Here is a 57,671-nt window from a genome sequence, read left to right as displayed (position 1 = left end):
TCATGGACTCCTGGCAAGGTCGTCCCGCGCAAGCGCAGGTCGCCCAAGCGCTCCTGCCCCGCCTGGACAAGGGCGGCCTCGATGGAGGGCCATTCAGGTACGGGCAGCCCGTCGCGAAGGAACATGTCGCGCATGATCAGTCGATCCGTACGCCCCTCGGTGCGCGCCGGCCCCGTCGGCGCGCGTCCCGACAGGGTCGAGAAAGCAGCGGCGTAGATCTCCTTGCTCACCCCCGCGTTCTCGATGAGGGTGTGGTCGATGTCCCACAGGACGATGAGCTCCATGGCGCCAGCGTAGGCAGTCGGCGGCGCTGGGCTTCCGTGACAACGTCCCGTAACGTCCTTGCGCGATCACGCAGTGCGCCGCTTCCATTATTTCTGTGAACGACCGACTGCACTCCGTGCTCGCACAACGCGGTGTCTCGCCCGAATTGCTCGCTGAACTCTGCGAGGTGGACCCCAAGACGGTGAGCCGATGGCTGGGCGGGCGGGTTCCACGCGCACGGCATCGCTTCCGCGTCGCCCGCCACCTGCGCGTGGAAGAGACCTTCCTCTGGCCGGCGCCGCCTCGACGATCCGACCGGTCGCATGAGGGGTTGGGCGCCGAGCTGGTCGGCACCTATCAGAACCGGGCCAGCGTGCCGCGGGACGTCTGGCTCTCGCTGCTGCGAGAGGCGCAGCACGAGATCAGTGTCCTCGTCTTCTCCGGCACGTTCTTCGCGCAGTCCAACCCGCATGTCGCCAAGATGCTCTCCGAGCGCGTTGCCCAGGGCGTCCGGGTGCGCCTGTGCTTCGGTGACCCGGACGGTCAGGCAGTCGCCGTCCGAGGCCGCGAAGAGGGCATCGGCGACACCTTGGCCGCCAAGATCCGCGCTTCGCTGACGTACTACCGCCCCCTCCTGGATGAAGCCGGATGCGCCGTACGGCTCCACGACACCACGCTCTACACGAGCATGTTCCGTTACGACGACAACTTGTTGGTCAACCCGCACATTTGGGGACAACCGGCCAGCGCCAACCCCCTGCTCCACCTCAAGAGGACGGACGGCACCGGGTGGTTCGACAACTACGCTCAGAGCTTCGACGCCGTCTGGGCCGCCGCGCGGCCATGGACACCCGACCAGGAGAGGACCGCCGACCATGGGCAGGACTGAGTACTACAACGATCCGGCCGCCCCGAAGGCGAACACCCTCATCCCGGCCAGCAACCTGCTCGTCGTCGACGAGACCGGCGCCATCCTCCTCCAGCGCCGCCGCGACACGGGCCAGTGGGCACTCCCCGGTGGCGCCCAGGACATCGGCGAGACTGCGGCCGAGTGCGCTGTACGCGAGTGCCTGGAGGAGACCGGCGTCATCGCCGAGATCACTGGCTTCCTCGGCGTCTACACCAACCCGAACCACATCGTCGCCTACACCGACGGCGAGATCCGCCAGCAGTACGAGAACACCTACATCGGCCGCCCTGTCGGCGGCGCGCCCACGATCAACGACGAGGCCGACGGGGTCCGCTTCGTCCAGACGGCCGACCTCGACCAGTACGACATCCACCCCAGCATGCGCCAGCAGATCGGGGACTACCTGGCCGGCACCTACCCCTACCTCGGCTGAGCCGCCAACGCCGCCTCGATCCTCTGTACCGAAGAGAGAATCTCCGGGGCCGCGCGGCGGATGAACCGGCCGACCACACTGTCCGCGCCATACCGGCTGATGATCTTCGCGATACGCTCCCGCGCACTGGTCCGGGCGCCGTCGGGCGTCGTCGTCATGTCGCAGTACACGAGAGCGTCCACCAGCAACGGCTCCTCCAGCAACGGAAACTCCGACGCCAACTCGTTCCGCAGCCCGCGCTCCTCAGCCTCCAGCAGGGCATAAGAGTGGTTCGCGACCAGCCGCACCAGCCGCTCGTCGGCCCCATGCTCGTCGCGAAGGAACCTCGCCCCGTCCAGCGGATGGAACCCGGTCAGGGCCAGCCGAGGTGCGTATCCGACGTCGTGGAGCGTGGCGGCAGCGACGAGAAGGTCGCTGCTCTCCCGGAGAAGCCGCCGGACTTCGGTGGCACGCTCGGCCACTCCTCGTGTGTGCGCCAACCTACGCGGAAGCTCAGCAGCGAGTTCGGATTCTGCTACCTGCGTCGCCCATTTCGTGATCGGATTGGCCATGTCTGACTTCATTCCCCCAACGAGACGGTGATCCACGAAGCGGCGCTCCGGATCAGGGTCACGGGACGGGCGGAGAGCCGGACCCAGTCGACGCGCATCCTGGAGATGTCCGAAGCCGACCACGTCACGGTGAGGGTGATCCCCTTCGAGCTGGACGGCTTCGCGGGTGCGGGCAGCACGATGGTGCACCTGGGCGGACCCGTCCCACGCCTCGACACGGTGGTCCGGGACGCGCCCCACGGCACGGCCTTCATCGACTCGGAAGAGGAGCCGGCGCACTTCAGGAAGCTCTTCCATAGGGTGAGGGAGAGGTCGCTGTCACCCGAGCGGTCGCGCGACCTCATCCACAAGTTGGCCAAGGAGCTGTGATGCCCTGATGACCGAGCCCACCCGTTGGCGCAAGGCGTCCTTCTCGGGTGGAGGTGAGGGGAACGACTGCGTGGAAATAGCCGAAACCGGCGAACGCATAGCCATCCGCGACTCCAAGTACCCCGCCCGCGCCACCCTCTCCGTCCCCGCCCCCGCCTTCGCCGCGTTCGTCGACGGGCTCAAGGGGCAACGCGAAGGGCGCCCGGCATAACACCGGGCGCCCCAGAACACGTACCGCCGGAGGCTACGCCCCCGCTGCCGCAGCGTCCGCGGCCTGGGCGCGGAGGGCGCGTTCGATGCCGGCGCGGGACTCCGAGACCAGGCGGCGCAGGGCCGCGCTCGGCTCGGCGGAGGCCAGCCAGGCGTCCGTGCGGTCGAGGGTGTCGCGGGAGACCTGGACGGCCGGGTAGAGGCCGACGGCGATCTGCTGGGCCATCTCGTGCGAGCGGGAGTCCCAGACGTCCGCGAGGACCTCGAAGTAGCGCTCGGTGTACGGCGCGAGCAGTTCGCGCTGGTCGGTCTGGACGAAGCCGGCGATGACGGCTTCCTGGACGGCGTTGGGCAGCTTGTCGGAGTCGACGACCGAGGCCCACGCCTCCGCCTTGGCCTCCTCCGTGGGGCGGGCCGCGCGGGCGGTGGCGGCGTGGCGTTCGCCGGCCGCGGTGCGGTCGCGCTCGTACTCGCCGGCGATCTCCGTCTCGTCGTAGCGGCCGACCGCGGCCAGCCGCTGGACGAAGGTCCAGCGCAGCTCGGTGTCGACGGCGAGGCCCTCGACGGTCTGCTCGCCGGTGAGCAGGGCCTCCAGGAGGTCCAGCTGCTCGGGGGTGCGGGCGGTGGCGGCGAAGGCGCGGGCCCAGGCGAGCTGGTGGTCGCTGCCGGGGGCGGCGGCGCGCAGCTGGGCGAGGGTGGCGTCGGTCCAGCGGCCGAGGAGGGTCTCGCGGGCGGCCGGGTCGGCGTACAGGTCGATGGCCAGCTTGACCTGGCGGTGCAGGGACTGCACGACGCCGATGTCGGACTCCTTGCCGATGCCCGACAGGACCAGGGAGAGGTAGTCGCGGGCCGCGAGTTCCGCGTCGCGGGTCATGTCCCAGGCGGAGGCCCAGCACAGGGCGCGCGGCAGGGACGCCTCGAAGTCGCCGAGGTGCTCGGTGACGAAGGCGAGGGACTGCTCGTCGAGGCGGACCTTGGCGTAGGAGAGGTCGTCGTCGTTGAGGAGGACGACGGCCGGGCGCCGCTTGCCGGTGAGCTGCGGGACCTGGGTCAGCTCACCGTCGACGTCGAGTTCGACGCGCTCGGTGCGCACCAGCTTGCCGCTGCCCTCGTCGAGGTCGTAGAGGCCGACGGCGATGCGGTGCGGACGCAGGGTGGGCTCGCCCTTGGCGCCGGCGGGGAGGGCGGGGGCCTCCTGCTGGACGGCGAAGGAGGTGATGACGCCGTCGGCGTCGGTCTCGATGCGGGGGCGCAGGATGTTGATGCCGGCCGTCTCGAGCCACTTCTTCGACCAGGTCCTCAGGTCGCGGCCGGAGGTCTCCTCCAGGGCGCCGAGCAGGTCGGAGAGGCGGGTGTTGCCGTAGGCGTGGCGCTTGAAGTACGCCTGGACGCCGCGGAAGAAGGCGTCCTCGCCGACGTAGGCGACGAGCTGCTTGAGGACGGAGGCGCCCTTGGCGTAGGTGATGCCGTCGAAGTTGACGAGGACGTCGTCCAGGTCGCTGATGTCGGCCATGATCGGGTGGGTCGACGGCAGCTGGTCCTGGCGGTAGGCCCAGGTCTTCATGGAGTTGGCGAAGGTGGTCCACGAGTGGGGCCAGCGGGAGCCGGGGGCCGCGGCCTGGCAGGCGATGGAGGTGTAGGTGGCGAACGACTCGTTCAGCCACAGGTCGTTCCACCACTCCATGGTGACCAGGTCGCCGAACCACATGTGGGCCAGCTCGTGCAGGATGGTCTCGGCCCGCACCTCGTACGCCGCGTCCGTCACCTTGGAGCGGAAGACGTACTGGTCGCGGATGGTGACCGCGCCCGCGTTCTCCATGGCGCCCGCGTTGAACTCCGGGACGAACAGCTGGTCGTACTTGGCGAAGGGGTAGGCGTAGTCGAACTTCTCCTGGAACCAGTCGAAGCCCTGCCGGGTGACCTCGAAGATGGCGTCGGCGTCGAGGTACTCGGCGAGCGAGGGCCGGCAGTAGATGCCGAGGGGGACGGACTGGCCGTCCTTCTCGTAGACGCTGTGGACGCTGTGGTACGGGCCGACGATCAGCGCGGTGATGTACGTCGAGATGCGCGGCGTCGGCTCGAACGTCCAGACGTTGTCCCGGGGTTCGGGCGTCGGGGAGTTCGAGATGACGGTCCAGCCCTCGGGAGCCTTCACGGTGAACTGGAAGGTCGCCTTGAGGTCGGGCTGTTCGAAGCTGGCGAAGACGCGGCGGGCGTCCGGCACCTCGAACTGGGTGTAGAGGTACGCCTGGTCGTCGACGGGGTCGACGAAGCGGTGCAGGCCCTCACCGGTGTTGGTGTACGCGCAGTCGGCGCTCACCCGCAGCACGTTGCGGCCCTTGAGCAGGCCGGGCAGGGCGATGCGGGAGTCCGCGAAGACCTCGGCGGGGTCGAGGGCGTCCCCGTTCAGGGTGACCTCGTGCACGGTGGGAGCCACCAGGTCGATGAAGGACTGCGCGCCGTCGCCGTGCTCGGCGACGTCGAAGCGCACCGTGGTCACGGACCTGTAGGTGCCGCCCTCTTGCGCGCCGGAGAGATCGAGGTCGATCTCGTAGGAGTCAACGGTCAGCAGCTCCGCCCGCTGCCGCGCCTCTTCGCGAGTCAGGTTTGTGCCAGGCACGCGGTCATCTCCTCATGATGTGTGGGTTGCGCCATCCTTCCACGGGACCTGCGTCGACGCGATGTCCGGATTCCGCCGGTGGCGCGTGGCGCGGGGCGGGACGCTGGAGGGCATGACGACCTCCACGACAGCCCTTGTCGCACGCCCGGTACCGGCCCCCGTGCTGAAGGAACTCCGCCTGGTGGACGACGCGGGACGTGCGCCGGTTCCGTTCACCGACGAGGAGGGCGGCGCGCCGCTGCGGTGCTGTCTGCGGCGCAGCCGGCCCGGTGAGTCGATCGCCCTCGTCTCGTACGCGCCGCTGCGGCGGTGGGCGGCCGCCACGGGCGCCGACCCGGGGGCCTACGACGAGCAGGGCCCGGTGTTCGTGCACGCGCGGGAGTGCGCGGGGCCCGCGGACGGCGCGGGGCTGCCCTTCACGGGAGCGCACCGCACCGCGCGCCGCTACTCGGCGGCGGGCCGCATCGTGGGCGGGCGGCTGGTGGGGGCGGCGGAGGACCTGGCGGCGGCGCTGGCGGAGGCGTTCGCCGAACCGGAGGTGGCGCTCGTGCATGTACGGGCCGTGGAGCACGGCTGCTTCCTGTACGAGGTGCGGAGGGAGGACCGCGCGGCGGCGGGCGCGGGCAGCGGCGGCCGGGGCTGAGTCACGCGCCGGAGGGCTGCGGTCCCGGTGGCGTCGGCGGTCCCGGTGGTGCCGATGGCGCCAGCCGTCCCGGCGGTCCCGGCGGTGCCGGTGGTCCCGACGGCGTCGTGCGGTCGGCGTGGGTGACGCGGATCTTGGACTGGCCGTGCGGCAGGCGTTCCCAGTCCTCCATGAGGCGGGCCGTCAGCCCGTGGCGGGCGGCCAGCGCGGTCAGGGTCTCGGTGCGGTAGTAGAAGTCCTCCCGCAGGACGTGGTGCTCCTCGCCCTCGGTGCGGTCGAAGGTGAAGTCGAACCAGCCGCCCGGGGCGAGCACCCGCCCGATGTTCGCCAGGCACTCCTCGATGACCGGCAGCGGGGAGTGCGAGAAGACGCTGTGGGCGTGGACGACGTCGAAGTGCGCCGGGGGCAGGAAGCGCAGCGTGAGGTCGCGGACGGGCGTGAGGGTGGGCATCCGGTCCTGGAGCCCGTGGGCGACCAGGGTGTCCTGGGCGGCGAAGAGGATGTCGGGGGAGATGTCGATGCCGTAGTAGTGGCCGGGGTGCAGGTGGGCGATGAAGTGGCGCCCGGCCCGCAGGTTGCCGCAGCCGATCTCCAGCATCCGGTGCTCGGGCCGCAGCCCGTGCTCCAGCAGGTAGTCGAACTGCATCGCGCCGAGGGCGTTCCAGCGCTCCCGGCTCTGGCTGCCCACGGCGGCGTCCGGGCTCCGGCGCGTGTCGGAGCGCATCACGGCCCGGTAGTAGGCGATGTGGTCGGGGGAGCGGTACCGCAGCCAGGTGTCCCGGGCGGCGCGGCGCAGGTGCCGGGGTATGCGGTCCGGGTGGCGCAGCGCGTAGGACAGGCGGTGGGCGAGGGCGGCACGGTTGGCCTGGAGGTTCTTGGCGGTCGGCATGGCGGTGCTCGTCTCCGTCGGGCGGTGCCCGGCCCTCTCACCGGCCGGCCGGGCGTGACGCACTCCTCGGACGTGAGGGTACGGCGCGGGGCCGGGCCCGGCCATGGCGGACGGGACGGGTGTCCGCTGATCGGATGAGGCGCGGCGCGGCTGCGTCCCGGGCGCCCTGGAGGGGGCGGGTGCCGGAGACCCGGAAGGTGCGGGCCGGGATCCCTGGCGGTGTGTGGGTCCGGCCTCCGGGGCACGGGTCCGGCCCTCGGGGGTGCGTGGGTCCGGCCTCCGGGGCACGGGTCCGGCCCCCAGGGGTGCGTGGGTCCGGCCCCCCGGGGCACGGGTCCAGCCAGGCAGGCGCACTCGTCTTCGCGTGGCCCGAACCGGCCCCCGGGGATGCGCGGGGCGGGCCCGGACCGGGAGTGCGCGTGAGGCCCCCTGGGGGAGGGCCGGGGGTCGCCCGGAGGGGGCGCGGGGCGCGGGGCGTGTGCCGGGTTCCCGGCCGGCGTGCGTGCCGGCCGGCGCGGGATGAGGAAGCCCCGGACGACAGCGGCGGGCGCGCCCCCGAGGGGACGCGCCCGCCGCTCACTCCGGTGCGGTGCTCAGCCCTTCAGCTCGGCCGCCACCAGCTCCGCGATCTGGACGGCGTTCAGTGCGGCGCCCTTGCGGAGGTTGTCGTTGGAGACGAACAGCGACAGGCCGTTGTCCACCGTCTCGTCGCGGCGGATGCGGCCGACGAACGACGGGTCCTGGCCGGCGGCCTGGAGCGGCGTCGGGATGTCGCTGAGGACGACGCCGGGCGCGTCGCCCAGCAGCTCGGTCGCGCGCTCCGGGCTGATCGGGCGGGCGAAGCGGGCGTTGATCTGCAGGGAGTGACCGGAGAAGACCGGGACGCGGACACAGGTCCCGGAGACCTTCAGCTCCGGAATGTCGAGGATCTTGCGGGACTCGTTGCGGAGCTTCTGCTCCTCGTCGGTCTCGTTCAGGCCGTCGTCGACGATGCTCCCGGCGAGGGGCAGCACGTTGAAGGCGATGGGGCGCGCGTACACGGACGACTCGGGGAAGTCGACCGCCGCACCGTCGTGGGCGAGCTTGTCGGCCTCGTCGATCACCTTCCGCGCCTGGCCGTGCAGCTCCTCGACGCCCGCGACGCCGGAGCCGGACACCGCCTGGTAGGTGGCGACGACCAGGGCCTCCAGGCCCGCCTCCGCGTGCAGCGGACGCAGGACCGGCATGGCGGCCATCGTGGTGCAGTTCGGGTTGGCGATGATGCCCTTGGGGCGGTCGGCGATCGCCTGCGGGTTCACCTCGGAGACGACCAGCGGGACCTCGGGGTCCTTGCGCCAGGCGGAGGAGTTGTCGATCACCACGGCGCCCTGCGAGGCGACCTTTTCGGCCAGCGCCCTGGAGGTCGCGCCGCCCGCGGAGAACAGCACGATGTCGAGGCCGGAGTAGTCGGCGGTGGACGCGTCCTCCACCGTGACGCCGTCCAGCTCGGTGCCCGCCGAACGGGCCGACGCGAACAGCCGCAGCTCGGTGACCGGGAAGTCGCGCTCCTTGAGGATCCCGCGCATGACCGTGCCCACCTGTCCGGTGGCTCCGACGATTCCGACCCTCACGACGACTCCCTACTGCGTCCTGTTACGTACCTGAATGCCTGGCCGAGGCTCATCCATCATGCGGCCGACCACGGCCCGACTGTCCAATTCTTTGCCGTTCTGCCCGCCCTTTGGGACGGCAGCGGCGGCGGACCCGGCCGGCGACCGGTTGCGGACCTTCGGCCGCCACCCTCCTGAGCTGCAGGAATTCAGCCGCCGGAGGGCATGGGCCGCAAGGTCCCCTGCCCAACCCGGTCCGGCCCACACGAAGGTGTGACGTACGCCTCGGTGCGGTGTGACGTACGCCTCGGCCGGCTCCCGTGGGTCCGGGCGAACGTTCCGGGCGGCAGCGGCGTCGTAGGGGAAACAGCGTGAGGGGGTGGGGCAGTGCTGCGCACAGGGGCCCGGCGCGGGCGGGGGACGGACCCCGCCGCGGGCGACGATCCGCTGGACGCCGCGCAGGAGCGCCGGGTACGGGCGGTGCTCGCCCTGGGCGGGGTGCCGCAGGCGGACCTGCCGGACGGGGTGCAGCAGGTCCGCCTGCGGCTGCTGGAAAGGGCAGCGAGCGGACGGGAGGCGCCGCGGGACGTGTCGGCGTGGGCGGCCGTGGTCGCCTCCAACCTCGCCATGGACTGGCACCGGGCCAAGCGGCGCCAGGAACGCCTCGGCGAACGCCTGGCCGCGCTGTGCCCGGCGGAAGCGCCCTCCGGTGAGGAGAACAGCCTGCTCTCCCTCGCCGTCGCCCGCGGCCTGGACGCGCTGACCGACGCCCAGCGCCAGGTCGTCGTGCTGCGCTTCTACGCGGACCTGCCGGTGCGGTCGATCGCCGACCAGCTCGGCGTCCCCGAGGGCACGGTCAAGAGCAGGCTGCACACGGCGGTACGGGCCCTGCGCGCCCGCCTGCACGAGGACGAGGTGGTGTGACATGACCGCCCACGACGACCGCGGCGACGACACCCGCGACGACGACACCGGCAGCGACGACATCCACGGGGACGCCACTTCCGGGGACGCCGTTCGCCCCGATGGCACTCACGGCGACGCCCCCCGCGACGACCGGACGTACGAGGACCGTCCCCCCGAGGACCGGGTGGACGCCGACGGCGGCTCCCGGGAGGTCTGCGACCGGGCCGCCCGCGATGCCGCCGGACACGGAGGCACCCTCCCGCACGGCTCCGCCGACCCCCTCATGACCGCGATCCTGGCCGAGGAGCCGTCCGAGGACGACCGGCGGGACCCCGCGTTCATGGCGGAACACGAGGCGGCCGTGGCCGACCTGGCGGTGCTCCGGGAGCAGCTGGCGTTCCTCGGGGAAGCGCTCGCCGAGCCGTCCGACGCGGTACCGGACACCGGCACGGGCGACGGGGTAGCGGCCGGGAACGCCGAGGCCGCCATGGCAGCCGAGGACACCGAAGCCACCGAAGCCACCGAAGCCACCGAGGACACGGAGGAAGCCGAGAGCACCCCGGCCGCTGAGGACGCGGTCCCGGTCGATCCGACGTCCGGCGCCACCGGTCGCATGGGCCCCACTGGCCCCCCTGCCCTCACCGGTGGCCCCTCCGCCCCCGCCGGCCCCGGCGGGAGCACCGGTCCGGGCCGCTCGCGCGGCTCGCGCGGGCCCCGCGGCCGGGGCGGCTCCGGTCGCCGTCGGAGGCCGCTCCGGGTCGCCCTGGGGACGCTGGCCGTGGCCACCGCGGCGACCTTCGTGGCGGGGCTGGGGTGGCTGGTGGTCCAGCCCGGTGCGGGCCAGGAGACGTCGAGTGCCGACGCCGGGGCCCCCGCGGCGGGCCGCGGCGACGCGGGTGCCGATGAGGACGGTGCGAAGTCCGAGCGGGCCGAGGAGAGGCCTCCCGTCGGCGATCCCCGGTGGCTGGCCTGCGCCCGGCTCGTGGCCGAGGGTGTCGTCACGGCGACCGAGCCGGTGCCGGGGTCGGGGGCGAGGTCGGGGGAGCAGCGGGTCACGCTCACCGTGACCCGGGTCCACGCGGGGGAGGAGGCGACGACCGTCACGTTCCTCCACGGGACGGCCGGGGCGTCGGTCCCCGCCGTGGGCGACCGGCTGCTCGTCGGCCTGCCCCGGAAGGGCGACCGGCCGGATCTCGTCGTCACCGGCGTCCAGAACATCGCCCTCACCCGGACCTGGATCACCAGCGCGCTGCCGGAGGCGAACCGCCTGGCGTGCGAGTAGGCGGCGCGCCGTGCAGGAACGGCGAGCAGTGGACCGAGGAACAACAGAGGACCGAGCAACAACGAAGAACCGAGAACCAACAGAGGACCGAGCAACAACAGAGGACCGAGCAACAACAGAGGACCGAGCAACAACGAAGAACCGAGAACCAACGGAGGACCGAGGCACAGCGGAGGACCCGGGAGCAAGGGCGCCCACGACGAAGGGGCGGGTGCCCGGTGGTCCCGGACACCCGCCCCTCACCCGTCGCGGCGTACCGCTGTTACGGGATGACCTTCTCGATCGTCACGCTGCCCGCACCCGCGACCGTGCCGCGGGCGTTGACGAGCTGGACGCGGCCGAAGAACTCGCGGCCCTCGGGCGCCTCGGCCTCGGCCGTGACGGTGCCGGAGACGGTGGCGGAGTCGCCCGTGCCCAGCTTCACCGGCGCGGAGCCGTCGACCGTGACGGTGCCGAGCGTGTCGGAGAAGAACACGTCCCGGTAGTCGTACTCGGTGGTGCCGGCGGGGACGGAGTAGCCCACGACCTCGACGGTGTACGTGCCGGCGGCCGGCTTGGCGATGGACACCGACTCCTCGGAGTCGCCGTCGGCGGACTGGGCGACGCGGACGCCGTCCTTGTAGACCGCCAGGTCCAGGTCGGCGGCGGTGTCGGTGACGTTGCCGATGGCGACGTCCAGGGACGCGGCGCCCTCGGGCACCTCGACCGTGGTGGTGTGCGTGTCACCGGTCTTGATGGACGGGCGGTCGGTCTTGGCGGAGCCCAGCGGGCCCCCGACCAGCTTGCCGTCCAGGGCGGCGAGGCGGTTCGTCACCTTCCAGGAGACGTCGGCGGGCTCGCCGGCCTTGGCCTCGGGCAGGGTCACGGTCTCCGGGTCGAAGGCCGCGCCGAGGACGGCGACGTCCAGCTTGTACGGGTTGTCGAGCAGCGGGGAGGTGCGGCGCGACTCGACCTCGATCTCCCAGACGCCCGGCTGCGGGTCCGTGTAGGAGCGCACGTCGGGGCGGCAGGTGTTGGCCGGGTTGGTGTAGTTCGGGTAGCAGTTGATCGTCGAGGTCGGGTCGGCCGGGACCCCGTACGGGTGGATGGCGATGAAGCGGGTCTGGCTGTCGGCCTTCAGGCCGCTCATCGCGATCTCCAGCGTCTTCGCGCCCTCGGGCACGGTGACGAAGTACGAGGTGGTGTCGTTGCGCTGGGCCTTGCCGGAGGCCGAGAAGGTGTGGTTCAGCTTCTCCGAGACGACCACGGTGTTGAGGACCTGGTGGTCCACGCCCTCGGTGCGCGGGTCGTCGACCTCGAGGATGGCGCTCTTCAGGCCGGCCGACTTCGGGTGCGCCTGGACCTTGACGGTCACCGGCTTGTTCAGCGGCAGCCGCACCTCGTCGTCACCGACGATGCGGAAGGTGCGGTCGGCGTTGTTCTCCAGGTCGAGCTCGTGCTTGATCGCACGGTCCGGGCCGGACGTACGGGTGATCGTGATGTCGTACGTCTTCTTCTGGCGGACCTTCAGGCCGCCTTCGCGGTCGTAGAGACCGGTGCCGAAGCCGGGGGTCTTCAGGAACTGGTCGATCGCGGTGTCGACCGGCGCCTTCACCGTGTACGTGTGCGCGGTGGCACCGTCCCGGATGGCGTCCCAGGCCTCCTCGATGTCGATGAGGCCGGCGCCCTGCTCGTAGGCCTGCACGTCCTTGATGCGCTCGGCCGTGGAGGTGAGGGCGGTGCGGAGCTTCGCGGGCGTCAGGTCGATGCGCTTCTGCTTCGCGGCGGACAGCAGCAGCGCGGCGGCGCCGGCGGCCTGCGGGGAGGCCATCGAGGTGCCCTGGAGCATGCCGTAGCCGGCCGGGAGGTCGTAGCCCGCCTCGGCGACCGGGGCGCCCGCGGCCCACGTCTGGATGGTGTTGACGGCGGCGCCGGGGGCGACCAGCGTCGGGGTGAAGCCGCCGTCCTCACGCGGACCGCGCGAGGAGAACGGCATCATGCCGTACTTCTTCCGCACCACGGAGCCGTAGTTGGCGGCCCAGGTCTCGCGGGAGACGGAAGCGCCGACGGAGATGACCTTGTCCGCCAGGGCCGGGTCGCCGATGGTGTTGGCGCCGGGGCCGGAGTTGCCCGCGGAGATGACGATCTGGACGCCGTAGGTGTCGATGAGCCGGCTGTACAGCTCGGCGCGGGCGTTGTTGCCGTCGTTGAGCGCGGGCAGGCCGCCGATGGACATGTTGACGATGTCGACGCCGCGGTTGGCGACGAGGTCGATCATGCCCTCGGTGAGCGCCACGTTGGTGCAGCCGCCGGACCAGGTGCAGGCGCGGGACGAGACCAGCTTGGCGCCGGGCGCGGCACCGTTCATCTTCCCGCCGAACAGGCCGTTGGCGGCGGTGATGCCGGCCACGTGCGAGCCGTGGGAGCCCTCGATGAGCCCGATGTTGACGAAGTCGGCCTTCTTGCCGATCCAGTCGCCGCCGTAGGGGTCCATCGGGACGTCCTTGCGGATCTCCACGACGAACGGCTGACGCTCGGCGACGTCGGTCTTCGGGTCGTCGGTGCCGAAGTACCCGACGTGGAACTTGTCCTTGTAGGGCTTCATCGGGGTGTCGTCCGAGAAGTCCTGGTTGTTGTTCAGGTCGACGCGGACGGTGCCGGCCTTCGCGTCGTAGAGGACGCCCCAGGAGTCGGTGGTGTCGCCGTCGAGGTTGGTGTCGCCGTTCGCGTCACCGCCGATGGTGTACGACTCCAGGAAGGTGCTGATGCGGTACTCGCCCGCCGGGGCCTTCCAGGTCTTGCCGTCGTAGCTGAAGCTCGGCCCGGACACGGACGACACCATCGGACGCCAGGTCCGGTCGTTGTCCACGATCGGGTCGGTCGCCGTCACCCAGTCGACGATCTTGCGCTCGCCGGTGGTGGTCTTCTGCAGCGCCGGGTGGGCGAGGTCCACGCCGGAGTCGAGGATGCCGATGGTGACGCCGCGGCCGTCCGCCTTGCGGTTGTCCTTGACGAAGTCGACGGCACCGGTCTCGAAGGACGGGTTGTACGGGTTCTTGGCCGGGGTCCGCTTGTCGGGCGCCCCGTAGGTGCCCTTGCCGCCCTTGCCCTTGGCGCCCTTGGTGGTGTCGGCGCTCGGGGTCGGGTCGTCCAGCGGGATCTCCTCGCGCAGGTCGATGCCGTGCACGGTGGAGAGCTTGGCCGCGGCGGCGATGGCCGCGTCCGCCTTGGCGGTGGGGACGGTGGCCCGGACGTAGCCCAGCTTGTCGTGGGTCACGCCGACCGAGCCGCCCTTGACCGCGTCCAGCTTCTCGGCGACCTGCGCGGTCTTCCCGGGCGCGGTGGCGATCATCATCGTGACGTGCTTGGCGCCCTCGGCCTTCGCCTCGGCGAGCAGGTCGGCGTCCTTCGACCCCAGCTTGTCGGGCGCGGACTTGACCTCCCCGTCGACCGGGGCGGCGGGCGGCGCGTCGGCGGCGAGGGCCAGCGGGATGGGCCCGGCCGCGGAGAGCGCGGCGACCAGGCCGGCTGCCACGGCGATGCGGGCGACGCGTCGTGCGCCCGATATCGAGTCGCGCTGAGGGGAATGGGTCATCGGCATCCCTTGTAAGTAAAGGAACGATCGTGGAGCGACCCGAGCCGATCCGCCCTGGTCGCGAACGTCCGGAACAGGAACCCGGACGATCGCAGAGCCTGTCGCAAGGGGCAGGTGTTTGGGGAGTGTTGACCGAAAACGAAATGGATGTATGGGGAAAACCCCCGATGCGCTTATGGGTCGATGTCCCCCTAAGCGGGCAAGTCGCCCCTCGCCTCCGCGACGCCGTCGACGTGCCCGGACCGCCCGGAAAACCACCTGCCGGAACGCCCGGTCCGGCGCTAACGTCCGTGGGTGCGCAAGACGTTGAGGGTGGCGGCCTACGCCGTGGTGGTACGCGACGGACAGCTCCTGCTCGCCCGCTCACCCGTGCCCGGCGGGCCCTCCGAGTGGGTCATGCCGGGCGGTGGCATGGAGCACGGCGAGGACCCCTACGACACCGTGCGCCGGGAGGTCGAGGAGGAGACCGGCTACCTCATCGAGGTCACCGGCCTGCTCGGCGTGAACTCCTTCCGCCGCACCCTCCCCGCCCGCCGCCTCGGCCGTCCCGCCGACCACCACGGCGTCCAGCTGGTCTACGAGGGCCGGATCGCCGGCGGTGAGCTGCGCAACGAGGTCGGCGGCAGCACCGAACTCGCCGCCTGGCACCCCCTGGACGCCGTCCCCGGGCTGGTCCACGTCCCCATGGTCGACATCGCCCTGGACCTCTGGCGGGAACGCCCGGCGGCGGGACGGGTGACCCCCGCCCCGGACTGACCGGGCCCGCGCGGCCCTCCGCCGGGCCCCGCGCCCCGCCTCGCTCCGCCGGGGCCGTTGCCCTTCCGTGTCGGGCACGCGTCTCCTCCGCGGATCAGGCCCGCGCCCCCTCCGCGTGCCACGCCGGAGCGCCCTCCGCGTGCCGAGGGTTCGCGCCGCCGGACACGCGGAGGGGCCGCCATGCGTCCGGCGGCCCCTCCGCTCCCCTCCTCGCGGGATGCTGCTCCGGCCCCCTACCGGGGCAGCACCACGACATAGGCGGCCGGCTCGCGGTCCGGCGCCGCCATCAGGGCGGTGCGGACCACGGCTGCCTGCTGCTCCGGGGCGTCGCGCAGCTTGCGCGGGGTGACGTGCACGACCGTGATGCCGAGGCGTTCCAGCACCTCCCGCTGGCGGGCGTACTCCGACCACAGGGCGTCGTCGTCCGGGCGGGGGGAACGGGTGTCCAGCTCGACCGCGACCGCCTGGTCCGGCCAGTAGGCGTCGAGACCACCGAGGTGGGGACCGCCGGGCAGCCGCAGGTCGACGTTCCACAACGGGTCCGGCAGACCCTGCTCGCGCACCATCGCGTACAGGCGGTCCTCCGCGGCCGCCCGGCCCTCCGCCACCAGGGTGTCCACCGCGTCGACCACGTGGGGCCGGTTCAGCAGCCGCGCCCGGGTCAGCTCCCGCACCACCGACGCCGCGTCGCAGTGGCCGCCGCGCACCGCCTCGGTCAGCAGCCGGCGCACCGCCACGGCGTCGTCCAGCCGGGTCACCGCGTCCGCCAGCGCGCGCGCCACCGGGGCCACCGGCAGGCCGGTGACCTGCTCGGCGGGCGGCAGCGCCGAGGTGCGGACGATGCGGACGCACCCCGTGGACCGCAGACGGCGCAGCCGGGGCACCAGGACGTCCAGGGCCTCCAGCGAGGGCAGCGGAGGGGTCCCGGCGAAGCCGTGCAGGGTGAGCGCGGCCAGTCCGGTGATCATCGCCTCGCCGTAGGGGGAGGCCGGCACGGTGTCCCGTCCGGGCTGCACGGGGACGCTCACGGACCGCTCCCGTGCCGTGTACAGCAGCACCGCGTGCAACCGCTCCTCGCTGGTCGGCGGCCCGGGGTGGAGCAGGACGACACCGGGGAGGAGCTGCTGCCAGGAACCGCCGGGGCGGCACTGCTCGTTCGTCTCGGCGGCGGACACGCCGTGGGCGCGCAACTGGGCGGTGGTCAGCACCCGGCGGCGGACGTCGGCGAGGTGGTGCAGGGGGCGGGGGGAGAGCGGGGTGTTGTGGGTCATGACCGGCAATTTCCCGTGCCGCGTCGGCCTGCGAACCCGTGTTACACGTCCGTCGACAAACGGGGACAAGCCTGCACTAAAGGACGCGTGTTCGGATGCCGAAAACCCCTGGTCCATTCGGGTGTGGACCAGGGGTTACGGCCATGATTGCCTGAAGTTCGTAACGGTCGCGCAGAGCGAGGTCCGGCCCAAAGCCCGGTCCTCGTCAGACCTCCGCGCGGCCCCCGTCAGACCTCCGTGCCGTCCTCGTCAGGCCTCCGCGCGGTCCTCGTCGGACCTCCGCGCGGTCCTCGTCAGGCCTCCGCGCGGTCCCCGTCAGACCTCCGTCCCGTCCTCGTCAGACCTCCGCGCCGTCCCCGTCCCCGTCGGCCACGGAGCCGGCCTCCGCGTCGCGCCGCTGCCCGCGCAGGCCCCGGGCCAGGTCGTCCCGGGCCTCCAGGACCAGGCGGCGCAGGGCGGGCGGGGCGTCCTCGTGGGAGGCGAGCCAGGCGTCCGTCGCGGCCAGCGTCTCCGGCGAGTCCTGGTACGACGGGAACAGCCCCCGCACCACGTCCATGCCGATCTGGATCGACCGCTCGGACCAGACCCGCTCGATCGCCGCGAAGTACTTCTCCGCGTACGGGGCGAGCAGCTCCCGCTGGGACGGCCGGGCGAAGCCCGCGATGGTGGCCTCCACCAGCGCGTTGGACAGCGCGTCGGACTCCACGACCTGCTCCCAGCAGCGCGCCTTGACCTCCGCCGACGGCCGGGCCGCCAGGCAGCGGACCTGGTGCCGCTTGCCGGAGGCGGTGTCGTCCCGGGCCAGCTCCTCGGCCAGCGCCTTCTCGTCCGCGACGCCGTGCGCGGCCAGCGACTCCAGGAACGCCCAGCGCAGCTCCTGGTCGACGTCCAGCCCGTCGACCGTGGCCGTGCCGGACAGCAGGTCCTGGAGGAGTTGCAGGTCGCCCGGCGAGGAGGCCACCGAGGCGAAGAAACGCGCCCAGGCCAGCTGCTGCTCACTGCCCGCCCCCGCGCTCTCCAGCTCGCGCCGGGCCCCCTCGGCGAGGCGCAGGCCGGCCTCCTCCCGCCGGGCGGGTGCCGTGTAGTGGACGAGGGCCGACTCGGCCCAGGCGTGCAGCATCTGGAGCACGCCGATGTCGGTCTCCCGCCCGGCGAAGCGCAGCACCAGGCCGATGAAGTCCCGCGCGGGCAGCAGCGCGTCGCGGGTCATGTTCCACAGCGCCGACCAGCACAGGGCGCGGGCCAGCGGGTCGGTGAGCGCGCCGAGGTGCTCGCGCAGGGTGGCCAGCGAGGTCGCGTCGAAGCGGATCTTGCAGTAGGTGAGGTCGTCGTCGTTGACCAGGACCAGCTCCGGCGCCTCGGCCCCGGCGAGTTCACCGACGACCGTGCGGGCACCGTCCACGTCCGCCTCGGCGCGGGCGTACCGCTCCAGGGCGCCGGAGGCGGTGCGCCGGTACAGGCCGATCGCCACCCGGTGCGGGCGCAGTTCGGGGTGGGACTCGGCCGCCTCCTGCACCACCGCCAGCTCGTCGATCCGGCCGTCGGCGGTCAGCAGCACCTGCGGGGTGAGGGAGTTGACGCCGGCCGTCTGCAGCCAGGCGCGCGACCAGGCCGCCATGTCCCGGCCGCTGGTCTCCTCCAGCACCGACAGCAGGTCGTTCAGGCGCGTGTTGCCGTAGGCGTGCCGCTTGAAGTAGCGCCGGGCGCCCTCCAGGAACGCGTCCTGGCCCACGTACGCCACCAGCTGCTTCAGCACGGAGGCGCCCTTGGCGTACGTGATGCCGTCGAAGTTGAGCTTGGCGTCCTGCAGGTCACGGATGTCGGCGGTGACCGGGTGGGTGGAGGGCAGCTGGTCGGCGCGGTAGGCCCACGCCTTGCGGCGGTTGGCGAAGGTGATCCACCCGTCGGTGAAGCGGGTGGCGCCGACCAGCGCGAACGCGCCCATGAAGTCCGCGAAGGACTCCTTCAGCCACAGGTCGTCCCACCACTCCATGGTGACCAGGTCGCCGAACCACATGTGCGCCATCTCGTGCAGGATGACGTTGGCCCGCCCCTCGTAGGAGGCCTGGGTGACCTTGCCGCGGAAGATGAACTCCTCGCGGAAGGTCACCATCCCCGGGTTCTCCATGGCGCCCAGGTTGTACTCGGGCACGAACGCCTGGTCGTACTTGCCGAACGGGTACGGGTAGTCGACGTGGTCGTGGAAGAAGTCCAGGCCCTGCTTGGTCACCAGGAACACGTCGTCGGCGTCGAAGTGCGGAGCCAGCGCCTTGCGGCACATCGCGCCGAGCGGGATCTCCAGGCGGCTGCCGTCCTCGAAGACCCGCTCGTAGGAGTCCGTGACGTAGTGGTACGGGCCGGCGACGACGCAGGTGATGTACGTCGGGATCGGCTTGGTCTCGGCGAACCGCCACACCCCGTCGGTCTGTTCGCCGACGCCGTTGCTCCACACCGTCCAGCCCTCCGGCGCGCGCACCTCGAAGCGGTACGGGGCCTTGAGGTCGGGCTGCTCGAAGTTGGCGAAGACCCGGCGCGCGTCGGCCGGCTCGTACTGGGTGTACAGGTACACCTCGCCGTCCTCGGGGTCGACGAAGCGGTGCATGCCCTCGCCGGTGCGGGAGTAGGCGCACTGCGCGTCGACGATCAGCTCGTTGTCGGCGGCCAGGTCCTCCAGCAGGATCCGGGTGCCGTCGAAGACCTCGCCCGGGTCCAGGTCCCGCCCGTTGAGGGAGACGGCCGTCACGCTGGGCGCGATGAGGTCGGCGAAGCTGCTCGCGCCCGGCTCGGCGCAGCGGAACCGCAGGGTGGTGACCGAGCGGAAGGTCCGGGGGCCCTCACCGCCCGCGTCCCCGGTCGCCGAGCGCAGGTCGAGGGACACCTCGTACCCGTCGACCGAGAGCAGGGCGGCCCGTTCCCGGGCCTCGTCGCGGGTCAGATTCTCACCGGGCACGGGTGGCACTCCTCATGCGTCGTCGACATGGCTGAACAGGACCGATCCTGCCATGCGCCCCTGTCGCCGGGCAGCCGGGAATGCCCGGGACCCGCCCCGGTGTTCCCCGGGGAAGCACCCGTTTCGCCGTTTCGCGGTTCCGCGGCCCCTGAGTGAGGAGCGACATGTCCGAGCAGTCCACCCCCACCCCCGTCGACTTCTGGTTCGACCCGCTGTGCCCCTGGGCCTGGATGACCTCGCGCTGGGTGCTGGAGGTGGAGAAGGTGCGCAGCATCGAGGTGCGCTGGCACCTGATGAGCCTCGCGGTGCTGAACGAGGACCGGCTGGACGAGCTGCCCGAGGAGTACCGCGAACTGCTCGAGACCAAGGCGTGGGGCCCGGTCCGGATCGTCATCGCCGCCCAGGAGGAGCACGGGGCCGATGTCCTCGGCGACCTGTACACCGCGCTCGGTACCCGCATCCACAACCGTGACGAGGGCCCCGGCAAGGAGACCGTCGCCGCCGCCCTGAAGGACGTCGGGCTGCCCGAGTCGCTGATGGAACACTGGGACGCCACCCCGTACGAGGCGCAGCTGCGCGCCTCCCACAAGGAGGGCATCGAGAAGGTCGGCCAGGACGTCGGCACCCCGGTCATCGCGGTGCCCGGCGCCGACGGCGAGCAGATCGCCTTCTTCGGCCCGGTCGTCACCCCGGCGCCGCAGGGCGAGGAGGCCGGCCGCCTGTGGGACGGCACCGTCGCGGTCGCCTCCGTCCCCGGCTTCTACGAGATCAAGCGCTCGCGCACCAAGGGGCCCGACTTCAGCAACCTGTGAGCCGCCGCCCCGTCGCCGCGGGGCGACGGGTGGCGTCCGGCTGGCGTCCGGGCGGCGCACGGCGCGGCGGCGCCCCCGCCGCCCCGCCCTGTTCCGGCTCCCGGTCACTCAGGGACGGGCGCGCGGACGGCCTTGGGGAACGGCTTCATGACGAACCCGGTGCGCAGGTTGCGGCACTGCCGGCCGGTGTCCGCGTCGAGGACGTTCTCGCAGAGCCAGAACTCGTTGACCCCCGCGCGGCCCAGCCGCTCCTTGAGCCAGTCCTGCTCCGTACGGGTCAGCTGACGGTGCCGCTGCTCCGTTCCGCACGTCCAGCAGGGCAGTTTCATGGTTCTCGGTGTCGGCATCGCCCCACTCTGCCCCGGGGTGCCCGCAGCAGGAAGCCCCCGCGACTCACGTCGTCGCGGGGGCTTCCCTCTTTTCCGCCTGCCGGGTGAACGGTGAGAAGACGATCACGAGGCAGGACGCTCGGGGCTCCCTCCGGGGAGCGGGCGGCGGCAGGTCCCGCTCAGGGGACTCGGGAACCCGGGGAACTCAGGGAACTCAGGGAGCGAGCAGCAGGACGTCCGCGCGGGACCTGGCGGCCTCGTAGCGCCGGGCCACGTCCTGCCAGTTGACGACCTGCCACATGGCCTCGATGAAGTCGACCTTCTGGTTCCGGTACTGGAGGTAGAAGGCGTGCTCCCAGGCGTCGAAGACCAGGAGCGGGGTGGCGCCCTGGCCCACGTTGCCCTGGTGGTCGTAGACCTGCTCCACGATCAGGCGCCCGCTCAGCGGCTCGTACGCCAGCACGCCCCAGCCGGAGCCCTGCGTGGTCGCCGCCGCCTTGGACAGCTGCGCCTTGAAACCGGCGAAGGAGCCGAAGGACTCGGTGATCGCGTCGGCGAGCTCGCCCACGCCGTCCTGCGCCAGGGGCTCGCCGCCGCCCTCCTTCGGACCGGTCATGTTCTGCCAGTAGATCGAATGCAGGATGTGCCCGGAGAGGTGGAACGCCAGGTTCTTCTCCAGCCCGTTGACCGAGCCCCAGGACTCCTTGTCCCGGGCCTCGGCGAGCTGCTCCAGCGTGTCGTTGGCGCCCTTGACGTAGCCCGCGTGGTGCTTGTCGTGGTGCAGCTCGATGATCTCGGGGCTGATGACGGGGGCCAGCGCGGAGTAGTCGTAGGGCAGGTCGGGCAGCGTGTACACGGGCATGTGGGGTCCCCTCCGAACCTCTTATTGCAAAAGGCTTGCAACTGCACGCTAACAGCAGAAGCGTCCGCACGCGTCCCCGGTACAGGAAAAGGCCCCCGCGTGTCCGCGAGGGCCTTCGTCCGGAGGGGGAGGGGTCAGGCGCGGGCGCGCGCCCGCTGCCAGGCGTAGCCCACGGCCGACAGGAACAGCGTCATGCCGCCCGTCGAGTACAGCTGCACGCGCGTGTCCGGCTCCCGCGCCATCAGCACGAACACCGCCGCCATGCCGGCCAGCGCCACCCACGTCAGCACGGGGAACGCCCACATCCGCACGGTCAGCCGCTCCGGCGCCTCCCGCTCCAGCCGGCGGCGCAGCCGCAGCTGCGACACCGCGATGAAGATCCAGACGATCAGGATCACCGCGCCGATCATGTTCAGCAGCCAGGAGAAGACGTCGTCGGGCCGCCAGTAGCTCAGCAGCACGCACAGGAAACCGAAGACCGACGACGCCAGCACCGCGACCCGCGGCACCCCGCCCGACACCCGGCCGAGCACCTTCGGGCCCTGCCCGCGCTCCACCAGCGAGTAGCCGATCCGGGAGGCGCCGTAGATGTTCGCGTTCATCGCCGACAGCAGCGCGACCAGCACCACCACGTTCATCAGCTGACCGGCGCCCGGAATGCCCAGCCGGTCCAGGGCGGCGACGTACGGGCCCTGCTCGACCACCGCCGGGGAGTCCCACGGCACCAGGGTGACGATGACCGCCATCGAGCCGATGTAGAACAGCGCGATCCGCCACATCGCCGTGCGCACCGCGCTCGCCACGCCGCGGACCGGGTCCTCCGACTCGGCCGCCGCGATGGTCACCGTCTCCAGGCCGCCGTACGCGAACACCGACGCCAGCAGCCCGATCACCAGCCCCTCGGCGCCGTTCGGCAGCAGCTCGGTGAGGTTCGCGCCGCCCGGCGAGTCGGTGCCCGGCAGGACGCCCGCCACCGCCAGCACGCCCAGCACCAGGAACAGGCTGATCGCGCCGACCTTCAGCGCCGCGAACCAGAACTCGAACTCGCCGAAGTTCTTCACCGCCGCCAGGTTCGTCGCGCAGAACACCACCATGAACAACGCCACCCACGCCCACTCGGGCGTGCCCGGCAGCCAGCCGGTGACGATCTTCGCTGCGCCGATGCCCTCCAGTCCCACCGCCGTGCACAGCAGCACCCAGAACGACCAGCCCGCCGTGAAGCCCGCCCACGGGCCGATCGCCCGCTCGGCGTGCGCCGAGAACGACCCCGACGACGGATACGCGGCCGACATCTCGCCGAGCATCCGCATCACCAGCATGACCAGCAGGCCGGAGAGGGTGTACGCGAGGACGATCGACGGCCCGGCGGCCGCGATGCCCGCGCCGGATCCGACGAACAGCCCGGCGCCGATCACCCCGCCGAGGGCGATCATCGACAGGTGCCGCTGCTTCAGGCCGTGCGACAGGGAGGTGCCGTCCGACTGCGACGGCTCGGTCAGGGAGGTGTTGGACACGTGGTTCGTCCAATGCGTAGACGTGGGGGGACGTGCGGAACGGGCGGCCGGCCGCGGACGGGGCGGCGCGTCCCCTCCGCGGTGAGCGGCGGGACCGTCGCGCCCTGTGGTGTGTGCGGCGAGGCGTGGGGCCTCCGCGTGGACGGCGCCCGGCAAAACGCCGACAGTCTGGGTGCCGGAACACCCGCCGGGCGGCCACCGCCCACGATACGGACACCCGGCGCACGCTCGGTGCCCACCCCATGACCTGCCGTACGGAGGCCACGGGCGGCGACGCGAGCCGGGCCCGTCCCGTCCGTCCGATCTCGGGCGGCCCGATTGGCGGAACCCTACAGACGCCCGCGCCGCACCCGGGGTGAGACAAGCCTCGGTGCCTCAGTGACCGGGGTCACCTCCCGTGAGGTGTGACCCGCCTACTTTGTCAGGAGCCCACCAAGCCCGTGACCCCGCCTTTGTCGACCGCTGACGGTGATCGGCGCGAGCGGGCCGGGATAGCGTCACGGTGTCCCCAACTGCCCTCACCCAGCGGAGTCCCGATGAGCACAGCCGCCGCCACCACCGCCCGCCCCGGACTGGTCCTCGCCGACCTCCTCCCGGCCTCCCGCGTCCGGGACGCCGCCCTGGTCCTCGGCGGTGCCGCCCTCACCGGCGTCGCCGCGCAGATCGCCGTGCCCGTCCCCGGCTCCCCGGTGCCGGTGACCGGCCAGACCTTCGCCGCCCTGCTCGTCGGCACCGCCCTCGGCGCCCGCCGCGGCGTCCTCTCGCTCGCCTTCTACGCGCTGGCCGGCCTCGCGGGCGTGCCGTGGTTCGCACAGGGCACCTCCGGCTTCGGCATGCCCTCCTTCGGCTACGTGCTCGGCATGGTGCTCGCCGCCGCCCTCGTCGGTGCCCTCGCCCGGCGCGGCGCCGACCGCTCCGTGTGGCGCACGGCCGGCTCGATGCTGCTCGGCTCCGCCGTCATCTACGCCGTCGGCGTGCCCTACCTGGCCCTCGCCACCGGCATGTCCGCCTCCGCCGCGATCGCGGCCGGCCTCACCCCCTTCCTCATCGGCGACGCCCTCAAGGCCGCCCTGGCCATGGGCCTGCTGCCCACCGCCTGGAAGCTCGCCGACAAGCGCTGACCGACGGCCATGGCGGCACGGCCACCACGCCGCCCGCCAGCGCCGCCGAGGGCCACGACCGCCACGACCGCGCGCTCACCACGGCGACCGCCGCGAGGTGTGAAGGCCCGCCCGCCGTACCCGGCCCGCCCGGTACGGCGGGCGGGCCTTCGTCGTGCCGCTGCCCTCGCCGGTTCCCTCGGCCCGCGCCCGCCGGCGAGAGCCGAGGGGACCGGCCGGTCCGCCGACGCCGGCGGTACCACCCGGGCCCGCCCCGCCCCTCGTGAGCACGAAAGCGCTCGGTGCGCGGAACGTCAGCAACGACCCCGCCGGTGCGTCGACGGCCATTCCGATCTCGTCCGTCCGTATTCCAGCCGGCTGGGCCCACCAGCATTCACCTGCCGATCGACCGCTCGAAAACGCATTCGGTCGGTGATGGGCGGCGAGACTGTTCCGTTCCCGGGCATGGCCGAGGACCGGCTCACGGTGTCATGCCCGGCCGAGCTGGTAGCTGGGCGGTGGGGCAGGCGGGTTCGGCTTTCCGTTCGTGAGCGAATTGCCGGGCGGTGTGGGACCTGTTTCCGTCCGAACTCTCCCGCGTTGTCACCGGGGCATCTATTCTGATGTCCCACTGAGGCGCCATCATCTGGGGGGATTTCGTGTCCGACGTGGCCAGGCCCAAGCCTGCACTCGAGCGTTGTGTCCTGTGCCGTCTTCCGGTCTCCAGGAAGAAGCTGGTCCTCACCGCGGGCGGGCAGCCGCTGCACCGCTCCTGCCAGGCGGCCAGGGCCCCTTCGGCGCCCCGTTCGGCGACGCCTGCGACCGTCCTCACCCGGGCACCGAAGGACATCAGCCGTGCCGAACTCCTCAAGCGGATCGACGCGTTGCGTAAACGTGACGCGAAAAAGAAGGCGGGTGCCGCGAAGGTGCGGTCTGCCGTTCGCCCCAAGCCGTCCACAGCACCACAACGCGGCAAGCGGCCGGATATCCCGCCGCAGCCGTATTACGGCGTGGAGATGAAATTCATCGACGGCCGATGGGTGCAGATGCACCCCGATTCGGAATAGGTCCCGCACGCCATCGTCATAGTGACCGCACACCATCGTCGCCGTGGATGGCTGCGACGGATGCGCTGTCCCCAGGAGGCCCCGCGCCTCCGTGCGCGGCCGGCGCATCCACCCCGCGCCGCCCCCCGGCGGTCGCCGTGCCACACTCTGTCCATGCGCGTGTACCTCGGTTCCGACCATGCCGGATACGAACTCAAGAACCACCTCGTCGAGTGGCTCAAGGGCGCCGGCCACGAGCCCGTCGACTGCGGGCCCCACATCTACGACGCCCAGGACGACTACCCGCCCTTCTGCCTGCGCGCCGCCGAGCGCACGGCCGCGGACCCCGACGCCCTCGGCATCGTGATCGGCGGCTCGGGCAACGGCGAGCAGATCGCCGCGAACAAGGTCAAGGGCGTGCGGGCCGCCCTGGCGTGGAGCGAGGAGACGGCCGCCCTGGGCCGCCAGCACAACAACGCCAACGTCGTCGCCGTCGGGGCGCGCATGCACAGCCTCGACGAGGCGGTGAAGTTCGTGGAGGTCTTCCTGGGCACGCCGTTCTCCGGCGACGAGCGCCACATCCGCCGGATCGACATGCTCTCCGCGTACGAGACCAGCGGCGACCTGCCCCCGATCCCCGCCCACCACCCCCAGCAGTAACCGGGCCGCGCGCCGCCCCGCCGGAGGACAGCACGATCCGCCGGTGGGGCGGTCGCGCGGGCTGCCACAGCCAGCGGCCGGTCGGGACGCGACCGGCCGGGAGAGAGGACGCCGTGCCGGAGGGCCACACCATTCACCGGCTGGCCGAGGACTACGCGGCCGCCTTCGCGGGCCGCGGCCCGCTCCGGGTCACCAGCCCCCAGGGCAAGTTCAGCGACGCGGCCGCCCTGCTCGACCACAGCCCCCTGCACACGGCCGACGCCCACGGCAAGCACCTCTTCCTGGGCTTCCGCGACCCCGACCCCGAGCACACCGACTGGGTCCACATCCACCTCGGCCTCTTCGGCAAGGTCGCCTTCGGGTCGGCCCCCGCGCCGCCGCCCACCGACACCGTGCGGCTGCGTCTCGCCGACGACCGCACCTTCGTCGACCTGCGCGGCCCCACCACCTGCGCCCTCGTCAACGACGCCGAGAAGCGCGCGATACACGACCGCCTGGGCCCCGACCCGCTCCGCCCCGACGCCGACCCGGCCGCCGCCTACCGCAGGATCAGCCGCAGCCGTACGACGATCGCCGCGCTGCTGATGGACCAGAAGGTCATCGCGGGCGTGGGCAACGTCTACCGTGCCGAGGTCCTCTTCCGGCACGGCATCGACCCCTACCGCGCGGGCCGGGACATCACCCCGGGCGAGTGGGAGGCGATCTGGGCCGACCTGGTCATGCTGATGCGGGAGGGCGTGCGCACCAACCGCATCGACACCGTGCGCCCCGAGCACACCCCGGAGGCCATGGGACGCCCGCCGCGCGTCGACGACCACGGCGGGGAGGTCTACGTCTACCGCCGGGCCGCCCGGCCCTGCCACGTCTGCGGCGAGGAGATCCGCACGGCCGGCCTGGCCGCCCGCAACCTCTTCTGGTGCCCGGGCTGCCAACGCGCCTGACGGCGCTCGCGGGCCCCGACCGGCCCCCGGGCACCCCGGAGGTCGGTGCAGCGCCCGAGCACGCCGAGGCACCCCAGGGAGCCCCCGGGGAACCCAGGGAGGGGGCGGGTCCGGGTCCGGGTTTCCTTCTCGTCGGCGCGCCCTGACCGTGCCTGCCCGCGCCCTGTCCGCGCCGTGACGGCGCCCCTTCCGAGTCGCCCCCGCCGATACGCGGCGCCGCCCCCGCCGGTCGGACGCGGCGCCGCCCCCCGCCGGTGGGACGAGGTGCGGTGCCGCCCCCGGCCCTGCCCGCCGCCGCTCAGGAGCCGTTCGGCGGCCAGGGCGTGACGCCGCTCAGAAGCCGTGCGGCAGCCAGGGCGTGACGCCGCCGAAGGCGACGGACGCCTCCGCCAGCGCGCCCTGCCGCAGCTCCCGCACCCGGCCGGCACGCGCCAGCGCCGCCAGGCTCACACCGCCCAGGTAAGCCGCCCCCAACTCCCGCACCGAGAGGGCGAGATCGGCCGCGTCCGTGGTCCGCTCGCAGGACGCCCCCTTGACGTCGCCGCTGATCCGCCAACGCCCCGCGTTCCACGGGCAGAAGGCATCCTCGACCTCCAACACGACGTCCACCGGCGCCTGGTAGGTCCGGGCTGCCAGCGCGTCCCCCACTTCGACCAGCCGCACGTACAGCCCGTCCCGCAGGGTCGGCAGGCAGCGTCGGGTGTCGGACACCAGGTACTGCCAGGCGTCGTCGACCGGCCGGTTGCGCACCACCAGCGTCGAGGTCAGGTCGACGTCGAACAGGAACCGCCACAGGGCCGCGTCGGCCGCCGGGTCCAGGGCGGCCACGTCCCGCAGCACCACCGTGCCCGCGGGCCCGGCCGGACCCCATTCCGGCTTCACCTGGAAGCGCGCGTAGCCGACGGTCTCCCCGTCCCGCTCCGCGACGACGCACTGCAGGGGGGAGCCGCCGCCCCGGTCGCTCGCCGGGTCCAGCACCGGCACCCGCTCCCAACCCGGCCCGCGGGCCAGCATGCCCGGCCGCAGCGGCACCAGCCGGGCGTAGATCGCCTCACACGTGTCCAGGACGTCGACGGGATCCGCGTAGCGCAGCCGTACGTCGTCCGTGCCGTCGGGAACGGACAGGGTGACCCTGCTGGTGTCGATCGTGGCGCCGAGCTGCTGGGTCGCCGCCGCGTAGCCGAACCGGCCGTAGATCGGCGGCTCGGACGCCGTGAGCACGGCCAGCGGCTCGCCCCAGGCCCGTACGTCGTCCAGCTGCCGCCGCATCATCCGCGTGAGCAGCCCCCGCCGCCGGTGCGTCGGCGCGACGCCGACCATGGTGACGCCCGCGGCCGGCACGGCCGCCCCGCCGGGCACGGTCAGCCGGAACGAGAACGCGCCGGCCGTGGCCACGCACACCTCGCCGTCCCACAGGCCGATGGACCGGTCGAACTCGGCCAGTGCCTCCCACAGCTCCGTCTCCTCGTCGGACTCGGGCACTCCGCCGAAGGCGCGGATGAGCGTGCCGTACCACCGGTCCCACTCGTCCTGCCGCAGCACCCGCGGTCCGCCCGCCGTGTCCGCCGTGTCCGCCGTGTCCGCCGTGCTCGTCCGTTCGCTCTCCATGCCCCATGCCTACCAGCCGCGACGTGGGCGGAGCGAGGTAATTTCCCACCCCGGGCCCCGCGACGGCGTGCGGTGAAGTTCACTGTGAAGTCGGTCCCCGCTACGGGGGACAACCAGGACCTCCCGTGCCAAGCGGCCGGTCCGATCGATAGGGTCCCGAACCAATGGCAGCAGCACGAGAACGGCGGTCGGCCGCCGAGACGTTCACGGCCCGGTGCAAGAAGCAGTGGCACCGGGCCCGCGTCGGCGTGCGCCGGGCCGCCGTGGACTACTTCCGGGGCAACGGGTCGGACTGGGTCGCCCTGGCCGGCCTGCTGCTGACCATCCCGCTCCTCACGGCGGGCACGCTCGCCAACTCCGTCTGGTGCCCGCCGGCCGCCCTGGTCCTGCCGATCGTCGCGGGCGGGCTGCTGCTCCGCCCGGCCAGCCTGCTCGGCCTGTACGCCGTCGCGGCCACCGCGCTCATCGTCGAGGCCGTCCAGCTGGGCCCGTACACCGAGGGCGCGGCCCGGGTCACCCCGGGCGTCGTCCTGACCGTCGCGGCCTGCGGGTTCTTCGGCCTGCTCGTCGCCCAGTTCCGCAGCCGGGTCGGCGTGCCCTGGCGGCGCGGCGGCACCATGCTGTTCGACCTCCGCGAACGCATCCGGGTGCAGAGCCAGCTCCCGGCCCTCCCCGGCGGATGGCACCAGGAGATGGCCCTGCGGCCCGCGGGCGGCCAGTCCTTCTCCGGCGACTTCGTCGTCGCGGCCCGCACCAACGGCGGCCGCACGCTCGAAGTCGTGCTCACCGACGTCTCCGGCAAGGGCATGGACGCCGGATCCCGCGCCCTGCTGCTCTCCGGCGCCTTCGGCGGCCTCCTGGGCAGCCTGCCGCCGCACGCCTTCCTCCCGGCCGCCAACGGCTACCTCCTGCGCCAGGAGTGGGACGAGGGCTTCGCCACCTCCATCCACCTCGTCCTGGACCTGGACTCCGGCGACTACGAGCTGTACACCGCCGGGCACCCGCCGGGCCTCCAGCTCAGCGCGGGCACCGGCCGCTGGGAGGAGAAGGCCGCCGACGGCCCGCTGCTGGGCGTGTACGACGGTGCCCAGTTCGACCCGGTGAAGGGCTCGCTGCGCCCCGGTGACGTGCTGATGCTGTTCACCGACGGCCTGGTGGAGACCTCCGACCGGGACATCGTGGAGGGCATCGACCGCCTCACCGGCGAGGCCGACCGCTACGTGGCCGGCGGCTTCCACGGCGCCGCCTGGCACCTCATCGAGGCCGTCGCCAAGGACGTCAACGACGACCGCGCCCTGCTGCTGATCTGCCGCGAGGGCCCCACGGCCGGCCACCGCTGACGGGCCCGCCCCCTACCGCTCACCCGCCCGCCGCCCGCCGCCCGCCGCGCCCGGGACCGGTCGCGGGCACCGGACGGCCGTCCGCCGGGGACGGTCGTCGTCGGTCGGCGGCCGCCGGTCGCCGCCGCGGCGCCCGGTGCACACTGATCGCGTGACCGAGACACCGCGCAGCAGCCCGTCGCCGTACCTGTCCCCGGCCGAGGTCGAGGCCGTCGCCCGCGCCGCGCACGACGGCCAGACCGACAAGGCGGGCCGCCCTTACGCCGAGCACCTGGCGGCCGTCGCCGACGGCGTCCGCACGCGGGGCGGCGACACCGAGCAGATCGCGGCGGCCTGGCTGCACGACGCCGTCGAGGACGGCCGGCTGGCGCCGGAGTGGCTGGAGGGGGCCGCCCTGACCGAGCGGACCAAGGACATCGTGCGCGCGGTCACCAAGCGGGCGGGGGAGCCGCCGGAGGCGTACGCGGCGCGCATCCTGGCAACCCCCGGCGCGCTGCTCGTCAAGGCGGCGGACCTGGCGCACAACGCCGACCCGGCGCGGCTGGCGGTGCTGGACGGACCCACCCGGACACGGCTGACCGAGAAGTACGCGCGCATGCGCGCACTCCTCGGTCTGTCGGCGGACCGCCCCTGACCCCGGGCGGGGGCGCCGCGTCAGGGGCGGTGGGCCGGTCGGTCGGTCGAGCATCAGCCAGTCGTCCGTCCGGCCGTCCTTCCGGCCGGGCGGCGGGAAGGACGGCCGTCCGGTCGGACGATCGGCCTGGCAGGCCGAGCCGTCGACCGTCCCACGGCTCGGCTGGCTCAGGCGGAGACTTTCTCGCGCGCCTCCCGCGGCGCGTCCTGCGCGCGCTCCCGCGCCGGCTCGGCCCGGTCCCGCTTGAACGCCCAGTCCATGGCGGGCTCCATCACCGGCCGGAAGACCCGCCGTACCGGGGCGGTGCACAGCAGCGTCACCATGGCAGCGGCCAGCACCGTGACGAGCACCGCGCCGAACGGCCCGTCGAGCACGGACAGCTCGAACCAGCCGCGGTAGTCGGCCGTCTTCACCACGAACCCGTGCAGCAGGTAGCCGCACAGCGTGCCCGCGCCGAGCGCCGTGAACCACGTGCGGCGGCCCGGCACCCAGGCGAAGAAGCAGGCGGTCAGCACCAGCGAGCACCCGAAGAGGGCCAGCACCATGACCGGACCGGCCCACCAGGGCGCCCCCAGCTCCTGCGCGGAGTCACGGTGGTAGAACCAGCCCGCGTTCAGGACAGGGGCGACCCACCACGCGAACGCCAGCGCGGCCGCGAACACCGGCACCGCGGCGATCCGCACCGACCGGCGGCGCACCATGTGGAAGTGCTCCGGCTTCAGGCACAGGCCCAGCACGAAGAACGGCAGGAACTGCAGCACCCGCTGGAGGTCCAGGTCGTCCCCGATCCCGGGGGAGACGCTCGCCAGGGCCGCGATCAGGAGGGCCAGCGGCAGCGGGTACCGCACGGCCTTCCAGATCGGCGTGGTGAGCCGCCAGATGAACAGCGCGCACAGGAACCAGGTCAGGTACCAGGGGTCGAGGAGACTGATCTCGTGCTCGGGGTCGTTGTCCATGTACCGCTTGAACAGCGGGTACGCCGTCTCGAAGACGATGTACGGGACGGCGACACCGGTGACCAGCCGCTGCAGCCGGTCGGGGCGCATGTCGAAACTGCGCGAGAAGAACCCGGAGATGAGGATGAACGCCGGCATGTGGAACGCGTACACCACCATGTAGGCGGCATCGACGGACCGGCTGTCGCTCCTCAGGGGCTCCCAGGCGTGTCCGACCGCCACCAGCACGATGGCCAGGTACTTGGCGTTGTCGAAGAACGCGTCACGCCGTTTGCCCGCAGGGACGGCCGGGCCGCGCGCCGTCCGCTCGGCGTCGGGCGCGGAGGGCGGACTCGGCACCCCGGACGCCGGGGACCGGTCCGGAGGGGGAGGCGTACCGCGTTGGTTGCCGTTCGGTCGCGGCGAGGTCGTCACTGACCCTCCCTGGAAGAACTCGGGGTCAGGAGCGGGAAGCTCGCTGCGCTTGCGGGGGACGAGGCAGCGTGAAACATCTGAGGCACCCTAGCGTTGTCCGCGCGTATTCGTAAAACGCCCGACGTCATTACCGGTAATCCCTCCCGGGTACCCCCGATTCGCTAATGCCGACGCCTCGGAGAGCGTGACGGTCGACACATCCTCAACGTGCCGTTCCGGTAAGGGTTCTGTGCACCACCTGCGCCCCTCTTGTCTGGATTCATCCGGGACGAAGGGTGTGCAGGCAGGGCGAACCGCCCCCAACGGAGCGATCGCTTCGGTCCACTTCCCGGCCTTCCGGCGGGCAAGCCGGAACACCCGTGACCACAATTCGAATTGGCTGCGAACGAGGTGTGGGGAATGTGAAACGATGCCGCCGAATTCCCGGTCCGGGTGGCGCCTCGAATTACCGTGCGACGCCGCACCGTTCAGTCCGCCGCCCGCCCTGCCGTCCGGCCGGTCGGAGGGTCCCCGCCCGACGGCCGCCGACTCCGGAGGGCGGATGATGCGTCACCGGCCGCATAGGGCGGCTCCGTTGGTGGCACGATGGTCCTGGCGGGGTGCGCGGGGTCGCGCGTCCCGGGCCGGGAGTGTGCGGACCGATCGAGGGTGTGATCAGTTGTGGCCATTTCACTGTCAGTGGTGCTGCTGTTGGCAATCATCCTTGTGGTGCTGATGAGAGGCGGCTCCATCAAGGCGGGCCCCGCGATCGTGGCGATCCTCTTCGGCTTCTTCCTCGCCTCGACCGGTATGGCCCCGTCCATCAACCGGTTCCTCAACTCGATAGCGGAGACGATCAACTCCATCAGCTTCTGACCGGGTGCCCCGGCGAGGTACGCCCCGCAGGTGACGGGCGGCACGACGGTCAGTGAGGGACGGGCACCCGCGGGCCTCCGGCGACGGGCGCCCTGCCGGGCCCCCGGACCTCCGGGTGCGGGGCGGCCTCCTGGGGAGACGGGCGGCAGCGGCGGTCCCGGCCGCGGCCCTCGGCCTCCGGCCCCCGCCGCCCTCCCCGTCCCTTACCTCAGAGGTCATCGACACGGGAAGCGCCGGCCCGGCACGCTCGGCCGTACACAGCCGACCGAACCGGAAGGACCCGGCCCATGCCCGCCTACGTCATAGCCCGTCTCCAGGAGGCCGCCCCGCACCCGGAGATCGCCGCGTACATCGAGCGCATCCCGGCGACCTTCGAGCCCTACGGCGGACGCTTCCTCGTGCACGGCACCGCGCACGAGGTGAAGGAGGGCGCCTGGCCCGGCCACGTGGTCATGATCGGCTTCCCCGGCCCCGCCGAGGCCCGCGCCTGGTGGGACTCGCCCGCCTACCGCGAGATCGCCCCGCTGCGCGCCCGCCACATCGACGGCGACATCATCCTGGTCGAGGGCGTCCCCGACGACTACGACCCGGCAGCCACCGCACGCGCCCTTCGCGCCTCCCCGCCCGCCGGACGAACGACCGCACCCGTCACGGAGACGCCGAGGGGGTGACGGGAACGCGTCCGCCGACGGGAATCGCATCCGCACCGGCGGGAACCGTGCCCGCGCAGACGGGAACCGCATTCGCACAGCCGAGGAAGAACGAAGACCGGACCTCAAGGGGCACACGGGCACCCCAGGGGCACGGCGGCCCCCTGATCGTCCCCCCGAAAGCAGCCAGGGCCAGGTCGGAGGAATGACCCTCCGCCTGGCCCTGAGCCGTACCGAGCGGGCGACGGGAATCGAACCCGCGTAGCCAGTTTGGAAGACTGGGGCTCTACCATTGAGCTACGCCCGCACACGCGTGCCGCAGGCCGGGTGGCCGACGGCGCTGACAGGCATCGTAGCGGGTCGGAGGCGTTCGCCGCACACCCCCGCCCCCGCCGGCGTCCCGCCGCACCGCGCCCGGGAAATGCCGAGGCCGGAACGCGCGGGGCCATGTACCCTACTCGTCGCACCAGACGGGGTGTGGCGCAGCTTGGTAGCGCGTCCGCTTTGGGAGCGGAAGGCCGTGGGTTCAAATCCCGCCACCCCGACCAGTCACCGGATCGTCCACCGATGATCGCCTTTGGGCGCCGTAGTCGCTGCCGTTAGTATCAAGCTGCACGCCCGTGTCTCTCAGCTCTCCGAGCGTCTGATGAAGTCCTCCGGGCGACGCATCGGCCGTGCCGTTCTGGTACCGGCGGAAACCAAGAAGTCAGCCACAAGGAGACCGAACCGTGAAGAGCGCCGTGGAGACCCTGAACCCGACCCGGGTTCGGCTCACTGTCGAGGTGCCCTTCGAGGAGCTCAAGGACAGCCTCGACGCGGCGTACAAGAAGATCAACCAGCAGGTCACGGTGAAGGGCTTCCGCAAGGGCAAGGTCCCGGCCCGGGTCATCGACCAGCGGTTCGGCCGTGGTGCGGTCCTGGAGGAGGCCGTCAACGACGCCCTCCCGAAGTTCTACACCGACGCGGTCAACGAGGCCGAGCTGAACCCGCTGGGCCAGCCCGAGGTCGACATCACGGAGCTGAAGGACGGCGAGACGCTGAACTTCACCGCCGAGGTCGACATCCGCCCCGCCATCGAGATCCCGGACTACTCCGGCATCGAGGTCGAGGTCGACGCCGTCGAGGTCACCGAGGAGGACGTCGACCAGTCGGTCGAGCAGCTGCGTGAGCGCTTCGCCTCCACCACCCCGGTCGAGCGCGCCGCCGGTGACGGCGACGTCGTCACCATCGACCTGAAGGCCAAGGTCGACGGCGAGGTGCTGGAGGACGGTGTCGCCGACGGCGTCTCCTACACCATCGGCTCCGGTGAACTGCTGGACGGCATCGACGACGCCGTGAAGGGCCTGTCCGCGGGTGAGGAGGCCACCTTCACCTCCGAGCTGAAGGGCGGCACCGGCGCCGGCAAGGAGGCCGAGGTCACCGTCAAGGTCACCCAGGTCGCCGCGCGCGAACTGCCCGAGCTGGACGACGATTTCGCGCAGCTCGCCTCCGAGTTCGACACGCTCGAGGAGATGCGCGCGGACAGCCGCAAGCGCCTCGAGAACATGAAGCAGTTCGACCAGGCCACGCAGGCCCAGGAGCGCGTCCTGGAGAAGCTGCTCGAACTGGTCGAGGTGCCCGTCCCCGAGAAGCTGCTCGAGGACGAGATCAACACCCGCAAGCACAACCTCGAGCACCACCAGCTCGGTCAGATGGGCCTCGACCTCGCGAAGTACCTGGAGATCCAGGGCAAGACCGAGGAGGAGTTCGAGACCGAGACCCGCGAAGCCGCGATCAAGGGCATCAAGACCCAGTTCGTGCTGGACGAGCTCGTCAAGCAGGAGAAGCTGAACGTCAACCAGGAGGAGCTCACCGAGCACCTCATGCGGCGGGCCGCCTCCTCCGGCATGTCCCCCGACCAGTTCGCTCAGGCGGTCGTCGAGGGCGGTCAGGTTCCGCTCCTGGTCGGCGAGGTCGCCCGCGGCAAGGCCCTGGCCGTCGTGGTCGAGAAGGCCACCGTCAAGGACACCAACGGCGAGGTCGTCGACCTGGACGACGACGAGGACGAGGCCGGCGAGACCGTCGAGGCTGCCGAAGCCGCCGAGGCCACGGAGTCCGCCGAGGTGGCCGAGTCCGCCGAGGAGAAGAAGTCCGAGGGCTGAGCCGTACGGCACCCTCGTGAGTGACGGACGGGCCCCGGGCACCCAGCGTGCCCGGGGCCCGTCCGCTCCCCGGAGCAGGACCCGGAGCATGACCCCGAGCGTAGAACCGGAGTCAGGCCCGCACCGCCCCCGGGGGCACCCGCCGACGCCCGCACGGCCCGCGGCCCGGTCGCGCCGCCCCGTTGCCGCCCCGCTGCCGCCGCGCGCGGGAGCCCGGCCGCCCGTGCCCGGCCTCCCGCGCGACTGCCCGTGCCCGACTCCCGCGCCCTGCACCCGTGCCTGGTCGGCCCGTGAGAAGTACGCCCCCGGCGAACACTCCCGTTACCGGGATTCCCCGGCGAGGCCACCGCGTTAGGGTCCTTGAATACCAGGGCAGGTGAGTCACCGAAACGGCCCCAGCCCCGCAGGGAAACGTGAGACGGCCCGGCGCCGTCGTAAGACGAGCAGGTGGATACGTGACGAATCTGATGCCCTCAGCCGCCGGAGAGCCTTCCATCGGTGGTGGCCTCGGCGACCAGGTCTACAACCGGCTGCTGGGCGAGCGGATCATCTTCCTCGGCCAGCCGGTCGACGACGACATCGCCAACAAGATCACCGCACAGCTGCTGCTCCTTGCCTCCGACCCGGACAAGGACATCTACCTGTACATCAACAGCCCCGGCGGCTCGATCACGGCCGGCATGGCGATCTACGACACCATGCAGTACATCAAGAACGACGTGGTGACGATCGCGATGGGCCTCGCGGCCTCGATGGGTCAGTTCCTGCTCAGCGCGGGCACCCCCGGCAAGCGCTTCGCGCTGCCCAATGCCGAGATCCTGATCCACCAGCCCTCCGCCGGTCTCGCCGGTTCGGCCTCGGACATCAAGATCCACGCCGAGCGGCTGCTGCACACCAAGAAGCGCATGGCCGAGCTCACGGCCCAGCACACCGGTCAGACGGTCGAGCAGATCACCCGCGACTCCGACCGCGACCGCTGGTTCGACGCCTTCGAGGCCAAGGAGTACGGCCTCATCGACGACGTGATCGCCACGGCCGCCGGCATGCCGGGCGGCGGCGGCACCGGGGCCTGACCGGCCCCACGGGGCCCGCCCGCCCCGTGGGCCCCACCGGCTCGCCCTCACCGGTGACCGGTGCGGCCCCAGAAGCCCCAGCCGACCGCCTAAGCCCCTTTCAGGAGAAACCGTGAACGACTTCCCCGGCCGCGGCCTGTACGACCGCATGTCCGCGCAGGACATGAGCGCCTCCCAGGCCCGGTACACCGGCCCGCAGGCCGAGTCCCGCTACGTCATCCCGCGCTTCGTCGAGCGCACCTCGCAGGGCATCCGCGAGTACGACCCGTACGCGAAGCTCTTCGAGGAGCGGGTGATCTTCCTCGGCGTCCAGATCGACGACGCCTCCGCCAACGACGTCATGGCGCAGCTGCTGTGCCTGGAGTCGATGGACCCCGACCGTGACATCTCGGTCTACATCAACAGCCCCGGCGGCTCGTTCACCGCGCTGACGGCGATCTACGACACCATGCAGTACGTGAAGCCGGACATCCAGACGGTGTGCATGGGCCAGGCCGCCTCCGCCGCCGCCGTCCTGCTCGCCGCCGGCACGCCCGGCAAGCGGATGGCCCTGCCGAACGCCCGCGTGCTGATCCACCAGCCGTACAGCGAGACCGGCCGCGGTCAGGTCTCGGACCTGGAGATCGCCGCCAACGAGATCCTGCGGATGCGGACCCAGCTGGAGGAGATGCTCGCCAAGCACTCCACCCGCCCGCTGGAGAAGATCCGCGAGGACATCGAGCGCGACAAGATCCTCACGGCCGAGGACGCGCTGGAGTACGGCCTGATCGACCAGATCATCACCACCCGCAAGTTGGACAACTCCAGCCTGCGCTGACGCGGGCGGGGCGTGACATCTGCCGCCCCTTGGCACGGTTTGACCCGGTCCACGTCACAGCGAACCGTGCCAAGGGGGGCCCGGACGGGGGGCCCGGCAAGGTACCGTCGGACATAAGGCAGCACCAGGAGCCGCTGGACGTTGACGTCCAGTCGTCTCCCAGGCGAAGGGGAAGCACACCGTGGCACGCATCGGTGACGGCGGCGATCTGCTCAAGTGCTCGTTCTGCGGCAAGAGCCAGAAGCAGGTCAAGAAGCTCATCGCAGGGCCCGGTGTGTACATCTGCGACGAGTGCATCGACCTCTGCAACGAGATCATCGAGGAGGAGCTGGCCGAGACCAGCGAGGTCCGCTGGGAGGAGCTTCCCAAGCCCCGCGAGATCTACGAGTTCCTCGAGGGGTACGTGGTCGGCCAGGAGGCGGCCAAGAAGGCCCTCTCCGTCGCGGTGTACAACCACTACAAGCGGGTCCAGGCCGGCGAGAACGGCGGCGCGCAGGGCCGCGAGGACGCCATCGAGCTGGCGAAGTCCAACATCCTCCTGCTGGGCCCCACGGGCTCCGGCAAGACCCTGCTGGCGCAGACGCTCGCCCGCATGCTGAACGTCCCCTTCGCGATCGCCGACGCCACGGCGCTCACCGAGGCCGGGTACGTGGGCGAGGACGTCGAGAACATCCTGCTGAAGCTGATCCAGGCGGCCGACTACGACGTCAAGAAGGCCGAGACCGGGATCATCTACATCGACGAGATCGACAAGGTCGCGCGGAAGAGTGAAAATCCCTCGATCACGCGCGACGTCTCCGGCGAGGGCGTCCAGCAGGCCCTGCTGAAGATCCTGGAGGGCACCACGGCCTCCGTCCCGCCGCAGGGCGGGCGCAAGCACCCGCACCAGGAGTTCATCCAGATCGACACGACGAACGTGCTGTTCATCGTGGGCGGCGCCTTCGCGGGCCTGGAGAAGATCATCGAGGGCCGGGCGGGAGCCAAGGGCATCGGCTTCGGCGCGACGATCCGCTCCAAGCGGGAGCTGGAGAGCAAGGACCAGTTCGAGCAGGTCATGCCGGAGGACCTGGTCAAGTTCGGCATGATCCCCGAGTTCATCGGCCGGCTCCCGGTCCTCACCTCGGTCCACAACCTCGACCGCGAGGCCCTGCTGCAGATCCTCGTCGAGCCGCGCAACGCGCTCGTCAAGCAGTACCAGCGGCTGTTCGAACTCGACGGTGTGGAGCTGGACTTCGAGCGTGAGGCGCTGGAGGCCATCGCCGACCAGGCCATCCTCCGGCAGACCGGCGCGCGCGGTCTGCGCGCCATCATGGAGGAGGTCCTCCAGGGCGTGATGTACGAGGTGCCGTCCCGCAAGGACGTCGCCCGGGTCGTCATCACCGCCGACGTGGTCCTCTCCAACGTCAACCCGACGCTCATCCCGCGCGACGCGCGGGGCCGCGGGCCCGGGGAGCAGAAGACGGCGTAGCCGCCGAGCAGACAGGCGGAGGGGCCCCGGTCGACGACCGGGGCCCCTCCGCCTGTCCTGCCGTGCAGGATCACGCCTTCTCGCGGACCTCCGCGCGCAGCTGGGTGGTGATGTCCACCGCGGTGTCCTTGTCGACGCCCGTGCCGGAGTTGTCGCCGGGCGAGACCATCGCGACGGTGCTGTAGTCGGCCCACGCGCAGAACCAGTCGGTCGACTTCTTCTTGGTGAGCGCGTTGTCGGCCCTGGTGGACTGGCACTTGGCGACCGCGCCGTCGATCTCGATCTCCTCGGGGTCGCCGATCAGCTCGACGTTCTGCATGCCGCCGGGAGAGCCCTTGGCGTTGTCCTTGACCTGCTTCTGGATGTTGGCGAAGAAACGGTCCAGCACCTGCTGCGGGTCGTTGATCTTCCCGTAACCGCCCGCCATGGTGACGCCCTTGGCGGTCAGCAGCTCCGCGGTGCTCGGGAAGTCACCGGCGGTGCTGGGGTCCGCCGGGTCGTAGTCGCCGAAGTCGGCGGTCGACCACTGCCCGATGACGGCGGTGCCGTCCTCGACGCCGCTCTTGGCCATGTCGTCGACCATGTCCGAGTCGCTGTTCTCGGTCCCGTCGCCGAAGCGCTGGTACTCGCTGAGCACCGTCTTCGGCGTGGTGAGCTTGTGCGGCCCGTCGTCCTCCAGCCCGCCGCCCGCGCCGCCGCCCCCGCCTATGACGAAGTAGGCGCCCACACCGATCGCGGCGACCACCGCGACCGCGCCGATGATGATGCCGGCCTTCTTGGCGCCCCCGCCCGCCGGCGGCTGGGGAGGCATGCCGTACGGCGCCTGACCGTACGGCGGCTGCTGGCCGTACGGGGGCTGCTGGGGCGGGACACCGGGCTGCCCGGGCTGCTGCGGGTAGCCGTAGCCCGGCTGGGGCGCCTGCTGGGGGTAGCCGTAGCCGGGCTGCGGAGCCTGCGGCTGCTGGCCGTAGGGACCCGGCTGACCGTACGGACCGGGCTGCTGGGGCTGCCCGCCGTACGGGCCCGGCTGGTTGTAGCTCATCTTCTGGGTTCCCCTCCAGATACTTACGTGTCGCTCACATCCTGACCCAGGAGGAAACCCTTCGGACCGGCGGGGGGCGCACCGTTACAAAGGAATCGGGTTTCGGGACTGGGCCGTGACACCCGTAAACTCATGCCCGTGACCGAGAACACTCAGCAGCCAGCATCAGCGCCCACCACCGAACTGCCGACCCAGTACGCGCCGGCCGACGTAGAGGGGCCGCTGTACGAGCGCTGGGTGGAGCGCGGTTACTTCGAGGCCGACGCCAAGAGCGACAAGCCGCCCTTCACCGTCGTCATCCCCCCGCCGAACGTCACCGGCAGCCTGCACCTGGGGCACGCCTTCGAGCACACGCTCATCGACGCCCTGACCCGCCGCAAGCGCATGCAGGGCCACGAGACGCTGTGGCAGCCCGGCATGGACCACGCCGGCATCGCCACACAGAACGTCGTCGAGCGGGAGCTGGCCAAGGAGGGCAAGTCCCGGCACGACCTGGGCCGTGAGGCGTTCGTCGAGCGGGTCTGGCAGTGGAAGGCCGAGTCCGGAGGCCAGATCTCCGGCCAGATGCGCCGCCTCGGCGACGGCGTCGCCTGGTCGCGCGAGCGCTTCACCATGGACGAGGGCCTGTCGAAGGCCGTCCAGACCATCTTCAAGCGGCTCTACGACGACGAGCTGATCTACCGCGCCGAGCGCATCATCAACTGGTGCCCGCGCTGCCTCACCGCGATCTCCGACATCGAGGTCAACTACCAGGACGACGACGGCGAGCTCGTCTCCATGAAGTACGGCGAGGGGGACGACACCATCGTCGTCGCCACCACCCGCGCGGAGACGATGCTCGGTGACACGGCCGTCGCCGTCCACCCCGACGACGAGCGCTACAAGCACCTGGTCGGCAAGCTGATCAAGCTGCCGCTGACCGATCGTTCGATCCCGGTCGTCGCGGACGAGCACGTCGACCCCGAGTTCGGCACCGGCGCGGTCAAGGTGACGCCCGCCCACGACCCGAACGACTTCGAGATCGGCCAGCGGCACGGCCTGCCCGCCATCACCGTCATGGACGAGCACGCGGTCATCACCGCGCACGGCCCCTTCCAGGGCCAGGACCGGCTGGAGGCCCGTTCCGCCATCGTCGCCGCGCTGCGCGCCGAGGGCCGGATCGTCGCCGAGAAGCGTCCCTACTCGCACTCCGTCGGCCACTGCTCGCGCTGCCGGACCACCATCGAGCCGCGGCTGTCCATGCAGTGGTGGGTCAAGGTCGGCCCGCTCGCCAAGGCGGCCGGGGACGCCGTCCGCGACGGCCGGGTGAAGATCCACCCGCAGGAGATGGAGAAGCGGTACTTCGACTGGGTCGACAACCTGCACGACTGGTGCATCTCGCGCCAGCTGTGGTGGGGCCACCGCATCCCGGTCTGGTACGGGCCGGACGGCGAGGTCGTCTGCGTCGGACCGGACGACGAGGCGCCCACCGGCGAGGGCTGGCACCAGGACACCGACGTCCTCGACACCTGGTTCTCCTCCGGGCTGTGGCCGTTCTCCACCCTCGGCTGGCCCGAACAGACCGAGTCGCTGGCGAAGTTCTACCCGAACTCCGTCCTGGTCACCGGCTACGACATCCTCTTCTTCTGGGTCGCCCGGATGATGATGTTCGGCCTGTACGCGATGGACGGCACCCCGCCGTTCCACACCATCGCCCTGCACGGCATGGTCCGCGACCAGTTCGGCAAGAAGATGTCGAAGTCCTTCGGCAACGCGGTCAACCCGCTCGACTGGATGGACAAGTACGGCTCGGACGCGCTGCGCTTCACGCTCGCCCGCGGCGCCAACCCGGGTGTCGACGTGCCGATCGGCGAGGACTGGGTCCAGGGCTCGCGCAACTTCGCCAACAAGATCTGGAACGCGACCCGGTTCGCCCTGATGAACGGCGCGACCGTCGAGGGCCCGCTGCCGGACGCCTCGGCGATGTCGCCGACGGACCGCTGGATCCTGTCCCGGCTGAACTCGGTCGTCGCCGAAGTCGACGCGTACTACGAGGACTTCCAGTTCGCCAAGCTGTCGGACGCGCTGTTCCACTTCGCCTGGGACGAGGTGTTCGACTGGTACGTCGAGCTGTCCAAGACCACCTTCCAGGCGGGCGGCGAGGCCGCCGAGGTCAGCAAGCGGGTCCTGGGCGAGGTCCTCGACGTCACGCTCCGGCTGCTGCACCCGGTCGTCCCCTTCGTCACCGAGACGCTGTGGACCACGCTGACCGGGGGCGAGTCGGTCGTCATCGCCGACTGGCCCACCGACAGCGGCTTCCGGGACGCGGACGCCGAGCGCGAGATCGCCACGCTCCAGTCGGTGATCACCGAGGTCCGCCGCTTCCGCGCCGACCAGGGCCTGCAGCCCGGCCAGCGGGTCCCGGCCCGGCTCACCCTCGACGGCACCACGCTGGCCCGGCACGAGGCGGCCATCCGCCAGCTGCTGCGGCTCCAGCCGGAGGGCGAGGCGTTCACCGCCACGGCGACCCTGCCGGTCGGCGGCGCGGAGGTCGCGCTGGACCTGTCCGGCACGATCGACGTGGCCGCCGAGCGCAAGCGGCTCGCCAAGGACCTCGCCGCCGCGCAGAAGGAGCGCCAGCAGGCGCAGGCCAAGCTGGGCAACGAGGCGTTCCTGGCCAAGGCGCCCGACCACGTCGTGGACAAGATCCGCACCCGCCTCGCCAAGGCGGAGGAGGACATCGTCCGCATCGACAACCAGCTGGCCAAGCTGCCCGAGAGCTGACCTACGGGCACGGGCCGGGGAGCGCTTCGGCCTCCCCGGCGGCACGGCACACACGGGCCCGGCGCACACGCGCCGGGCCTGTCCCCGTCCGTGCGCCGGGCCCGTCTCTGTCCGTCCTAGGGGAACTGGCCCCGCACGGCCTCCGGGCCGGTCCCGGCACGGCCTCCGGCGTCCGCCGGAGCCTTCGCCGCGTCCGCCGGCGGCCCTTCCGTAGACTGGCCCCCGTGAGCGACCTCCCCCCGAACAGCGACGCCGGCGAGCCCGACCCCCTCGACTCCTTCGAGGAAATCATCGAGGCCGAGACCAGCCGCGACCCCGACCTCGCGGTGATCGAGGCCGGCAGCCGCACCCTGCGCACCCAGGGCGGACCGCCCGAGGCCGACGTGCCCGCACGGCCGGCCGACCCGGAGGTCGACAAGGCGCTCCGCGAGGTCGAGGCCGAGCTGGCCACCCGCTGGGGCGAGACCAAGCTGGAGCCGTCGGTCGACCGGATCGCCGCGCTGATGGACGTCCTGGGCGAGCCGCAGCGCGCGTACCCGTCGATCCACATCACCGGCACCAACGGCAAGACCTCCACCGCCCGCATGGTCGAGGCCCTGTTCGGCGCCTTCGAACTGCGCACCGGCCGCTACACCTCGCCCCACGTGCAGTCGGTCACCGAGCGCATCAGCCTCGACGGGGCGCCGATCTCCGCCGAGCGGTTCGTGGAGACGTACCGCGACATCGCGCCCTACGTCGAGATGACCGACGCCCGGCAGGAGTACCGGCTGTCCTTCTTCGAGGTGCTGACCGGCATGGCGTACGCCGCCTTCGCCGACGCGCCGGTGGACGTCGCCGTCGTCGAGGTCGGCATGGGCGGCACCTGGGACGCGACCAATGTCATCGACGCGGACGTCGCCGTCGTCACGCCGATAGACCTCGACCACACCGACCGCCTCGGCGGCACGCCCGCCGAGATCGCCGGCGAGAAGGCCGGGATCATCAAGCCCGGTGCCACGGTGATCATGGCGCAGCAGCCGGTGGACGCGGCGCAGGTGCTGCTGAAGAAGGCCGTGGAGGCGGACGCCACCGTGGCCCGCGAGGGCCTGGAGTTCGGGGTGGTGTCCCGGCAGATCGCGGTCGGCGGGCAGTTGCTGACGCTGCGCGGTCTGGGCGGTGAGTACCCCGAGGTGTACCTGCCGCTGCACGGTGCCCACCAGGCGCACAACGCGGCCGTGGCGCTCGCCGCCGTGGAGGCGTTCTTCGGCGTGGGTGCCCAGCGTGCCGAGCCGCTCGACCTCGACACGGTGCGCAAGGCGTTCGCCGCGGTGGCCTCGCCCGGCCGTCTGGAGGTCGTGCGCCGCTCGCCGACCGTGGTGCTGGACGCCGCCCACAACCCGGCGGGCGCGCGGGCCGCGGCCGCCGCGGTGGGGGAGGCGTTCCAGTTCACCCGGCTCATCGGGGTCGTGGGCGCCAGCGGCGACAAGAACGTGCGCGGGCTGCTGGAGGCGTTCGAGCCGGTCTTCGCCGAGGTCGTCGTCACCCAGAACTCCACCCACCGCGCGATGGACGCCGACGCCCTGGCCGCGGTCGCGGTGGAGGTGTTCGGCGAGGACCGGGTCCAGGTGGAACCGCGGCTGCCGGACGCTCTGGAGTCGGCGATCACACTGGCCGAGGAGGAGGGTGAGTTCGCCGGCGGCGGCGTCCTCGTCACCGGTTCCGTCATCACGGTCGGCGAGGCCCGGCTGCTCCTGGGGAAGGGCTGAGAAACCGTTGCGTACGCTCTGCGCGTCGACGCTGATCGGCGAGGTCTTCATCATCGGCTTCGCCGGACTGGTCGCCATGAAGGACCCGGACATGTCCATGAACACGGTGTGGACGGTGTGCGGTGTCGCCATGGTCCTGTGCGTGCTGCTGTGCGGCATGATCACCCGGCCGGGCGGGGTCGCCCTCGGCTGGGCCCTGCAGATCGCCCTGATCGCCTCGGGGTTCGTCGTCCCGACGATGTTCTTCCTCGGGGCCGTCTTCGCGGCCCTGTGGTGGGCTTCGGTGCATTACGGGCGAAAGGTGGACGAGGCGAAGGCCCGGTTCGCCGCGCAGGCGGACCAGCCTGACGCTGCGTGACCGGGACCGCGACACGCCGGGTAACCTCGTGTTCCCGCACATCTTTGACCCGCAAGGAGTTCCGTCGTGACCCAGCGCACCCTCGTCCTCCTCAAGCCCGACGCCGTCCGTCGTGGCCTGACCGGCGAGATCATCAGCCGCATCGAGCGCAAGGCCGGCTGGCGGATCACCGCGCTGGAGCTGCGCACCCTGGACCAGGACACGCTGGAGCAGCACTACGGCGAGCACAAGGGCAAGCCGTTCTACGAGCCGCTGATGGAGTTCATGGCGTCGGGCCCGGTCGTCGCCCTGATCGTCGAGGGTGACCGGGTCATCGAGGGCGTGCGTCAACTGGCCGGTCCGACCGACCCGATCGCCGCCGCGCCCGGCTCCATCCGCGGCGACTTCGGGGTCATCGTGCGGGAGAACCTCATCCACGCCTCGGACTCGGAGGAGTCCGCCGAGCGCGAGGTGAAGATCTTCTTCCCGGGGCGCGCGTAACGATCTCGTCGCGCCGGATCGCGGCGGCTTCGACCGCCTGTCGGATGGTCTGGGGGTTTTGCCCCCGGACCATTTCTGGCATATGCGCGGCGTTCGGGGGAACGCATGCCCCCGATGGCCCGTCTGCACAAGCAGTGGAGGGTGCCGTCCGGTGACAATGGCGAAGACCCTCGCACAGTGTTCGCGACGGCGCGTCTACCATGGAAGCCATCGCGTCACCGCACCCACCTCGCCAACCTGAAAAGCCCTCAAAAGCTCGTGGGAAGGCCAGACGAATCCTGATGGGGAACTCAATGTCGTTCATCGGCCGTGACATGGCTGTCGACCTCGGGACCGCCAACACGCTGGTGTACGTCAGGGGTCGCGGGATCGTACTCAACGAGCCGTCCGTCGTGGCGATCAACACCAACACCGGCGGCATCCTCGCCGTCGGTGCCGAAGCGAAGAAGATGATCGGGCGCACCCCGGGCAACATCGTCGCCGTGCGTCCGCTGAAGGACGGCGTCATCGCCGACTTCGAGATCACCGAGCGGATGCTCCGCTACTTCATCCTGAAGATCCACAAGCGGCGGTATCTGGCTCGTCCGCGGGTCGTCGTCTGTGTGCCCTCGGGCATCACCGGCGTCGAGCGCCGCGCCGTCATCGAGGCGTCGTCCCAGGCCGGCGCCCGTCAGGTGCACATCATCGAGGAGCCCATGGCCGCGGCCATCGGCTCCGGCCTGCCGGTCCACGAGGCCACGGGCAACATGGTGGTGGACATCGGCGGCGGCACCACGGAGGTCGCGGTCATCTCCCTCGGCGGCATCGTCACCGCCCAGTCGATCCGCGTCGCGGGCGACGAGCTGGACAACGCGATCATCCAGCACATCAAGAAGGAGTACTCGCTGCTGCTGGGTGAGCGATCGGCCGAACAGATCAAGATCACGATCGGTTCGGCGTACGACCTCGACACCGACGAGCACACCGAGATCCGCGGCCGTGACCTGGTGTCCGGGCTGCCCAAGACCGTCGTCATCTCCGCCGCCGAGGTGCGCAAGGCGATCGAGGAGCCCGTCAACGCCATCGTCGACGCGGTCAAGACGACCCTCGACAAGTGCCCGCCGGAGCTGTCCGGCGACATCATGGACCGCGGAATCGTTCTGACCGGCGGCGGAGCCCTGCTGCGCGGCCTCGACGAACGGCTGCGCCGCGAGACCGGCATGCCGATCCACATCGCGGAGGACCCGCTGGACAGCGTGGCCCTCGGCTCCGGCAAGTGCGTCGAGGAGTTCGAGGCGCTGCAGCAGGTGCTGGACGCCCAGCCGCGCAGATGACACACCTCTTCGATTCCGCCGTACGGGACGATCTCCTCTCGTACGGCGGATCGTTGATATAGAGGCATCAGCTCCCGCCCCGGGCCGGCCGTCCGGACGGGGGCGGCAGCACCCGCACACACCACATCACCCATCCGAACCATCCGACACCAACCCGACACCTCATACCCGCTCTCGACGAGGAAGGCACGGCCGCCGCACGTGAGGGACACACGAGAGAGCCGGCTGCTCCTGGTGCTGCTGATCGCCATCGCGTTCGCACTGATCACGGTGGACATCCGCGGCGGGGAGGACTCGCCGGTCGACGGTGCCCGGGGGGCCGCGGCGACGGTCTTCGGCCCCATCGAGAACGGCGTCTCCAGCGCGGTCGATCCCATCGGCAACGCCGTCTCCGCGATCCGCGACTCCGGTGAGCGCCACGACCGGCTCGCCCGCCTGGAGCAGGAGAACGCGGCCCTCAAGGCCGAACTCGGCAGCGACAACCGCAACCGCAGCCGCCTCAAGCAGCTCGACAAGATGCTCAAGGTGGCCGGCCAGGGCCAGTACGGCATCAAGGGCGCCCAGGTCATCGCCATAGGAGCGGCCCAGGGCTTCTCCTGGACCGTCACCATCGACGCCGGCGCCAACGACGGCATCGAACGCGACATGACCGTCCTCAACGGCGACGGCCTCGTCGGGCGCGTCACCACCGTCGGCCCCAACACCGCGACCGTCCTGCTCGCCAGCGACCCCGACTTCACCGTCGGCACCCGCATGGAGGACAGCGACGAACTCGGCTTCGCCTCCGGTCAGGGCGACCGGCCGCTGCGCGTGGAACTGCTCAACGGCAAGGCCGAGATCAAGAAGGGCGACCGCCTGGTCACCTTCGGCTCGCAGGCCGACAAGCCCTTCGTGCCCGGCGTCCCGGTCGGCGTGGTCTCCCGCGTCGACCCCTCCGGCGGCGACCTGACCCGCACCGTCTACGTCACGCCCTTCGTCGGCTTCACCAAGCTGGACATCGTCGGCGTCGTCGTCCAGGCCCCCGAGAAGGACCCGCGCGACACGGTGCTGCCCCGCAAGGCCAAGCCGACCCCCACACCGACCGTGACGGTGACGGTCACCCCGTCCGCCCCGGCCGACGGCCAGTACCAGCCAGAGCAGTAGGAGCTGTCACCCCATGCGCGTCAACCGGATCCTGCTCTCCAGCGCACTGATCGTCGTCGCCCTGGTGCTCCAGGTGAGCGTCCTCGCCCGCCTCCACCTGCCCGGCGCCGTCCCCGACCTGCTGCTGCTCACCGTCCTCGGCCTGGCCCTGGTCTACGGCCACGTCGGCGGCGCCCTCGTCGGCTTCGCCGCCGGACTCCTCGCCGACCTCGCCCCGCCCGCCGACCACGCCGCCGGCCGCTACGCCCTCGTGCTGTGCGTCATCGGCTACCTGGCCGGACTGGTCAAACCCGAGACCGGCCAGGTCAAGTCGGCCACCGGCCCCATGCTCGTGGTGGTCGCCGCCGCCGTCGGCTCCACCCTCCTGTACGCGGGGGTCGGCGCCCTCGTCGGCGACACCGCCGCCCGCCACGTCGGCCTCGGCAGCCTGCTGTTCACCGCCGCCCTGTACGACCTGCTGCTCGCCCCGTTCGTCGTCCCGGGCGTCATGGCCCTGGCCAGACGCGCGGACAACGACCCGCTCGCCGAGAACACCTCCACCACCAAGTCCGGCGGCGACATCGCCTCCGGCTGGCTCTCCGGCGGCACCGGCCTGCGCATCGGCGGCCAGCGCGGCGGCATGCGGGTCAAGGCCGCCCGGGCGCGCGTGGCCCGCGCGGGACGCATCAAGGGGGTCAAGCGCCTGTGAACAGGGCGAAGTTCACCCGCACGGGTGAGGCGCGGCGGAACCCGGACCGGGGCACCGGCCGTTCCACACCCGTACGCACTCACACGTCCCGCAGTCACACGTCCGGCACCGGCACGATCCGCACATGCCCGTCCGGCACCGACATGATCCGCACGTGCCCGTCCGGCACCGGCTCGATCCGCGCGCGCACGTCACCCGCGTCCGCGGCACCCGCACCCACGTCCACGCAGCGAGAGGGGGAGAAGCCCGCGTGACCAACATCCCCGAGACCGGCCGCAGCCCACGCGTCCAGATCCGGCTCGTCGTCATCCAGGTCCTCGTCCTCTCCCTCCTCGCCACCCTCGGCGGGCGCCTGTGGTACCTCCAGATCCGTGAGGGCGCCGAGTACGCCAAGGAGGCGTCCGGCAACCACGTCCAGCAGGTCGTCCAGCCCGCGGTGCGCGGCTCCATCCTCGACGCCCGCGGCGTCGCCCTCGCGGACAACGAGACCCGGCTGGTCGTCTCCGCCTCCCGCACCGACCTGATGAAGATGAAGGACGACGGCAAGGCGGTCCTCACCAAGCTGGCCGGCGTCCTCGGCATGGCCCCCAAGGAGGTCATGGAGAAGGTCCGGCTGTGCGACGCCAAGACCCCCCAGCCCTGCTGGAACGGCTCGCCCTACCAGCCCATCCCCATCACCGACGAGGCCACCCCGAAGCAGGCCCTGCAGATCCGCGAGCGCGCCGAGGACTTCCCCGGCATCACCGCCGAACCCCAGGCCGTCCGCCGCTACGCGAGCCCCGGCAAGTCCAACACCGCCCAGGTCCTCGGCTACCTCTCACCCGTCACCGACGAGGAGATCACCAAGGCCCAGGACACCGACTCGCCCTACCTGCGCTCCGACATGGTCGGCCGCTCCGGCCTGGAACGGCAGTACGACAAGCAGCTGCGCGGCAAGGCCGGCGTCACCCGGTACGAGGTCGACAAGCTGGGCCGCGTCATCGGCCGGGCCCAGTCCGACCCCGCCGAGCCCGGCGCCAACCTCGTCACCAGCATCGACGCCCGCGTCCAGCGCGTCGCCGAGTACGAGCTGAACGAGGCGATGAAGGCCGCCCGCAAGGAGCACGACCGCAACACCAACCGCAACTACGAGGCCGACTCCGGGGCCGTCGTCGTCATGGAGGCCAAGACCGGCCGCGTCGTCGCCATGGCCTCCAACCCGACCTACGACCCCAACGCCTGGGTCGGCGGCATCTCCTCCAAGGACTACGCGCGCCTCACCGGCAAGAACAGCAACTACCCGCTGCTCAACCGCGCCATCCAGGGCCAGTCCGCCCCCGGCTCCATCTTCAAGGTCATCCCCACGGCCGCCGCGATCAACGCCGGCTACTCCTTCGACGGCCCCTACGAGTGCTCCAGCTCGTACTCCATCGGCGGCCAGGTCTTCAAGAACTTCGAGTCCCAGAGCTTCGGCGGGATCAGCCTCGGCCGCGCCCTGGAGGTCTCCTGCGACACCGTCTTCTACCGCCTCTCCCACCAGGAATGGAAGCGCGACGGCGGCAACAAGCCCAAGAAGAACGCCAAGGACTGGTTCTACAAGACCGCCCACCAGTTCGGCCTCGGCCAGGAGACCGGCATCGACCTGCCCAACGAGGTCACCGGGCGCGTCCCCGACCGCCAGTGGAAGGCCGACTACTGGAAGGCCAACAAGGACGCCTGGTGCAAGACCGGCAAGAAGGGCGGCTCCTACGCCGAGCAGATCGCCTACGAGAACTGCCTCGAAGGCAACCGCCTGCGCGCCGGTGACTCCGTCAACTACTCCATCGGCCAGGGCGACACGCTCGTCACCCCCATCCAGATGGCCTCCGTCTACGCCGCCCTGTCCAACGGCGGCACCATGCCCACCCCCACCGTCGGCAAGGCCGTCATCAGCCCCGACGGCAAGACCATCACGGAGATCGAGCCCAAGGCACAGGGCAAGCTGCCGATGACCAAGGCGACCCTGAAGCGGATAGACGAAGCCCTGGAAGGCGTCGCCACCCGCGGCACGGCCGCCTGGCGCTTCGGCGGCTGGCCGCAGGACGAGATCCCCATGCACGCCAAGACCGGCACCGCGGAGGTCTACGGCAAGCAGACCACCTCCTGGTTCGCCACCTACACCAAGGACTACGCGATCGTCATGACGATCGCCCAGGGCGGTACGGGCTCCGGCGCCTCCGGACCCGCCGTCCGCAACATCTACAACGCGCTGTACGGCGTCTCCCCGGACGGCGAGATCGACGAGAAGAAGGCGCTGCTGCCCACCCCGCAGAAGAAGCTGCCCGCCATCCGCACGGACGGCACCATCGCCTCCCCGAAGATCGCCAAGGACCCGGTCAAGGAACTCCAGGCCGCCCAGAAGGCCGCCCAGGACGGCGAGGGCACCCCGGACGGCGGCACGGCCCCCGACGACGGCGGGCAGGACGCCACCGTCAACACGCCCCCGCCCGCCAACCGCGACACCCGCCGCCGGGACGCCCGACGCGGCCCGGGCCGACGCGGCACCGGACGCGGCGGACCCGGCGCAGACCCCGCCCGCCCCGGCCCGGGCGGTGGCGGCCGAGGCGGTGACGGCCGGACACCCGACGGCCCACGAGACCGCGGCGCCCCACCCCGGGCCACCGCACCACGGCGCCCGCGCGGCCAGGCACGACGGAGGTCCGCGACATGACCGGCGGCGTCAACAGCTTCCAGGTCTCCGGATACGGACCCGAGCGGGGCGGATGGACCCGGATCTTCGCCCGCGACTCCCTCGCCCGGCGCCTCGACTGGCCGATACTGCTCTCGGCCCTTGCCCTGTCGCTGCTCGGCTCCCTCCTGGTCTACTCGGCGACCCGCAACCGCACCGAACTCAACCAGGGCGACCCGTACTACTTCCTGGTCCGGCACTGGCTGAACACCGGCATCGGCCTCGCCCTCATGATCGGCGCCATCTGGCTCGGGCACCGCACCCTGCGCACCGCCGTGCCCATCCTCTACGGCGCCTCCGTCTTCCTGATCCTGCTGGTGCTCACGCCCCTGGGCTCCACCATCAACGGCGCCCACTCCTGGATCAAGCTGCCCGGCGGCTTCTCCCTGCAGCCCTCCGAGTTCGTCAAGCTGACGATCATCCTCGGCATGGCCATGCTGCTCGCGGCCCGGGTCGACGCGGGGGACAAACCCCACCCCGACCATCGCACCGTCCTCCAGGCCCTCGGCCTCGCCGTCGTCCCGATGCTGATCGTGATGCTCATGCCCGACCTCGGGTCGGTCATGGTCATGGTCATCATCGTGCTCGGCGTGCTGCTCGCCTCCGGAGCCTCCAACCGATGGGTCTTCGGCCTGCTCGGCGCCGGAGCCATCGGCGCCGTCACCGTCTGGCAGCTCGGCATCCTGGACGAATACCAGATCAACCGCTTCGCCGCCTTCGCCAACCCCGAACTCGACCCCGCCGGCGTCGGCTACAACACCAACCAGGCCCGCATCGCCATCGGCTCCGGCGGCCTGACCGGCTCCGGCCTCTTCCAGGGCTCCCAGACCACCGGCCAGTTCGTGCCCGAACAGCAGACCGACTTCGTCTTCACCGTCGCCGGCGAGGAACTCGGCTTCGTCGGCGGCGCCCTCATCATCGCCCTGCTCGGCATCATCCTCTGGCGCGCCTGCCGCATCGCCCGCGACGCCACCGACCTCTACGGCACCATCATCGCCGCCGGCATCGTCGCCTGGTTCGCCTTCCAGACCTTCGAGAACATCGGCATGACCCTCGGCATCATGCCCGTCACCGGCCTCCCCCTGCCGTTCGTCTCCTACGGCGGCTCCTCCATGTTCGCCGTCTGGCTCGCCGTCGGACTCCTGCAGTCCCTCCGCGTCCAACGCCCCATGTCCGCCTGACCGGCGCACATCACCCGGACAGCCGGGTGCGGAGCGGCGGCCCCCTGCCACTCCGCACCCCCGGCGACTACAGTCACGTCATGGCGGACACCAAGCGCGAGATCGAGCGGAAATACGAATCGACCGACGGCCGGCTGCCCGACCTGACCGGCGTTCCCGGTGTCGCATCCGTCGCCGACCGTGGCGTCGCCCACCTCGACGCCACCTACTACGACACCGCCGACGAACGCCTCGCCGCGGCCTCCATCACCCTGCGCCGCCGCACCGGAGGCTCCGACGCCGGCTGGCACCTCAAGTTCCCGGTCGCCCCCGGCGTACGGGACGAGGTCCAGGCACCCCTCTCCGACGACCTCCCCGAGAGCCTCGCCCGCCTCATCCGCTCCCGCGTCCGCGACCGCGCCGTCACCCCCCTGGTCCGCCTGCGCTCCGACCGCGACGTACGCCACCTCCTCGACGACGACGGCGCGCTCCTCGCCGAAGCCAGCATCGACAGCGTCCACGCCGAACGCCTCACCGGCCAGGGCGGCACCACCCGATGGACCGAGATCGAGGTCGAACTCGCCGACGACGGCGACCCCGCCCTCCTCGACCAGATCGAGGAGCACCTGTGCGACGCGGGCCTGCGCCCCTCCGACTCGCCCTCCAAACTGGCCCGCGCCCTCACCGCCACGGCCCCCGCCGCCACCGCCCCCCGCACACCCGACAGCGCGGCCCCCGCCCCCGCCCCGTCCCCGGCCGCCGCCCCCCGGAAGAAGCGCAGGACCCGCGCCGTCGGCGAACCCGTCACCGCCGGCGACCACGTCCTCGCCTACGTCCGCGCCCAGCGCGACGCCCTCGTCGACCTCGACCCCGCCGTACGCCAGGACGTCCCCGACGCCGTGCACCGCATGCGCGTCGCCACCCGCCGCCTGCGCAGCACCTTCCGCAGCTTCCGCTCCGTCCTCCACCGCGACGCCACCGACCCCATCGGCGCCGACCTGAAGTGGCTGGCCGGCGAACTCGGCCTCGAACGCGACCAGGAAGTCCTCGCCGACCGCCTCACCACCGCCCTCGACGACCTCCCCGACGACCTCGTCCACGGCCCCGTCCACGACCGCCTCGCCACCTGGTCCCGCGCGAGCCGCAGCAGCGCCCACGGCCACGTCACCGGCGTCCTCGACTCCGCCCGCCACCTCGCCCTCCTCGACACCCTGGACGCCCTCCTCGCCGACCCCCCGCTGCGCAAGAAGGCCCACGCCAAGCCCGCCAAGGTCCTCACCCGCGCCATCCACAAGGACCTCGACAAGCTCACCGGCCTCGTCACCACCGCCCTGGACCTCCCGCCCGGCCACGACCGCGACCTCGCCCTCCACGACGCCCGCAAGAAGACCAAACGCACCCGCTACGCCGCCGAAGCCGCCGTCCCCGCCCTCGGCGGCGACGCCAAGGACCTCGTCAAGGCCATGAAGTCCCTCCAGGAACTCCTCGGCGACCACCAGGACAGCGTCATGGCCCGCCAAACCCTGCGCGAACTCGCCGCCGTCGCCCACGCCGCCGGCGAGGACACCTTCACCTACGGCGTCCTCCACGCCCGCGAGGAACGCCGCGCCGAACTCACCGAGGCCGCCCTCCCGGGCACCTGGAAGACGATCACCAAGGGCATCACCCTCTGATCGGCGTGCGGGGGAGCCGCCCGACCGGGTTAGGCTGGATGGTCACCCCTCCCGGCCACTCCGGGAGACCCCCGTCAGCACACGAAGGTTCGCGAGATGCCTGCCGAAGCCGCCGAGTCTGTGTTCCCGCAGCTCGAAGCGCTCCTCCCGCATGTGCAGAAGCCGATCCAGTACGTCGGCGGAGAGCTCAACTCCACGGTCAAGCCCTGGGAGGGCTGCGACGTGCGCTGGGCGCTCATGTACCCCGACGCCTACGAGGTCGGACTGCCCAACCAGGGCGTCATGATCCTGTACGAGGTCCTCAACGAACAGCACGGCGTCCTCGCCGAGCGCACCTACAGCGTGTGGCCGGACCTCGAGGCCCTGATGCGCGAGCACCGGGTCCCGCAGTTCACCGTGGACAGCCACCGCCCCGTGCGGGCCTTCGACGTGTTCGGCCTGAGCTTCTCCACCGAGCTCGGTTACACCAACATGCTCACCGCGCTGGACCTGGCGGGCATCCCCCTGGAGTCCAAGGACCGCACGCTCGACGACCCCATCGTCGTGGCCGGCGGCCACGCGGCCTTCAACCCCGAGCCCATCGCCGACTTCATCGACTGCGCCGTCATCGGCGACGGCGAGCAGGCCGTCCTGGAGATCACCGCCATCGTCCGCGCCTGGAAGGCCGAGGGCCGTCCCGGTGGCCGCGAGGAACTCCTCTTCCGCCTGGCCAGGACCGGCGGCGTCTACGTCCCCGGCTTCTACGACGTGGAGTACCTGCCGGACGGCCGCATCGCCCGCGTCGTCCCCAACCGCTCGGGCGTCCCGTGGCGCGTGTCCAAGCACACCGTCATGGACCTCGACGAGTGGCCCTACCCCAAGCAGCCCCTCGTCCCGCTCGCCGAGACCGTCCACGAGCGGATGTCCGTGGAGATCTTCCGCGGCTGCACCCGCGGCTGCCGCTTCTGCCAGGCCGGCATGATCACCCGCCCGGTCCGGGAGCGCTCCATCACCGGCATCGGCGAGATGGTCGACAAGGGCCTGAAGGCCACCGGCTTCGAGGAGGTCGGCCTCCTCTCCCTGTCCTCCGCGGACCACTCGGAGATCGGCGACATCGCCAAGGGCCTCGCCGACCGCTACGAGGAAGACAAGATCGGTCTCTCCCTCCCCTCCACCCGCGTCGACGCCTTCAACATCGACCTGGCCAACGAACTGACCCGCAACGGCCGCCGCTCCGGCCTCACCTTCGCCCCCGAGGGCGGCTCGGAGCGCATCCGCAAGGTCATCAACAAGATGGTCTCCGAGGACGACCTCATCCGCACCGTCGCCACGGCCTACGGCAACGGCTGGCGCCAGGTCAAGCTGTACTTCATGTGCGGCCTGCCCACCGAGACCGACGACGACGTCCTCCAGATCGCCGACATGGCCACCCGCGTGATCGCCAAGGGCCGCGAGGTCTCCGGCTCCAACGACATCCGCTGCACGGTCTCCATCGGCGGCTTCGTCCCCAAGCCCCACACCCCCTTCCAGTGGGCCCCGCAGCTCTCCGCCGAGGAGACCGACGAGCGCCTGGGCAAGCTGCGCGACAAGATCCGCGGCGACAAGAAGTACGGCCGCTCCATCGGCTTCCGCTACCACGACGGCAAGCCCGGCATCGTCGAGGGCCTCCTCTCCCGCGGCGACCGCCGCATCGGCGCCGTCATCCGCGCCGTCTACGAGGACGGCGGCCGTTTCGACGGCTGGCGCGAGCACTTCTCCTACGACCGCTGGATGGCCTGCGCGGACAAGGCCCTCGCCGAGTTCGGCGTCGACGTCGACTGGTACACCACCCGCGAGCGGACCTACGAGGAGGTCCTGCCCTGGGACCACCTCGACTCCGGCCTCGACAAGGACTGGCTCTGGGAGGACTGGCAGGACGCCCTCGACGAGACCGAGGTCGACGACTGCCGCTGGACCCCGTGCTTCGACTGCGGCGTCTGCCCCCAGATGGACACCAGCATCCAGATCGGCCCCACCGGCAAGAAGCTGCTGCCGCTGACGGTCAAGAACAGCGGACCGGTACCGAGCGGTCACTCCCACTGACCTGACCTGACCTGACCACGGCCCCGGCCGTCCGAACCAACGCTCCGGCGGAGCGGGCCATCGCATTCTGCCCGCTCCGCCGGAGCTGTGTGGGGGGCGGTTAGGGTCCGCGACGCCCTCAGCGACAGGTCGCAAGGCTGGCTTATTGTTCAATCTTGAATTCAATACCCGGGAATTTGAGCCTTTCTTGAGGAAAGGTATCTGGGTGCGAATGGCCTCCCCTTCTCGTGAAGCGAAAACCCTGCTCGCACGCTTGTGTAATCGGCCGCCGGCTTCATATGATCTTCATGAGTGAGATCGGTGGGCGGGGTGCGACCATTTGCGTGGCCCAATGGCGCGGAAGATGAACGGCGCGTGCGCTGTGCCCTGCGTTCCCGTCACGGGTGGGAAATGGTGACTGGAGTGGCCGTGTCCGCGACGGTATCGACGGCGAATTACGGCGCCGCCGGGTGGCGCGGCAGGGACCGGCAGGGACTCTGACTCGATGAGAACCGGTGATGACTGCCGTCGGTTTCGCCGCGGGTCGGTGGTGGAGCGGGGGTCACGGCAGGCGGCGTCGGCGTGAAGCGTCACTCCGGAACGGCGACGATGGCACGTGATGTGAGCCGTACAGAGGTAGAAGTGAAGGGGCGATGATGTCTTTCTCGACAATGCCGTGTTCGGTGTCGGCAGCGGGGTCCGGTGAGAAACTGTCGTGAAGCTTCTTGTGGAGAAGGCGGCTCTGATTCTTACTGTCTTCTTGGTCGTGCTGTTGTTCCTCGGTTCAGGATTCGGCCAGGTCGAGATCGGGCTTTGGTTCGCGGCCCTCGTTGCATCGCTTGCCTTCGTCGTCCAGCGATACCGGATCAAGCGGAATTCCTGAGCTGCATGGTGCAGCGCTGCTGTTCCAGTGGCCTGCCACGTGGGGGCGACCTGTCCGGTAATGGCAGTGGCAGTGCTCAGGAGTTCAGGAGGTCAGGGGTTCTCGCGGGTGGAGGGCTCACTGCCCGCCGAGCCAGAAGACGACCGACAGGTAGAGGCTCATGCCCACCATCGTGCACAGAAACGCGAGGACGGTGTGGACGGCGAGTCCGCGTCCCCGGGGGAGACCGAGATGCGCCGCGGCGGCACGGCTCACCCGGAGCCCGGTGGCCCCACGTCCGGCGTCGTTCTCCGCCTGTTCGACGGCTCGGCGCAGGTGCTCGCGGCTCCTCCCCGTCGTCAGGCCCAGCCGCACACCGTCGGCGTCACGCACCACCACGGTGCGGTACACCCCGGCCTGCGAGAAGGTCGTCACCAGCCGGACGGTGGTGATCCGGCCGAGGTCGACCGTGCGTGGGCCGGTCAGGGTGCGGGCCGTCAGACTCCGCGGTGCGTGCCGGAACGGGGAGCGTTCCTCCCACAGGGCGGTGAGGAGTACGTATCCCGCGATCATGGCGAGCAGGCCGACGGGGATCGTGGCGGCTTCGGCGACCACTCCCGCCCGGGCCAGGGCCCAACTCCCGACGGGCAGCAGCAGCACCGCCACCACCAGCCCCGACCCGACCCGCGCACGCATCACACTGCGCGCCGCCGCGGTTGCTCCCACGCCCTCCCCTTCCATCGGCGTGCCTCCGCACGTGACCGGGGCTGACTCTACGCAGCGCCGGTCGCCGGCATGCTCCGGCCCCGGACTCGTCGCCGTCGCTGCTGCGGCCACTGCCGTCGGTGAGCCACCTGCCCGCGGGGACCGGGGCCGAGGAGCGGGGGCGGACCTGCGCCGCGGTGTGCATCCGGGGAGCCGTCCGGGGCGTCCTCATGGGTATGGATCTGGAGAAGCAGGGGGACGTCCGGGCACCGGAGGGTGAGGGCTGTCTGGTCGTGGCGGTGCGTCTGCCCGTCCGGATCGTGGCGCTGATCGTGGTGCTGCCGGTGCGGATGCTGTGGGACGCGCTGGTGGTCGCCGGGCGGGTGGTGAACGACGCCGTGCTGCGGCCGGTGGGGCGGGCGCTGCTGTGGCTGGGGCGGGCGGTGTTCGTGTGGCCGTTCGTGGGGCTGTGGCGGTACCTGCTCGTGCCGCTCGGCAAGGCGTTGGCCTGGCTGGTGAACGTGCTGGTGGTGATGCCCGCCGGGTGGCTGTACG

48 protein-coding genes, 2 tRNA genes and 2 pseudogenes (1 of these 52 running past the window's edge) are annotated in these 57,671 nt (G+C 71.5%); 35 read left to right on the top strand and 17 right to left on the bottom strand.

Translation table 11 applies throughout. The features are described 5' to 3' along the window. Positions 1–284, bottom strand: partial view of a haloacid dehalogenase-like hydrolase gene (locus AB0F01_RS04455; protein ID WP_362089805.1) — the 5' end (the start) only. Its footprint begins 451 nt before the window's first position; only the first 284 of its 735 coding nucleotides appear in the window; its start codon is at positions 282–284; its stop codon lies off the left edge, out of view. A gap of 95 nt (positions 285–379) precedes the next feature. On the opposite strand from AB0F01_RS04455, the gene AB0F01_RS04450 reads away from it, so the two are divergent. Both AB0F01_RS04450 and AB0F01_RS04445 read left to right on the top strand, forming a co-directional pair. Next, complete coding sequence (locus tag AB0F01_RS04450) at positions 380–1,153, top strand: helix-turn-helix transcriptional regulator (protein WP_362089804.1); 774 nt, start codon at positions 380–382, stop codon at positions 1,151–1,153. After that, positions 1,140–1,607, top strand: a complete 468-nt coding sequence (locus AB0F01_RS04445; RefSeq protein WP_362089802.1) for an NUDIX domain-containing protein — start codon at positions 1,140–1,142, stop codon at positions 1,605–1,607. The genes AB0F01_RS04450 and AB0F01_RS04445 overlap by 14 nt, the downstream gene beginning before the upstream one ends. Here AB0F01_RS04445 and AB0F01_RS04440 read toward each other — a convergent pair. Beyond that, positions 1,595–2,158, bottom strand: a complete 564-nt coding sequence (locus AB0F01_RS04440) for an HD domain-containing protein (protein ID WP_362089800.1) — start codon at positions 2,156–2,158, stop codon at positions 1,595–1,597. The genes AB0F01_RS04445 and AB0F01_RS04440 overlap by 13 nt on opposite strands. Before the next feature lie 15 nt (positions 2,159–2,173). On the opposite strand from AB0F01_RS04440, the pseudogene AB0F01_RS04435 reads away from it, so the two are divergent. After that, a pseudogene (locus tag AB0F01_RS04435) lies at positions 2,174–2,527 on the top strand (Scr1 family TA system antitoxin-like transcriptional regulator); the annotation flags it as partial. Between the two features lie 7 nt (positions 2,528–2,534). Then, positions 2,535–2,738, top strand: a complete 204-nt coding sequence (locus tag AB0F01_RS04430) for a DUF397 domain-containing protein (RefSeq protein ID WP_362089799.1) — start codon at positions 2,535–2,537, stop codon at positions 2,736–2,738. A gap of 33 nt (positions 2,739–2,771) precedes the next feature. Here AB0F01_RS04430 and pepN (AB0F01_RS04425) read toward each other — a convergent pair whose 3' ends face one another. Then, entirely contained in the window at positions 2,772–5,357 is a 2,586-nt protein-coding gene (gene pepN / locus AB0F01_RS04425; RefSeq protein ID WP_362089797.1) for an aminopeptidase N, read from the bottom strand. 112 nt (positions 5,358–5,469) lie between these two features. On the opposite strand from pepN (AB0F01_RS04425), the gene AB0F01_RS04420 reads away from it, so the two are divergent. Further along, positions 5,470–6,000 carry a DUF1203 domain-containing protein gene (locus tag AB0F01_RS04420; RefSeq protein ID WP_362089795.1) on the top strand — a complete coding sequence of 177 codons (531 nt, stop codon included), beginning with the start codon at positions 5,470–5,472 and terminating at the stop codon, positions 5,998–6,000. A gap of 1 nt (position 6,001) precedes the next feature. On the opposite strand, the gene AB0F01_RS04415 is transcribed toward AB0F01_RS04420, so the two are convergent. Together AB0F01_RS04415 and AB0F01_RS04410 are read right to left on the bottom strand one after the other, a co-directional pair. Next, the gene (locus tag AB0F01_RS04415; RefSeq protein ID WP_362089793.1) at positions 6,002–6,889 is read right to left on the bottom strand and encodes a class I SAM-dependent methyltransferase; all 888 of its coding nucleotides are present in this window, start codon (positions 6,887–6,889) and stop codon (positions 6,002–6,004) included. Between the two features lie 593 nt (positions 6,890–7,482). After that, the gene (locus AB0F01_RS04410; RefSeq protein ID WP_362089791.1) at positions 7,483–8,499 is read right to left on the bottom strand and encodes an aspartate-semialdehyde dehydrogenase; all 1,017 of its coding nucleotides are present in this window, start codon (positions 8,497–8,499) and stop codon (positions 7,483–7,485) included. Positions 8,500–8,868: 369 nt separating this feature from the next. Here AB0F01_RS04410 and AB0F01_RS04405 point away from each other — a divergent pair, with 369 nt between their 5' ends. Next, on the top strand, positions 8,869–9,402 hold the full coding sequence (locus AB0F01_RS04405; RefSeq protein WP_362090228.1) for a sigma-70 family RNA polymerase sigma factor: 534 nt from the start codon (positions 8,869–8,871) through the stop codon (positions 9,400–9,402). Position 9,403: 1 nt separating this feature from the next. After that, complete coding sequence (locus tag AB0F01_RS04400) at positions 9,404–10,666, top strand: hypothetical protein (RefSeq protein WP_362089789.1); 1,263 nt, start codon at positions 9,404–9,406, stop codon at positions 10,664–10,666. Positions 10,667–10,928: 262 nt separating this feature from the next. Here AB0F01_RS04400 and AB0F01_RS04395 read toward each other — a convergent pair whose 3' ends face one another. Next, a complete protein-coding gene (locus tag AB0F01_RS04395) occupies positions 10,929–14,240 on the bottom strand; it encodes a S8 family serine peptidase (protein WP_362089787.1) in 3,312 nt (1,103 codons plus the stop codon). A gap of 294 nt (positions 14,241–14,534) precedes the next feature. Here AB0F01_RS04395 and AB0F01_RS04390 point away from each other — a divergent pair, with 294 nt between their 5' ends. After that, the gene (locus tag AB0F01_RS04390; protein WP_362089785.1) at positions 14,535–14,996 is read left to right on the top strand and encodes an NUDIX hydrolase; all 462 of its coding nucleotides are present in this window, start codon (positions 14,535–14,537) and stop codon (positions 14,994–14,996) included. 233 nt (positions 14,997–15,229) lie between these two features. Here the strand turns inward: AB0F01_RS04390 and AB0F01_RS04385 are convergent, their stop codons facing one another. Both AB0F01_RS04385 and pepN (AB0F01_RS04380) read right to left on the bottom strand, forming a co-directional pair. Further along, a complete protein-coding gene (locus tag AB0F01_RS04385; protein ID WP_362089783.1) occupies positions 15,230–16,267 on the bottom strand; it encodes a hypothetical protein in 1,038 nt (345 codons plus the stop codon). 337 nt (positions 16,268–16,604) lie between these two features. Further along, positions 16,605–19,217: an aminopeptidase N gene (pepN, locus tag AB0F01_RS04380; protein WP_362089781.1), complete on the bottom strand. Its 2,613-nt coding sequence runs from the start codon at positions 19,215–19,217 to the stop codon at positions 16,605–16,607. A 164-nt stretch (positions 19,218–19,381) separates the two neighbouring features. Between pepN (AB0F01_RS04380) and AB0F01_RS04375 the strand changes: the two genes are divergently transcribed. Then, on the top strand, positions 19,382–20,029 hold the full coding sequence (locus AB0F01_RS04375) for a DsbA family protein (protein ID WP_362089779.1): 648 nt from the start codon (positions 19,382–19,384) through the stop codon (positions 20,027–20,029). Between the two features lie 104 nt (positions 20,030–20,133). Here the strand turns inward: AB0F01_RS04375 and AB0F01_RS04370 are convergent, their stop codons facing one another. The 3 genes from AB0F01_RS04370 to AB0F01_RS04360 all read right to left on the bottom strand — a co-directional run bounded on the left by AB0F01_RS04370 (position 20,134) and on the right by AB0F01_RS04360 (position 22,734). Further along, positions 20,134–20,376, bottom strand: coding sequence for a hypothetical protein (locus AB0F01_RS04370; protein WP_362089777.1), 243 nt, complete (start codon positions 20,374–20,376; stop codon positions 20,134–20,136). A gap of 196 nt (positions 20,377–20,572) precedes the next feature. Further along, positions 20,573–21,220, bottom strand: a complete 648-nt coding sequence (locus tag AB0F01_RS04365) for a superoxide dismutase (RefSeq protein WP_362089775.1) — start codon at positions 21,218–21,220, stop codon at positions 20,573–20,575. Positions 21,221–21,354: 134 nt separating this feature from the next. Then, positions 21,355–22,734: an amino acid permease gene (locus AB0F01_RS04360; protein ID WP_362089773.1), complete on the bottom strand. Its 1,380-nt coding sequence runs from the start codon at positions 22,732–22,734 to the stop codon at positions 21,355–21,357. 536 nt (positions 22,735–23,270) lie between these two features. Between AB0F01_RS04360 and AB0F01_RS04355 the strand changes: the two genes are divergently transcribed. From AB0F01_RS04355 to AB0F01_RS04340, 4 genes are all read left to right on the top strand, one after another. Then, positions 23,271–23,855 (top strand): biotin transporter BioY, encoded by a 585-nt coding sequence (locus AB0F01_RS04355; protein WP_362089771.1) that lies wholly within the window; start codon positions 23,271–23,273, stop codon positions 23,853–23,855. Between the two features lie 647 nt (positions 23,856–24,502). Next, entirely contained in the window at positions 24,503–24,901 is a 399-nt protein-coding gene (locus AB0F01_RS04350) for a hypothetical protein (protein WP_362089769.1), read from the top strand. 153 nt (positions 24,902–25,054) lie between these two features. Continuing rightward, positions 25,055–25,540, top strand: a complete 486-nt coding sequence (locus tag AB0F01_RS04345; protein WP_362089767.1) for a ribose-5-phosphate isomerase — start codon at positions 25,055–25,057, stop codon at positions 25,538–25,540. Between the two features lie 113 nt (positions 25,541–25,653). Further along, positions 25,654–26,481: a DNA-formamidopyrimidine glycosylase family protein gene (locus AB0F01_RS04340; RefSeq protein WP_362089765.1), complete on the top strand. Its 828-nt coding sequence runs from the start codon at positions 25,654–25,656 to the stop codon at positions 26,479–26,481. A gap of 333 nt (positions 26,482–26,814) precedes the next feature. Here AB0F01_RS04340 and AB0F01_RS04335 read toward each other — a convergent pair whose 3' ends face one another. Continuing rightward, complete coding sequence (locus AB0F01_RS04335) at positions 26,815–28,089, bottom strand: GNAT family N-acetyltransferase (RefSeq protein ID WP_362089763.1); 1,275 nt, start codon at positions 28,087–28,089, stop codon at positions 26,815–26,817. A 164-nt stretch (positions 28,090–28,253) separates the two neighbouring features. Here AB0F01_RS04335 and AB0F01_RS04330 point away from each other — a divergent pair, with 164 nt between their 5' ends. Then, positions 28,254–29,429, top strand: coding sequence for a PP2C family protein-serine/threonine phosphatase (locus AB0F01_RS04330; RefSeq protein ID WP_362089761.1), 1,176 nt, complete (start codon positions 28,254–28,256; stop codon positions 29,427–29,429). Between the two features lie 151 nt (positions 29,430–29,580). Then, positions 29,581–30,063: an HD domain-containing protein gene (locus AB0F01_RS04325; RefSeq protein WP_362089759.1), complete on the top strand. Its 483-nt coding sequence runs from the start codon at positions 29,581–29,583 to the stop codon at positions 30,061–30,063. Positions 30,064–30,230: 167 nt separating this feature from the next. Here AB0F01_RS04325 and AB0F01_RS04320 read toward each other — a convergent pair whose 3' ends face one another. After that, entirely contained in the window at positions 30,231–31,433 is a 1,203-nt protein-coding gene (locus AB0F01_RS04320) for an acyltransferase family protein (RefSeq protein WP_362089757.1), read from the bottom strand. A gap of 660 nt (positions 31,434–32,093) precedes the next feature. Here AB0F01_RS04320 and AB0F01_RS04315 point away from each other — a divergent pair. Next, on the top strand, positions 32,094–32,288 hold the full coding sequence (locus tag AB0F01_RS04315) for a hypothetical protein (protein ID WP_362089755.1): 195 nt from the start codon (positions 32,094–32,096) through the stop codon (positions 32,286–32,288). 287 nt (positions 32,289–32,575) lie between these two features. Beyond that, positions 32,576–32,959, top strand: a complete 384-nt coding sequence (locus tag AB0F01_RS04310) for a DUF1330 domain-containing protein (protein WP_362089754.1) — start codon at positions 32,576–32,578, stop codon at positions 32,957–32,959. Between the two features lie 215 nt (positions 32,960–33,174). Here the strand turns inward: AB0F01_RS04310 and AB0F01_RS04305 are convergent. Next, positions 33,175–33,245: transfer RNA gene (locus AB0F01_RS04305), tRNA-Gly, on the bottom strand. A gap of 164 nt (positions 33,246–33,409) precedes the next feature. Between AB0F01_RS04305 and AB0F01_RS04300 the strand changes: the two genes are divergently transcribed. From AB0F01_RS04300 to clpX, 5 genes are all read left to right on the top strand, one after another. Then, positions 33,410–33,486, top strand: a tRNA-Pro gene (locus AB0F01_RS04300). A 180-nt stretch (positions 33,487–33,666) separates the two neighbouring features. Beyond that, a complete protein-coding gene (gene tig, locus AB0F01_RS04295) occupies positions 33,667–35,079 on the top strand; it encodes a trigger factor (RefSeq protein WP_362089752.1) in 1,413 nt (470 codons plus the stop codon). A 467-nt stretch (positions 35,080–35,546) separates the two neighbouring features. After that, on the top strand, positions 35,547–36,152 hold the full coding sequence (locus AB0F01_RS04290) for an ATP-dependent Clp protease proteolytic subunit (RefSeq protein ID WP_030858107.1): 606 nt from the start codon (positions 35,547–35,549) through the stop codon (positions 36,150–36,152). Positions 36,153–36,264: 112 nt separating this feature from the next. After that, a complete protein-coding gene (locus tag AB0F01_RS04285; RefSeq protein ID WP_362089750.1) occupies positions 36,265–36,969 on the top strand; it encodes an ATP-dependent Clp protease proteolytic subunit in 705 nt (234 codons plus the stop codon). Between the two features lie 181 nt (positions 36,970–37,150). After that, positions 37,151–38,437 carry an ATP-dependent Clp protease ATP-binding subunit ClpX gene (gene clpX, locus AB0F01_RS04280; RefSeq protein ID WP_362089748.1) on the top strand — a complete coding sequence of 429 codons (1,287 nt, stop codon included), beginning with the start codon at positions 37,151–37,153 and terminating at the stop codon, positions 38,435–38,437. A gap of 70 nt (positions 38,438–38,507) precedes the next feature. Here the strand turns inward: clpX and AB0F01_RS04275 are convergent, their stop codons facing one another. Then, positions 38,508–39,479 carry a hypothetical protein gene (locus AB0F01_RS04275; protein WP_362089746.1) on the bottom strand — a complete coding sequence of 324 codons (972 nt, stop codon included), beginning with the start codon at positions 39,477–39,479 and terminating at the stop codon, positions 38,508–38,510. Positions 39,480–39,617: 138 nt separating this feature from the next. On the opposite strand from AB0F01_RS04275, the gene AB0F01_RS04270 reads away from it, so the two are divergent. From AB0F01_RS04270 to mreD, 7 genes are all read left to right on the top strand, one after another. Next, the gene (locus tag AB0F01_RS04270; RefSeq protein WP_362089744.1) at positions 39,618–42,242 is read left to right on the top strand and encodes a valine--tRNA ligase; all 2,625 of its coding nucleotides are present in this window, start codon (positions 39,618–39,620) and stop codon (positions 42,240–42,242) included. Positions 42,243–42,466: 224 nt separating this feature from the next. Further along, entirely contained in the window at positions 42,467–43,987 is a 1,521-nt protein-coding gene (locus tag AB0F01_RS04265; RefSeq protein WP_362089742.1) for a folylpolyglutamate synthase/dihydrofolate synthase family protein, read from the top strand. A gap of 7 nt (positions 43,988–43,994) precedes the next feature. Next, complete coding sequence (locus tag AB0F01_RS04260) at positions 43,995–44,345, top strand: DUF4233 domain-containing protein (RefSeq protein ID WP_362089740.1); 351 nt, start codon at positions 43,995–43,997, stop codon at positions 44,343–44,345. Positions 44,346–44,411: 66 nt separating this feature from the next. Continuing rightward, entirely contained in the window at positions 44,412–44,825 is a 414-nt protein-coding gene (gene ndk, locus AB0F01_RS04255; protein WP_164337671.1) for a nucleoside-diphosphate kinase, read from the top strand. 293 nt (positions 44,826–45,118) lie between these two features. Then, entirely contained in the window at positions 45,119–46,138 is a 1,020-nt protein-coding gene (locus AB0F01_RS04250; protein ID WP_024887540.1) for a rod shape-determining protein, read from the top strand. A 201-nt stretch (positions 46,139–46,339) separates the two neighbouring features. Further along, positions 46,340–47,281, top strand: a complete 942-nt coding sequence (mreC, locus tag AB0F01_RS04245) for a rod shape-determining protein MreC (protein ID WP_362089737.1) — start codon at positions 46,340–46,342, stop codon at positions 47,279–47,281. 13 nt (positions 47,282–47,294) lie between these two features. Next, positions 47,295–47,969: a rod shape-determining protein MreD gene (mreD, locus tag AB0F01_RS04240; RefSeq protein ID WP_362089735.1), complete on the top strand. Its 675-nt coding sequence runs from the start codon at positions 47,295–47,297 to the stop codon at positions 47,967–47,969. Between the two features lie 94 nt (positions 47,970–48,063). On the opposite strand, the gene AB0F01_RS04235 is transcribed toward mreD, so the two are convergent. Then, complete coding sequence (locus AB0F01_RS04235; RefSeq protein ID WP_362089733.1) at positions 48,064–48,195, bottom strand: hypothetical protein; 132 nt, start codon at positions 48,193–48,195, stop codon at positions 48,064–48,066. Between the two features lie 24 nt (positions 48,196–48,219). Between AB0F01_RS04235 and mrdA the strand changes: the two genes are divergently transcribed. The 5 genes from mrdA to AB0F01_RS04210 all read left to right on the top strand — a co-directional run bounded on the left by mrdA (position 48,220) and on the right by AB0F01_RS04210 (position 56,432). Further along, positions 48,220–50,658 (top strand): penicillin-binding protein 2, encoded by a 2,439-nt coding sequence (gene mrdA / locus AB0F01_RS04230; RefSeq protein ID WP_362089731.1) that lies wholly within the window; start codon positions 48,220–48,222, stop codon positions 50,656–50,658. Further along, positions 50,655–51,857, top strand: a complete 1,203-nt coding sequence (gene rodA / locus AB0F01_RS04225; protein ID WP_362089729.1) for a rod shape-determining protein RodA — start codon at positions 50,655–50,657, stop codon at positions 51,855–51,857. The genes mrdA and rodA overlap by 4 nt, the downstream gene beginning before the upstream one ends. Positions 51,858–51,937: 80 nt before the next feature. After that, positions 51,938–53,509 carry a CYTH and CHAD domain-containing protein gene (locus AB0F01_RS04220; RefSeq protein ID WP_362089728.1) on the top strand — a complete coding sequence of 524 codons (1,572 nt, stop codon included), beginning with the start codon at positions 51,938–51,940 and terminating at the stop codon, positions 53,507–53,509. A gap of 96 nt (positions 53,510–53,605) precedes the next feature. Next, positions 53,606–55,570 (top strand): TIGR03960 family B12-binding radical SAM protein, encoded by a 1,965-nt coding sequence (locus tag AB0F01_RS04215; RefSeq protein ID WP_362089726.1) that lies wholly within the window; start codon positions 53,606–53,608, stop codon positions 55,568–55,570. 694 nt (positions 55,571–56,264) lie between these two features. After that, on the top strand, positions 56,265–56,432 hold the full coding sequence (locus AB0F01_RS04210) for a hypothetical protein (protein WP_362089724.1): 168 nt from the start codon (positions 56,265–56,267) through the stop codon (positions 56,430–56,432). A 117-nt stretch (positions 56,433–56,549) separates the two neighbouring features. On the opposite strand, the gene AB0F01_RS04205 is transcribed toward AB0F01_RS04210, so the two are convergent. Further along, complete coding sequence (locus AB0F01_RS04205; protein ID WP_362089722.1) at positions 56,550–57,137, bottom strand: hypothetical protein; 588 nt, start codon at positions 57,135–57,137, stop codon at positions 56,550–56,552. 215 nt (positions 57,138–57,352) lie between these two features. Between AB0F01_RS04205 and AB0F01_RS04200 the strand changes: the two are divergent. Beyond that, positions 57,353–57,671, top strand: a pseudogene (locus tag AB0F01_RS04200) (hypothetical protein); the annotation flags it as partial.

This window comes from Streptomyces sp. NPDC029526 (assembly GCF_040637405.1).
Lineage (GTDB): Bacteria > Actinomycetota > Actinomycetes > Streptomycetales > Streptomycetaceae > Streptomyces.
This window is presented reverse-complemented; position numbering and strand designations above follow the sequence as displayed.

Coding starts and splice junctions, on each gene's coding strand:
- AB0F01_RS04445 (WP_362089802.1), top strand. CDS start 1,140: ATGGGCAGGACTGAGTACTACAACGATCCGGCCGCCCCGAAGGCGAAC.
- AB0F01_RS04440 (WP_362089800.1), bottom strand. CDS start 2,158: ATGGCCAATCCGATCACGAAATGGGCGACGCAGGTAGCAGAATCCGAA.
- AB0F01_RS04430 (WP_362089799.1), top strand. CDS start 2,535: ATGACCGAGCCCACCCGTTGGCGCAAGGCGTCCTTCTCGGGTGGAGGT.
- AB0F01_RS04420 (WP_362089795.1), top strand. CDS start 5,470: ATGACGACCTCCACGACAGCCCTTGTCGCACGCCCGGTACCGGCCCCC.
- AB0F01_RS04415 (WP_362089793.1), bottom strand. CDS start 6,889: ATGCCGACCGCCAAGAACCTCCAGGCCAACCGTGCCGCCCTCGCCCAC.
- AB0F01_RS04400 (WP_362089789.1), top strand. CDS start 9,404: ATGACCGCCCACGACGACCGCGGCGACGACACCCGCGACGACGACACC.
- AB0F01_RS04395 (WP_362089787.1), bottom strand. CDS start 14,240: ATGACCCATTCCCCTCAGCGCGACTCGATATCGGGCGCACGACGCGTC.
- AB0F01_RS04385 (WP_362089783.1), bottom strand. CDS start 16,267: ATGACCCACAACACCCCGCTCTCCCCCCGCCCCCTGCACCACCTCGCC.
- AB0F01_RS04375 (WP_362089779.1), top strand. CDS start 19,382: ATGTCCGAGCAGTCCACCCCCACCCCCGTCGACTTCTGGTTCGACCCG.
- AB0F01_RS04370 (WP_362089777.1), bottom strand. CDS start 20,376: ATGCCGACACCGAGAACCATGAAACTGCCCTGCTGGACGTGCGGAACG.
- AB0F01_RS04365 (WP_362089775.1), bottom strand. CDS start 21,220: ATGCCCGTGTACACGCTGCCCGACCTGCCCTACGACTACTCCGCGCTG.
- AB0F01_RS04355 (WP_362089771.1), top strand. CDS start 23,271: ATGAGCACAGCCGCCGCCACCACCGCCCGCCCCGGACTGGTCCTCGCC.
- AB0F01_RS04345 (WP_362089767.1), top strand. CDS start 25,055: ATGCGCGTGTACCTCGGTTCCGACCATGCCGGATACGAACTCAAGAAC.
- AB0F01_RS04335 (WP_362089763.1), bottom strand. CDS start 28,089: ATGGAGAGCGAACGGACGAGCACGGCGGACACGGCGGACACGGCGGAC.
- AB0F01_RS04330 (WP_362089761.1), top strand. CDS start 28,254: ATGGCAGCAGCACGAGAACGGCGGTCGGCCGCCGAGACGTTCACGGCC.
- AB0F01_RS04310 (WP_362089754.1), top strand. CDS start 32,576: ATGCCCGCCTACGTCATAGCCCGTCTCCAGGAGGCCGCCCCGCACCCG.
- AB0F01_RS04290 (WP_030858107.1), top strand. CDS start 35,547: ATGCCCTCAGCCGCCGGAGAGCCTTCCATCGGTGGTGGCCTCGGCGAC.
- AB0F01_RS04275 (WP_362089746.1), bottom strand. CDS start 39,479: ATGAGCTACAACCAGCCGGGCCCGTACGGCGGGCAGCCCCAGCAGCCC.
- AB0F01_RS04250 (WP_024887540.1), top strand. CDS start 45,119: ATGTCGTTCATCGGCCGTGACATGGCTGTCGACCTCGGGACCGCCAAC.
- mreD (WP_362089735.1), top strand. CDS start 47,295: ATGCGCGTCAACCGGATCCTGCTCTCCAGCGCACTGATCGTCGTCGCC.
- rodA (WP_362089729.1), top strand. CDS start 50,655: ATGACCGGCGGCGTCAACAGCTTCCAGGTCTCCGGATACGGACCCGAG.
- AB0F01_RS04220 (WP_362089728.1), top strand. CDS start 51,938: ATGGCGGACACCAAGCGCGAGATCGAGCGGAAATACGAATCGACCGAC.
- AB0F01_RS04215 (WP_362089726.1), top strand. CDS start 53,606: ATGCCTGCCGAAGCCGCCGAGTCTGTGTTCCCGCAGCTCGAAGCGCTC.